At 30.8% G+C, this 48,199-nt stretch carries 47 protein-coding genes and 1 pseudogene (2 of these 48 cut by a window edge); 29 read left to right on the forward strand and 19 right to left on the reverse strand.

Annotated features, from left to right (window positions below; all coding sequences use genetic code 11):
• The 19 genes from C7H52_RS12670 to C7H52_RS12760 all read left to right on the forward strand — a co-directional run.
• Positions 1-514: the end of a glycosyltransferase family 28 protein gene (locus C7H52_RS12670; RefSeq protein WP_106464271.1), read on the forward strand. It extends 881 nt beyond the left edge of the window; the window shows 514 of its 1,395 coding nt (coding positions 882-1,395); its start codon lies off the left edge, out of view; its stop codon occupies positions 512-514.
• 2 nt (positions 515-516) lie between these two features.
• Positions 517-2,043: an HTTM domain-containing protein gene (locus C7H52_RS12675; RefSeq protein ID WP_106464272.1), complete on the forward strand. Its 1,527-nt coding sequence runs from the start codon at positions 517-519 to the stop codon at positions 2,041-2,043.
• Positions 2,036-2,890, forward strand: a complete 855-nt coding sequence (locus C7H52_RS12680; RefSeq protein ID WP_106464273.1) for an NAD-dependent epimerase/dehydratase family protein — start codon at positions 2,036-2,038, stop codon at positions 2,888-2,890. The genes C7H52_RS12675 and C7H52_RS12680 overlap by 8 nt, the downstream gene beginning before the upstream one ends.
• The gene (locus C7H52_RS12685; protein WP_106464274.1) at positions 2,869-3,849 is read left to right on the forward strand and encodes an ATP-grasp domain-containing protein; all 981 of its coding nucleotides are present in this window, start codon (positions 2,869-2,871) and stop codon (positions 3,847-3,849) included. The genes C7H52_RS12680 and C7H52_RS12685 overlap by 22 nt, the downstream gene beginning before the upstream one ends.
• Positions 3,849-4,490 carry an HAD family hydrolase gene (locus tag C7H52_RS12690; protein WP_106464275.1) on the forward strand — a complete coding sequence of 214 codons (642 nt, stop codon included), beginning with the start codon at positions 3,849-3,851 and terminating at the stop codon, positions 4,488-4,490. Before C7H52_RS12685 ends, C7H52_RS12690 begins: the two co-directional genes overlap by 1 nt.
• 9 nt (positions 4,491-4,499) lie before the next feature.
• Entirely contained in the window at positions 4,500-5,429 is a 930-nt protein-coding gene (locus C7H52_RS12695; RefSeq protein ID WP_245918625.1) for a glycosyltransferase family 2 protein, read from the forward strand.
• Position 5,430: 1 nt separating this feature from the next.
• Positions 5,431-6,057 (forward strand): acetyltransferase, encoded by a 627-nt coding sequence (locus tag C7H52_RS12700; protein ID WP_106464277.1) that lies wholly within the window; start codon positions 5,431-5,433, stop codon positions 6,055-6,057.
• The gene (rffA, locus tag C7H52_RS12705; protein ID WP_106464278.1) at positions 6,057-7,166 is read left to right on the forward strand and encodes a dTDP-4-amino-4,6-dideoxygalactose transaminase; all 1,110 of its coding nucleotides are present in this window, start codon (positions 6,057-6,059) and stop codon (positions 7,164-7,166) included. Before C7H52_RS12700 ends, rffA begins: the two co-directional genes overlap by 1 nt.
• Positions 7,167-8,441: a hypothetical protein gene (locus tag C7H52_RS12710; protein WP_106464279.1), complete on the forward strand. Its 1,275-nt coding sequence runs from the start codon at positions 7,167-7,169 to the stop codon at positions 8,439-8,441.
• Position 8,442: 1 nt separating this feature from the next.
• Positions 8,443-9,597, forward strand: coding sequence for a glycosyltransferase family 4 protein (locus C7H52_RS12715; RefSeq protein ID WP_317045580.1), 1,155 nt, complete (start codon positions 8,443-8,445; stop codon positions 9,595-9,597).
• A 58-nt stretch (positions 9,598-9,655) separates the two neighbouring features.
• Positions 9,656-10,543, forward strand: coding sequence for an O-fucosyltransferase family protein (locus C7H52_RS12720; RefSeq protein WP_221405040.1), 888 nt, complete (start codon positions 9,656-9,658; stop codon positions 10,541-10,543).
• Entirely contained in the window at positions 10,543-12,096 is a 1,554-nt protein-coding gene (locus tag C7H52_RS12725) for a glycosyltransferase family 2 protein (protein ID WP_106464281.1), read from the forward strand. The genes C7H52_RS12720 and C7H52_RS12725 overlap by 1 nt, the downstream gene beginning before the upstream one ends.
• Positions 12,089-13,108: an exostosin domain-containing protein gene (locus C7H52_RS12730; protein ID WP_106464282.1), complete on the forward strand. Its 1,020-nt coding sequence runs from the start codon at positions 12,089-12,091 to the stop codon at positions 13,106-13,108. Before C7H52_RS12725 ends, C7H52_RS12730 begins: the two co-directional genes overlap by 8 nt.
• 5 nt (positions 13,109-13,113) lie before the next feature.
• On the forward strand, positions 13,114-14,106 hold the full coding sequence (locus C7H52_RS12735; protein WP_106464331.1) for a glycosyltransferase family 2 protein: 993 nt from the start codon (positions 13,114-13,116) through the stop codon (positions 14,104-14,106).
• A complete protein-coding gene (locus C7H52_RS12740; protein ID WP_106464283.1) occupies positions 14,106-15,221 on the forward strand; it encodes a glycosyltransferase in 1,116 nt (371 codons plus the stop codon). The genes C7H52_RS12735 and C7H52_RS12740 overlap by 1 nt, the downstream gene beginning before the upstream one ends.
• Positions 15,221-16,288 (forward strand): glycosyltransferase, encoded by a 1,068-nt coding sequence (locus C7H52_RS12745; RefSeq protein WP_106464284.1) that lies wholly within the window; start codon positions 15,221-15,223, stop codon positions 16,286-16,288. The genes C7H52_RS12740 and C7H52_RS12745 overlap by 1 nt, the downstream gene beginning before the upstream one ends.
• A 1-nt stretch (position 16,289) precedes the next feature.
• Entirely contained in the window at positions 16,290-17,645 is a 1,356-nt protein-coding gene (locus C7H52_RS12750; RefSeq protein ID WP_106464285.1) for an O-antigen ligase family protein, read from the forward strand.
• Positions 17,599-18,609, forward strand: coding sequence for a glycosyltransferase family 4 protein (locus C7H52_RS12755; RefSeq protein ID WP_106464286.1), 1,011 nt, complete (start codon positions 17,599-17,601; stop codon positions 18,607-18,609). The genes C7H52_RS12750 and C7H52_RS12755 overlap by 47 nt, the downstream gene beginning before the upstream one ends.
• Positions 18,610-18,688: 79 nt before the next feature.
• On the forward strand, positions 18,689-20,086 hold the full coding sequence (locus tag C7H52_RS12760) for a sugar transferase (RefSeq protein ID WP_317045581.1): 1,398 nt from the start codon (positions 18,689-18,691) through the stop codon (positions 20,084-20,086).
• A gap of 55 nt (positions 20,087-20,141) precedes the next feature.
• Here C7H52_RS12760 and C7H52_RS12765 read toward each other — a convergent pair whose 3' ends face one another.
• On the reverse strand, positions 20,142-21,326 hold the full coding sequence (locus C7H52_RS12765) for a lipoprotein N-acyltransferase Lnb domain-containing protein (RefSeq protein WP_106464288.1): 1,185 nt from the start codon (positions 21,324-21,326) through the stop codon (positions 20,142-20,144).
• 1 nt (position 21,327) lies between these two features.
• A complete protein-coding gene (locus C7H52_RS12770; protein WP_106464289.1) occupies positions 21,328-22,398 on the reverse strand; it encodes a putative type IX sorting system protein PorV2 in 1,071 nt (356 codons plus the stop codon).
• A gap of 123 nt (positions 22,399-22,521) precedes the next feature.
• Between C7H52_RS12770 and C7H52_RS12775 the strand changes: the two genes are divergently transcribed.
• The 3 genes from C7H52_RS12775 to C7H52_RS12785 are packed head-to-tail and all read left to right on the forward strand — an operon-like array spanning position 22,522 to position 24,834.
• Complete coding sequence (locus C7H52_RS12775) at positions 22,522-23,268, forward strand: CDP-alcohol phosphatidyltransferase family protein (RefSeq protein ID WP_106464290.1); 747 nt, start codon at positions 22,522-22,524, stop codon at positions 23,266-23,268.
• Between the two features lie 7 nt (positions 23,269-23,275).
• On the forward strand, positions 23,276-24,073 hold the full coding sequence (locus C7H52_RS12780) for a TerC family protein (protein ID WP_106464291.1): 798 nt from the start codon (positions 23,276-23,278) through the stop codon (positions 24,071-24,073).
• A gap of 8 nt (positions 24,074-24,081) precedes the next feature.
• Positions 24,082-24,834, forward strand: a complete 753-nt coding sequence (locus C7H52_RS12785) for a glycoside hydrolase family 25 protein (RefSeq protein WP_106464292.1) — start codon at positions 24,082-24,084, stop codon at positions 24,832-24,834.
• 227 nt (positions 24,835-25,061) lie between these two features.
• On the opposite strand, the gene C7H52_RS12790 is transcribed toward C7H52_RS12785, so the two are convergent.
• The 7 genes from C7H52_RS12790 to C7H52_RS12820 form a co-directional block, all read right to left on the reverse strand.
• Positions 25,062-25,586 carry a hypothetical protein gene (locus C7H52_RS12790; protein WP_106464293.1) on the reverse strand — a complete coding sequence of 175 codons (525 nt, stop codon included), beginning with the start codon at positions 25,584-25,586 and terminating at the stop codon, positions 25,062-25,064.
• A 181-nt stretch (positions 25,587-25,767) separates the two neighbouring features.
• Positions 25,768-26,085: a type II toxin-antitoxin system RelE/ParE family toxin gene (locus C7H52_RS12795; protein WP_106464294.1), complete on the reverse strand. Its 318-nt coding sequence runs from the start codon at positions 26,083-26,085 to the stop codon at positions 25,768-25,770.
• The gene (locus C7H52_RS12800) at positions 26,085-26,318 is read right to left on the reverse strand and encodes a hypothetical protein (protein WP_106464295.1); all 234 of its coding nucleotides are present in this window, start codon (positions 26,316-26,318) and stop codon (positions 26,085-26,087) included. Before C7H52_RS12800 ends, C7H52_RS12795 begins: the two co-directional genes overlap by 1 nt.
• Positions 26,319-26,444: 126 nt before the next feature.
• Positions 26,445-27,185 carry an LPS export ABC transporter ATP-binding protein gene (lptB, locus tag C7H52_RS12805; protein WP_106464296.1) on the reverse strand — a complete coding sequence of 247 codons (741 nt, stop codon included), beginning with the start codon at positions 27,183-27,185 and terminating at the stop codon, positions 26,445-26,447.
• 74 nt (positions 27,186-27,259) lie between these two features.
• On the reverse strand, positions 27,260-27,616 hold the full coding sequence (locus C7H52_RS12810; RefSeq protein WP_106464297.1) for a carboxymuconolactone decarboxylase family protein: 357 nt from the start codon (positions 27,614-27,616) through the stop codon (positions 27,260-27,262).
• Positions 27,609-28,433: a twin-arginine translocase subunit TatC gene (gene tatC, locus C7H52_RS12815; RefSeq protein WP_106464298.1), complete on the reverse strand. Its 825-nt coding sequence runs from the start codon at positions 28,431-28,433 to the stop codon at positions 27,609-27,611. Before tatC ends, C7H52_RS12810 begins: the two co-directional genes overlap by 8 nt.
• The gene (locus C7H52_RS12820) at positions 28,433-29,401 is read right to left on the reverse strand and encodes a KpsF/GutQ family sugar-phosphate isomerase (RefSeq protein ID WP_106464299.1); all 969 of its coding nucleotides are present in this window, start codon (positions 29,399-29,401) and stop codon (positions 28,433-28,435) included. The genes tatC and C7H52_RS12820 overlap by 1 nt, the downstream gene beginning before the upstream one ends.
• A gap of 166 nt (positions 29,402-29,567) precedes the next feature.
• Between C7H52_RS12820 and C7H52_RS12825 the strand changes: the two genes are divergently transcribed.
• The gene (locus C7H52_RS12825) at positions 29,568-31,760 is read left to right on the forward strand and encodes an ATP-dependent DNA helicase RecQ (RefSeq protein WP_106464300.1); all 2,193 of its coding nucleotides are present in this window, start codon (positions 29,568-29,570) and stop codon (positions 31,758-31,760) included.
• Positions 31,761-31,949: 189 nt separating this feature from the next.
• Positions 31,950-32,882, forward strand: a complete 933-nt coding sequence (locus tag C7H52_RS12830) for a peptidylprolyl isomerase (protein ID WP_106464301.1) — start codon at positions 31,950-31,952, stop codon at positions 32,880-32,882.
• 50 nt (positions 32,883-32,932) lie between these two features.
• On the opposite strand, the gene C7H52_RS12835 is transcribed toward C7H52_RS12830, so the two are convergent.
• From C7H52_RS12835 to C7H52_RS12850, 4 genes are all read right to left on the reverse strand, one after another.
• The gene (locus tag C7H52_RS12835; RefSeq protein ID WP_106464302.1) at positions 32,933-34,021 is read right to left on the reverse strand and encodes a ligand-binding sensor domain-containing protein; all 1,089 of its coding nucleotides are present in this window, start codon (positions 34,019-34,021) and stop codon (positions 32,933-32,935) included.
• Positions 34,022-34,040: 19 nt separating this feature from the next.
• On the reverse strand, positions 34,041-34,493 hold the full coding sequence (gene coaD, locus C7H52_RS12840) for a pantetheine-phosphate adenylyltransferase (protein ID WP_106464303.1): 453 nt from the start codon (positions 34,491-34,493) through the stop codon (positions 34,041-34,043).
• A 148-nt stretch (positions 34,494-34,641) separates the two neighbouring features.
• Positions 34,642-35,502 carry a tetratricopeptide repeat protein gene (locus tag C7H52_RS12845; protein ID WP_106464304.1) on the reverse strand — a complete coding sequence of 287 codons (861 nt, stop codon included), beginning with the start codon at positions 35,500-35,502 and terminating at the stop codon, positions 34,642-34,644.
• Between the two features lie 7 nt (positions 35,503-35,509).
• A complete protein-coding gene (locus C7H52_RS12850) occupies positions 35,510-36,484 on the reverse strand; it encodes a D-alanine--D-alanine ligase (RefSeq protein WP_106464305.1) in 975 nt (324 codons plus the stop codon).
• 113 nt (positions 36,485-36,597) lie between these two features.
• On the opposite strand from C7H52_RS12850, the gene C7H52_RS12855 reads away from it, so the two are divergent.
• The 4 genes and pseudogenes from C7H52_RS12855 (at position 36,598) to C7H52_RS12870 (ending at position 40,113) form a co-directional block, all read left to right on the forward strand.
• Positions 36,598-37,209: a PASTA domain-containing protein gene (locus tag C7H52_RS12855; protein ID WP_106464306.1), complete on the forward strand. Its 612-nt coding sequence runs from the start codon at positions 36,598-36,600 to the stop codon at positions 37,207-37,209.
• Positions 37,209-38,249 (forward strand): RluA family pseudouridine synthase, encoded by a 1,041-nt coding sequence (locus C7H52_RS12860; RefSeq protein ID WP_106464307.1) that lies wholly within the window; start codon positions 37,209-37,211, stop codon positions 38,247-38,249. The genes C7H52_RS12855 and C7H52_RS12860 overlap by 1 nt, the downstream gene beginning before the upstream one ends.
• Positions 38,250-38,549: 300 nt before the next feature.
• On the forward strand, positions 38,550-39,308 hold the full coding sequence (yaaA, locus tag C7H52_RS12865) for a peroxide stress protein YaaA (protein ID WP_106464308.1): 759 nt from the start codon (positions 38,550-38,552) through the stop codon (positions 39,306-39,308).
• A 139-nt stretch (positions 39,309-39,447) separates the two neighbouring features.
• Positions 39,448-40,113: pseudogene (locus C7H52_RS12870) on the forward strand (uracil-DNA glycosylase family protein).
• Here C7H52_RS12870 and C7H52_RS12875 read toward each other — a convergent pair.
• The 6 genes from C7H52_RS12875 to C7H52_RS12900 all read right to left on the reverse strand — a co-directional run bounded on the left by C7H52_RS12875 (position 40,110) and on the right by C7H52_RS12900 (position 46,219).
• Positions 40,110-40,751: a hypothetical protein gene (locus C7H52_RS12875; protein ID WP_106464309.1), complete on the reverse strand. Its 642-nt coding sequence runs from the start codon at positions 40,749-40,751 to the stop codon at positions 40,110-40,112. The pseudogene C7H52_RS12870 and the gene C7H52_RS12875 sit on opposite strands and share 4 nt — an antisense overlap.
• Positions 40,752-40,781: 30 nt before the next feature.
• Positions 40,782-41,537, reverse strand: a complete 756-nt coding sequence (locus C7H52_RS12880; RefSeq protein ID WP_106464310.1) for a hypothetical protein — start codon at positions 41,535-41,537, stop codon at positions 40,782-40,784.
• Positions 41,538-41,578: 41 nt separating this feature from the next.
• Complete coding sequence (locus tag C7H52_RS12885) at positions 41,579-42,070, reverse strand: hypothetical protein (RefSeq protein WP_106464311.1); 492 nt, start codon at positions 42,068-42,070, stop codon at positions 41,579-41,581.
• Positions 42,071-42,161: 91 nt separating this feature from the next.
• A complete protein-coding gene (locus tag C7H52_RS12890; protein WP_106464312.1) occupies positions 42,162-43,211 on the reverse strand; it encodes a nucleoid-associated protein in 1,050 nt (349 codons plus the stop codon).
• Entirely contained in the window at positions 43,211-45,607 is a 2,397-nt protein-coding gene (locus C7H52_RS12895) for a ribonuclease HII (protein WP_106464313.1), read from the reverse strand. The genes C7H52_RS12890 and C7H52_RS12895 overlap by 1 nt, the downstream gene beginning before the upstream one ends.
• A gap of 12 nt (positions 45,608-45,619) precedes the next feature.
• Positions 45,620-46,219: a ribonuclease HII gene (locus tag C7H52_RS12900; RefSeq protein WP_106464314.1), complete on the reverse strand. Its 600-nt coding sequence runs from the start codon at positions 46,217-46,219 to the stop codon at positions 45,620-45,622.
• 93 nt (positions 46,220-46,312) lie between these two features.
• Here C7H52_RS12900 and C7H52_RS12905 point away from each other — a divergent pair, with 93 nt between their 5' ends.
• Positions 46,313-48,199 carry the 5' portion of a putative porin gene (locus C7H52_RS12905; protein ID WP_106464315.1) on the forward strand. 81 nt of this gene lie beyond the right edge of the window, so the window shows 1,887 of its 1,968 coding nt (coding positions 1-1,887); its start codon is at positions 46,313-46,315; its stop codon lies off the right edge, out of view.

Raw genomic sequence — 48,199 nt, forward strand, 5'->3', positions numbered from 1 at the left:
AGGTATTATTTACAGAAAGTGTCCTGTAGATTTTACAACGCGATACGATAAAGTTGTGAAAGATTATAGTGATGTTATTGTTAAAATAGATCCTATCTGGAAACAAGTAGGCAGCCAGTGGAACCAAGTTTTACCAGCTAAAGAAGATTTTGAGATGCTGGTTAACGTCTGTTATCATTCCGAAATGGTTACTAATGTGTGTTCTAGTACCGTTTTTGACTTTGTAGCGCATAACAAGCCTTGTATTTATTATAATTACGAACAACCACAGCTTAAAAAAGGGATTCGTGATATTGGGCAGAACTACAAATATGTACATTTCAGGTCTATGCCTACTAAAGAGGCGGCAGTTTTTTGTGAAACTAAATCTCAATTAGAAGCTAAAGTAAAAGCGGTTTTAGACGGTACATTAACTAACGTCCCAGTTGGAAAAGAATGGTTTAAAGTTATTGCAGGTGTAACACCAGACGCTTCTTCTAAAAAGATTTGGGAAACAATTAAATCTATAATTTAACTATGCTTAATTTTATAAATAAGCTATATCAAAAAAAAATATCTTCTAAAGGCTTAGGCATTTTTAGGATTTGCTTTTCCCTTGTCTTACTTCTCGAGGTTAATAGGATTTATAGATATAAAGAACTATACTATGATCCTATTCCATTTATAGAATCCATAAATTTTAATTACACTTTGGTTTTGATTTTATGGCAAATAAGTTTAGTTGCAATTTTTTTAGGTTTTTTTACAAGACTTTTTGCTATTATTAACTATATCATAGCTTTTATTTTAATTAATGACTTTGGTGTTTACGAATACCATATGGATTATGTGTATTTGGGTATTTCATTCCTTTTCATATTTGTGCCAACAGAAAAAAGTTATAGTATAGATGCAATTTTTAAATCACAAACATCTTCGAAAATATTAACACAAAAAACAAGTGTGTTGAGTTATTACAGTTTAGTATTTGTAGGAATTGCTTTGGTTTATTTCGGGTCTATATTTTTTAAAATACGTTCTAATGCATGGCTAAATGGTTTAGGTATCTGGCTTCCATGTTCTTTACCGCAGGTAACTATAACCAATAATCAATGGGTTTTAAATCAAGAGTACTTTATAAAATTAATAGGTTACATAGCTCTTATTTTCGAACTTTTCTTTATTTTTTTATTTTTTGTTAAAAAATTTAGATTACCACTTTTTATCATTGGTGTAATTATGCATATAGGTATTGCAGCAGTATTTCCTATTCCATATTTTGCATTTGGCTATGTAGCCTTGTATTTATTATTAATTCCAGTATCATTTTGGGAGAAATTACACTATAACTTAAAATTCTATTCAGTTAAAAATAAGATAAAAAGTAATTTATTTTTAATTATCTACTTCTATTACTTTAAGCTTTTAAGCTTCAATTTATCTTCTTTTTTAAAACTTCGATTTATTAAATTGTTTTTTATTCTCATCTGTATTTTACAATTAAATGCTGCTGTAAATATTAGTAGTGATAAAATTACAAATGTTATAAAAAAAAATATAAAAGAATCTGATTCTTATATTGTAATATTAAAAAGAACAGTAAAAACTATAAGAAATTTTTCTCAAGAGCTATTTGGGATAACAGGTCATGGAGTTTTTGTTGATGCTCATTATATTGGATTTGATAAGATTTTAACAATAAAATACAAAAATGAGTTCCTTCCGCTTTATGATGAAAACGGAATGCCTGGAAATTATTTAAAAAGTGGAATTTGGGCTAATTATAATTTTAGGGTAAATAAACCTTACGTTTTTAACAGTGAAAATAGTCAAACTAATTTAAAAAATGGATTTGTTCGTTATACTTCATATTGGACACGAAAGAATAATTTAGAATTAGATAATTTGGAATTTGATATTTTGATAAAAACTGTAAAAGCTAATTTTAATTGGGAAAAAGACCTACTCAGCAAAAACCTTGCTACGCCTTGGGAGACTGTAGGTAAAATAATTTGGAAAGATAACAAGGCCAAAGTGGTTTTAGAAGATGTTGTAAATGAATAAATCATCACACTTAGTTATTGGCTCTAATAGTTTTTTAGGAAGACAATTGTGTAAGCAATTACATCAACAATCTAAAATAGTAACTGGAGTATATCATAAAAATACTCAAAATCTTTTTAAGAAGGTAAAACATGTGGGTTTTGAAGAATTATATAGCCTGCCAAATGACTATCACTATGTTTACATAGTAAGCTCTTATATCCCTCTTAATACAGATAATAATATAACGGAACGATTAGATGCTGTTAATGTAGCGCTAGTGCAGCATATTGTAAATTATTTTACAAGAGCAAAAATTATTTTTTGTTCTAGTGTATCTGTCTATGGAGAGTTAGATGCCGTTATTACAGAGCAAAGTCCATTAGACCCAATAACAGCTTATGCTAAGTCTAAACAAAAAGGTGAAGCTATAGTAAGCAATCATTCAAAATATGCTATAGTAAGAATAAGTTCTTTATTTGGAAAACGAATGAAACCTATTACCTTTTTACCACTTATAATAAAAACTGCGTTAAAAGACCACACCATAACACTTTTTGGTTTTGGTAAACGACTCCAGAATTACATACACGTTAAGCATGTGGCACAAATTTTAATTAAAGCAGCACACTGCCATACAAACGAGGTTTTTCTGGCAGTACATGACAATTCATTTTCTAATACAGAAATGGCAGAAATGGTTTCAAGCTCATTTCAAAATCTAAACATTGTTTATAGAGGTAAAGATGATTCTAAATCTTATATTTACGATAATTCTTACACACGAAAAACACTTCAATTAAAGCAGCAAAACTCAATTAAAGCTGAAATTAAAGCATTGATACAATGGATGAGAAAAGAGTATTAGTTACAGGAATTGGCGGTAATGTTGGTCAAGGCATTATACGTAACATAAAGGCAACCTCTTATAATATAAAAGTAATTGGGACTAATATTGAAGATTTTTCTGCAGGAAACCATTTATGTGACGTATTTTACAAAGTGCCTTATGCTTACGAGAGTGATTATGTAAGTTTTATAAATTGTATAGTTAATCAAGAAAATATAGACTTAATTATTCCGTCTACAGATTATGAAGTTTATTATTTATCCCTTAATAAATCTAAAATATCTTGTAATGTGGTAGTTTCTAGTGTAGAGACAACCTCTAATTATTTGGATAAATACAATACATTTTTACACCACAAAGCCCATCAAATCCCGTTTGGAAACTCATATTTACCTAGTGCATATAAACATCAGTTTAAAGATTGTATTGTAAAACCGAGAAAGGGTAGAGGCTCTAGAGGCTTGCAAATAAACCCTAAAAGTTTAACTCATTTTTCTGATGATGAGTATATGGTCCAAGAGCTTCACAAAGGTAAAGAAATTACCACAGCATTTTACGTTACTAAAAAAAATGAGTTGCATGGCTTTATTTCTTTAGAGCGTATGTTGGAAAATGGTACAACTACAAATTGTAAAGTAGTAATGACTTATGATGATGCATTAAAAAAAATTTTACAAAAAATAATTAATGCAGGACAATTTTTTGGTTCAGCAAACTTACAATCTATAGTAAACCAAGATGGAGATATAATACCTTTTGAAATTAATTGTCGCATTTCTGGAACAAACTCGATTAGAGCAAATTTTGGATTTGAAGATGTTAAATATACGTTACAAGAATATTTGTATTTTGAAGCACCAGATACACCACAAATTAAAAAAGGAGTGGCCACTCGAATATTAATGGATGTAATTTATAAAGATCAAGAGGATTTTGCTCAAGTACAAGACGCTAACACCAAACATTTTATTTACTAATGGAACAAACTGTAAAATATATATTATTTGATGCAGCTAATACCTTAATACATAAACCAGAGCTTTGGTTAAAAATAAACACCGTTTTATTAAATTTCGGGTATAAAGTAAATACGGAAGAGCTTAAACAAAAACATAAGTTGTTAAGTGAGGTTATAAAGTTTCCAGATGTAACATCACAATCATTTTACTCTTCATTCAATTCAGAATTGTTAAATGCTTTAGGAATAATTGAAACCCCAGAGCTGTTAGATGCTATTTTTACAGCGTGTAAATATTTACCTTGGGAAGCTTTTGAAGATACTAAAGCACTAAATAGTTACATTGCTACACCAATGGGAGTAATTTCTAATTTTAATTCAGGTTTATCAGTTTTATTAAATGAAAAATTACCCTTAGTATCTTTTGAAGATATTATAATTTCGGAAGATGAAGGGATTTCAAAGCCAAGTTTAGATTTTTATAAAGTAGCAATCCATAGAACAGGTTTGGAACCCAATGAAATTTTATATATTGGAGACTCATTAAAATTAGATATTAAACCAGCTCAATCATTAGGTTTTCAGGTAAAACTGATTGACAGAGATCAAACATATCCAACATCACCTTATCGTATAAATAGTATAACAGATTTATTTTAAGTCATCATTTTGAAAAAAACCATCTCATTTATAGTTCCTGTTTATTTTGAAGAAGCTGTCATTTCTAGATTTATTTTAGAAATGCGGGAAGCGCTTGCCAAAATAGAAATTAACTATGAGTTTGTTTTTGTAGATGATGGTAGTACGGATAAAACCTGTGAGATTATTAAAGAAGAAGCTAAAAGCGATGTAAAAATAAAATTAATAGAATTATCCTATAACCACGGAAAACAAAGTGCTGTAACTGCAGGAATAAATTATGCGGTTGGAGATTACCTGTTATATATGGATCCAGATTTACAAGATCCACCAGAAGAAATTCATCGTTTCATTACAGAAATTGAGAAAGGTTTTGATTTGGTTTTTGGAGTTCGTAGAGAGAAAAAGGATAATTTTATTAACAGGCATTTTTCTAAATTATTTTGGGGAGTCTTACGAAAGTTTACAGGTTTGCAACTGCCTAAAAACTTGGCGGTCATGCGTATATTTAACCGAAAATTCGCCAATAAGTTTATAGAATATAAGGAACAAAACCGTTTTATAGAAGGCGTGTTTATGCATATTGGGATGAAGCAATCGGTACTTGAAATAAATCAACGCGAACGCTACGCAGGTCAAAGTAAGTTTAATTTTAGAAAAAAAATGGAATTGGCTTTTAATGCTATTTTCGACTTTTCAGAACTTCCTTTAAAATTGGCAGTACGCTTAGGTTTGATTTTTATATTAATAGGTATCATTACACTTTTAACTATAATTGGCTTAAAGTTATTTTTAGTAGACTTTCAATCGGGTTGGCCATCAATAATTGGCGCTTTAATTATCGCCACAGGAATACAATTGTTTTTTATTGGAATTGCAGCACTTTATATAGGAAAGGTTTATAAGGAAGCCAAAGGAAGACCATTATTTTCTGTTAAAGAAACCACAAACATCCAGTAAAATGAAACGATTAGCCATTATTGCTTCTGGAGATTTAGGACAACAAATAGCCTATCATGCCACTCAAGATAAACAGTTTGATGTTGTAGGCTTTTTTGATGATTATGCAAATCCAGAAACTTCTAAAAACACCATTTTGGGAACTGTGGAAGATATTGAGCGTGTGTATAAAGCAAATAGGTTCGATGAACTTATTATTGCTATTGGTTATAAGCACTTTGAAATAAGAGCCCAGCTTTTTACTAGATTTAGAAATAAAATACCATTTGCAACATTTATACATTCATCATGTTATGTAGATGAATCTTGTAAAATAGGTAGTGGGGTGTGTTTATTTCCAGGGTCTGTTTTAGATGCTAATGTAGAAATACAAAATAATGTACTTGTAAATGTTGCTTGTACAATAGCTCACGATTCTATAATTGGTTCACACACGTTTCTGTCACCAAGAGTTGCAATTGCTGGTTTTGTAACAATAGGAGAAAATTGTAATATAGGTATTAACAGTACTATAATAGATTGTATTAAAATAATTAATGGAACCCAAATAGGAGGCGGAACTGTTGTGATTTCTAATATAGAAAAGAAAGGACTTTATGTAGGGAACCCATCTAGATTTATAAGATAATGATACCATTTAATAAACCTTTTTTAACAGGGAAAGAAACTCAGTATATTGAAGATGCCGTAAAACGTTTAAAAATTTCTGGTAATGGAGATTATACTAAAGAATGTCATAATTTTTTTGAACAACAGTATGGCTTTAAAAAGTGTCTTTTAACCACGTCTTGCACAGATGCTCTTGAAATGTGTGCAATTTTAGCAGATATAAAGCCAGGCGATGAGGTAATTATACCAAGTTATACTTTTGTATCTACTGCAATCGCTTTTATACGTCAAGGAGCAAAAGTAGTTTTTGCTGATTCTTATAGCGATAATCCTAATATAGATGCTAGCCAAATAGAAGCATTAATTAATTCAAAAACCAAAGCAATTGTGCCAGTGCATTATGCTGGAGTTGCTTGCGATATGGATGCTATTATGGACATTGCAAACCGATATGATTTGCTTGTTATTGAAGACGCCGCACAAGCGATAACATCTAGGTACAAAGGGAAATATTTGGGGTCTATAGGACATATGGCTGCTTTTTCCTTCCATGAAACTAAAAATGTAATTGCTGGAGAAGGTGGATTACTCGCTATAAATGATGATAGGTTTGTAAACAGAGCAGAGATTATTTGGGAAAAGGGAACCAATCGTGCGGAGTTTTTTAGGGGTGAAGTTAATAAATATGGTTGGGTTGATATTGGCTCATCATTTTTACCTTCGGAAATTATATCGGCATTCTTGTGGGCACAATTAGAGAACATTGAAACTATACAATCAAAAAGATTACAACATTGGCATTATTATAATAACCAATTGAAAGAGTGGGCTGAAACTAAAGGAATAAAGTTAATGCCTACACCACTTGAAGAAACAAATAATGCCCATATGTATTATATTGTTTGCAATTCTATAGAACAGCGAACCAGCTTAATAGCGCATTTAAAAGCTAACAGCATCTATGCTGTATTTCATTATTTAAGCTTGCATGCAAGTGACTATTATAAAGATAAACATGATGGACGAGAATTAGAAAATAGTGACTATTTTACAAACCACTTATTACGCCTACCAATGTTTTATGAATTGCCTGTTGAGGAAGTTGTAAAATGTTTAAAATCTTTTTAAATGCAAATCTTAAAAAAAAAATATTTATTAATTCTTTTTAGCATTTCATGGTTAATAAAAATTATTCATAGTAATAAAAACTTCTCACCTTTAAATGTTACAGACCCAGATAATTACTTTATTTCGTTCAATTTTTTTTTAAAAAACAGCTATTACGAAATAATGGCTAATGGGTCAAGTTATTTGTTTAACCTTGTAAATTATTTGTTCTATACGTTAACAAAAAACATTAGTGTTTCTTTTTTTTTAACAAATTTAATTTCAGAGATTTTATTGATATTTTTTGGATTAAAAATTTTACAACTTGTTAACCAAAAGCATCATTCAAAATATGCAGCTACTATTGGTTTAATTTACCTCTTTAATACTTTAGATTTAAATGATTATCAGCATTCTAATAACGATGTATTCCAAGCTGTATTTATTGCCTTAGCAGTATTGTTTTTACTTAAACAGTGTTATTATAAAGGTTTTAAAAAAGCATATTATATATATTCAGCTATATTAATTTCATTATGTACTTTAATTAGACCAACATCTTTAGTTGTTATAGTAATGGCTATTTCAGCTGTTTTTTTTATTGAATATTTTAAGAAGTCAAATGTAATCCAAGGAAGTAAGCATTTTATGTTTTTTTTAATTCCATTAATTTTATTGGTTAGTTTGTTTCACTTTCCATCGATAAAAGAGCATAATAGGTTGGGGTTTTATAATAAAAGTAATTCTTCTAATAATTGGGTTCAAAGAAATTATTTAGGAACAAAACGTATGCAGAATGGGGAACTTCCAATTCATAAAAATTCCATTTTTAGAGATACAAAATTCAGTGACGTTAATGTTTATTTAGCAGAACATGGATCTGAAAGCTTACCTAAAACTCAAGGTGAATTTCTTAAAAGAGATCCTGTTTTATCAGGTCTGATATTTGGTTATAATTTACTTTTCACCTTTACTAAAAGTTTTAGATATTATGGATTATTAATTTTATTACCGTTACTTTATTTATTACTAAAGCCATATTTAAATCCACAAAAATGGTTAGTCTATTTGTGGATTATTATTATAGGTACAATATGTTTTATACCATTTACTTTAATGGAATATAGATGGTACACAGGATATGATATTATATTTGCATTAGCTATATTTACATCAGTTATATATTTTGAAAAAACCAAATATTCTAATTTCTTACGGTACACAGTAAACACCTCTTTAATTTTAGTAACCATCTTTAACTTACTACTTGCTTTCGTAATTAGTTCAAATTATTAAAATGTTGCACATCGCTTACCTTACATCAGAATATCCAAGTTCTCGCGTTAAACACGCAGCAGGAATTGCGACCAGCATTAAAAATCTTGCTGTAACTTTAGTTAAGAAAGGAGTGAGAGTGAGTATTTTTGTGTATCACCAAAATGAAGACGCGGTTTATATGGAAGAAGGTGTTCACATTCATCTTATAAAAACCCGAGTCTATACATTTGCAACCTTTTATAAGTACCGAAAATTCCTTCAGAAGTATTTAAACAATGCAATTTTAGAGCAAAATATTGATCTTGTAGAAGCTCCAGATTGGACAGGAATTACTGCTTTTATGAAATTAAAAGCGCCGCTTATTATTCGATTTCATGGAAGTGATGCCTATTTCTGTAAATTAGATGGTCGAAAACAGAAATTTAAAAATTTCATGTTTGAAAAGTTAGCACTAAATAGAGCAAAAGCCTATATAGCACCAACCAGCTATGCAGGTGAGGAAACAGCTAAGATATTTGGATTAGACCGAAGAAAAATAAAAACAATTCATTACGGTTTACAACTAGAACAGTTTAATAATGAAAAGCCTTTAGACTATATAAACCAAAGTTTGCTTTATATTGGAACAATCATTCGAAAAAAAGGTGTTTTTGAGCTGGCTGAAATTTTTAATACAATTATTGAAACAACTCCGAATGCAAGCTTAACTCTAATTGGAGGCGATTCTAAAGATATTAAAACTGGCGAAGCTTCAACTTATAAATTGATAGAACAAATCTTCTCTAAAGCAGCCTTAAAACAGGTTAATTATTTAGGGAAAATACCTTATGCAGAGGTACAAAACCACATTAAAAAGGCACATGTTTGTGTATTTCCTAGTTTTGCCGAAACCTTAGGCATGGTCACTATAGAAAGTATGGCTTTACAAAAACCAGTGGTAAATACCAATATAGGCTGGGCGCAAGAACTTATAGTCCATGAGAAGAATGGTTTTTTGGTGCATCCAACAGATATTAATACCTATGCCAAACACATTTTAAATCTTTTTACTGCTAAAGAACTAGGTCACACAATTGGTGCTGAAGCAAGGAAACACGTAGAAGGTAAGTTTGATATAACAAAGCTAGCATCCATAAATATAGACTACTATAAGTCGATTATTGCAAATGCTTAAACGTTTAAAAACATATTTAGGGCAGCAACGAAGAAATTTCAAATTAATGAAATTTCACATGAAGCAATCTAAATCTAAACATCCAGATGCAAACAAACGAATTATTGTTTGTTTTAACGGACAGGTACCTCATGGTGGCTTGGTAGATAGACTTAAGGGGATAATCTCTTTCTATGATGTAGCACGACAATTAAATTACGATTTTTTTATACAGTTTAGTCATCCGTTTAATTTAGACTTATTTCTAGAACCCAATGCTTTTGAATGGCGCATCGATGAAACTGAAACTGGATTGTCTAAGACTACTCAGTTGATTAATGTTATCAATCAATTTGATTTAGATCCACTAGAACTTATAAAATCTTCGTCAAAACAAACATTTTTGGTTTATGCAAACATCGATTATCTGTCTAAAACCAACCCAACTAAAAGTGGTAAAGCGTTAGAGCATCTATGGCGTACTCATTTTAACCATTTATTTAAACAATCATCACAACTTAAGAAAGCATTGTTAGATTTAGAACCAGAACCCTATATTAGTATCCATACCCGATTTACTAGCATTATGGGCGACTTTCAGGACTCAACCTCTCTCATTATTTCAGAAGAAGAACGTACAGTGTTATTAGAGCAATTAAAGGTTAAAATAGATTACATTCAATCTACTCATGTCGAGAAAGTATACGTATTCTCGGACAGTAGTTTGTTTTTATCTTATGCATTGCAAAATACAACTACTCAAACAGTAAAAGGAACACCTTTCCATATGGATAGTTATACATCTCAGGCTGAAATTGAAGCACATTTAAAAACATTAGTAGATTTCTTTATGATTGCTGAAAGTCAAAACGTTTATTTTTTAAAAATTAACCCGATGTATTCCAGTGCTTTTTCCAAATATGCAGCTATTATAGGAAACAAACCATTTATAAAAATTGAGGCTTAATGATTATTGTAACTCATAATTATAAAGAGGTTAAACAGGTTTTAAACGCAAATTTAAAACCTGTAGCTATCAATTTTAAATCTCAAAATAATATTACCGCTTGTGTTATTGCTTTAGCTGAGAAATTTAAAAATGAGTTAATTGTCTGGTGCCATGAAGATTTAATAAATAGTCTACAGGTTGAAAAATTATCGGATATATTTCATCACCAATATGTTTTAGCTACTTTTAATACAGATGATAGCTATTATTCATCTGATAAGATTGAATATTTAGAACGTTCTATTTGTTTAAAATTTGGCAAAGCAAATACTTACGGGACTTATCTCATGTCTAGTCAAGTAGGAGCAATGCATGCTCAAACCATTCTAAAACTACAACAAGCGTTAAATAAAAATAAGTCTTTTACTTATAATTTAAATAGTATAGCTAAAAACTATCAAATTGAAGGACTTTATTGTTATTCGGAACCTAAATTATTGCATCCAAATTATAAATTAGTAGAAGAAGTTAAGATATCCAACTCAGAACTTTTTTGTTTTGTACGAGAACATTATAAATGGGTTTGGTCTTGGATATTACTACTAAATCTTATAGTTTTTGAAAGAAAAATACCCTTAATAGCTTTTCTGCGCAGTTGTTTTATAAAACAAAAAGAAATTTTAAAGTCATTTAACACAACTAAAATAAACTCTCAGAAAGCAGATCAATTACATAAACACATTGATGTTGTTATTCCGACTATAGGGAGAAAATCATACCTTTTAAATGTTTTAGAAGATTTAAAACAACAGACTATACTACCAAAACAGGTTATTATTGTAGAGCAAAATGGTGATAGGAATCAATCTTCAGAATTAGATTATTTAAGTAATCAAGAATGGCCATTTAAAATAACACATAAGTTTACACACACTTTAGGGGTTTGTAATGCCAGAAATAGTGCACTGCAACATTTAGAACATGAATGGGTTTTTTTTGCGGATGATGATATTAGATTTTCTGCGTCTTTATTTGAAGATACTTTTGAAAAAATTACTGATACAGGCTCTCAAGCCATAAATTATTCATGTTTACAGCCAAATCAAAAACAGAACTATAACAAAACAGGACAAACATTTATTTTTGGTTCTGGTTCAAGCTTCGTTAAAGCAAGTATAGCCAAACAAATAAATTTTGATACAGCATTTGAATTTGGTTTTGGAGAAGATACAGATTATGGTGCTAAAATAAGACAACTTGGTTACGATATTACCTTTGCTCCAGAACTGCATTTAACCCATTTAAAAGCGCCAATAGGTGGTTTTAGACAGCCAATACCAAAATTATGGAATAACAGTACCATACAGCCTAAACCATCGCCTACCATGCTAGTGTTGTTTTATAAACATTTTACAACAAAGCAAATTAAAGGTTACAAACTCTTTTTGTTTATTAAAATGTACGGAAAAAATAACCCTTTACTTATCTTTCGAAATTTGAAAAAATTCAGAAAATCTTGGGATAAAAGTGTATTTTATGCCAAACAATTAAGTCAGACCATTAATGCTTAAACTTTATACAGATCAAAACTTTATTAATGAAACTTACAGGAAGCAGTTGTTTCCTCTATTGTTTGATATCTGTATATTAAAAAACGACGCTTTAAAGGATTATTATGCTTTAGAAACTGATATTGCTAAAGCAGATGTTGTTGTGTTTCCCATTCATTTTAATGCTTTTGTAAAACATAAAGTTGCCTATACAAGGTTAAAAGCGTGTGCAGAGCAACATAACAAACCGGTTTGGATTTACACCTCAGGAGATTTTGGTTATACTTTAAAACCGGATTATATCACTTTTAGGTTAAGTGGTTATGCGTCTCGATTAAGTAGCAACACAGTAATTATTCCATCCTTTATAAATGATCCTTATTTAAAACTAAATAAAAGCTTTTTTACTGTCCATAAAACAGAACAGCCTACTATTGGTTTTGTTGGTCATGCTCAAAGTGGATTAAAAAAATGGGCTAAAGAATGGTTTGTTTATCTTAAAACTCAAGCAAGAATTATATTAACTCATGAAAAAAGTGATTTGAATCCTTTTTATCCTTCTGGTTATAATCGCGCTAAGTATTTAAAACACTTAGAACATTGCCCAACATTATCCACTAATTTTATATATAGGACTCATTATAGAGCAGGTGTAAATTCCACTATAGCTAAAGAACAAACGAGTTTAGAGTTTTACAAAAATATGAGTGAAAACGGATATACCTTCTGTATACGAGGTGCAGGAAATTTTTCGGTACGTTTTTATGAAACTTTAGCGATGGGAAGAATACCAGTGCTTATTAATACAGATTGTAAATTACCTTTAGAAGATCTTATAGATTGGCATAAACATGCTGTAATACTAGAAGAGAAGGATATTTTTAATATTGAAGATAAGTTACAAGCTTTTCACCAGTCTTTAACCCATGAAGAATTTATAAGTTTACAGCAACGAAATCGTAATTTATGGTTAAACCGGTTGGAACGGGTTTCATTTTTTAAAACGATACAGCAACATTATAACACAGTATGAATTCAATGCACTTTACATTAATAATTTGTACTTATATGCGTGCTAAGCCGCTTTGCACGTTATTAGACTCTGTAGAGCAACAAAGTTGTTACCCTAACGATATTATTATTGTTGATGGTTCTAAAAATGAAGATACGCGCCAACTTTTAAAAACAAAAAACTATAAAAATTTACGTTATTTTTTGGTAGATGATGTTAATCGTGGTTTAACAAAACAGCGAAATTTTGGTATATCTAAGCTTTCGACGACTACGGAAATTGTTTGTTTTTTAGATGATGATACGATTTTAGATAAAGATTATTTTAAACAGCTTCTAAATACCTATACGCTATATCCTGAAGCTTTAGGCGTTGGTGGATATATTACCAATGAAGTCAAGTGGGAAAAAAGTGACGCTAAAAACAATCCAAACAAATTTTATTATGATGGCTTTATGCGTAACGAGCCAAGCCGATTTAAACTAAGACGAAAATTTGGCTTAGCGCCAGACACCAGACCTGGAAATTTGCCTAGCTTTTCGCACGGAAGATCTATTAGTTTTTTACCACCAAGCGGTAAAATATATGAAGTAGAACAGCTTATGGGTGGCGTATCGTCTTTTAGAACAGAGGTCTTTAATATCCAAAAATTTTCTACTTATTTTGAAGGTTATGGTTTGTATGAAGATGCCGATTTTACATTACGTTTGTCTAAAAAAGGACCACTTTACGTCAATACAAACGCTAACTTAGAGCATTATCATGAGGCTTCAGGACGACCAAATCAGTACCATTACGGTAAAATGGTTATTCGGAACGGTTGGTATGTGTGGCGTGTTAAACATGCAAAACCAACTATTAAAGCAGTCTTTAAATGGCATTTTACTGCATTTCTGTTAACATTGTTACGTGCCTCTAATATCGTCACTTCAAATAAAAAGAAAGAAGCCTTTACTGAAACTTTAGGAAGACTGGCGGGTTGGTTATCTTTGTGGTTTAATTCTCCAAAAACACACTAATGCGCTTTTTAATTATTTCTCACGCAACCCATAAAAAGGAATCGGGACAATTATATGCTTATGCACCGTATGTAAGGGAGATGAATTTATGGCTTAAGTATGTAGATTCTGTTGAGGTTGTTGCGCCATTAGTTAATTCTGAGATAGGTAAAATAGATTTGGCATATCGTCATACTACACTAAAATTTACAAAAATCCCTGAAATTTCGTTAACCTCTGTTGTTAACATGATACGTTCGCTTTTAGTATTACCATTTATTTTATATCGCCTATTTGGTGCATGTCGTAGAGCAGATCATATTCATTTACGATGCCCAGGGAATATTGGCCTATTGGGGTGTTTTGTTCAGATTTTTTTTCCGAATAAAGCAAAAACGGCTAAATATGCAGGGAATTGGGACCCGAAAGCCCGACAACCCAGAAGCTACAGATTGCAAAAGTATATTTTGAGTCATACTGCTTTAACAAAAAACATGACCGTTTTGGTTTACGGGCAATGGAAGAATCAGACCAGAAATATTCGTTCTTTTTTTACGGCAACTTTTAAAAATGATGAAAAAATTGCATTTAGTACTAAAGATTATACTAAGAAACTTCGTTTTTTAAGTATAGGAAGTTTGGTAGAGGGCAAGCGTCCGCTACTTAGCATTCAAATAATAGAAGCTCTTCAAAAAAAAGGTATAGATTGTTCCTTAGATCTGTTTGGCGATGGAGTTTTAAGACCAAAATTAGAAACCTATATTTCAGAACATGATTTAGAGGATATTCATATTCATGGAAATGAGACGAAAGAGACCATTAAAAGCTATTTAGAAACGAGTCATTTTTTAATATTAGCCTCAAAGTCTGAAGGTTGGCCTAAAGTTCTGGCAGAAGCTATGTTTTATGGTGTAATCCCTATATCTACAAGAATCTCCTGTGTCCCATTTATGTTAGGAGAAGGAGGTAGAGGTATACTAATAGAACCCAACTTAGGAGAAGCTACACAAGAAATTTTGAACTATTTAAAACAAAAGAATACCTTTGAGCAGATGTCTAAAAATGGTTTAGAGTGGTCTCAACACTATACTTTAGATTATTTTGAAAGCGAAATAAAAAAACTATTACAGAACTAATGCGGGTATTACAACTTATAGATTCTTTAGATGCTGGTGGTGCAGAACGTGTGGCGGTTAATTTTGCCAATGGGTTGCAGGACCACATAGATGGCTCTTATTTGTGTGTTACCAGAAAAGAAGGACTGCTAAAGACTAGCATTAAAACTGTTGAACATTATTTGTTTTTAAATAAGAAGAAAACCATAGATTTAAAGGCCTTAATTGTTTTAAAACGGTTTATTAAAAAACATCGTATAGCTATTATTCATGCGCACAGCACTTCTATTTTTACTGCGGTAATGGTAAAACTTTTGGGAGCACGAGTTAAAATTATATGGCACGATCATTATGGAAAAAGTGACTATTTAAATGAACGACCAAAATGGGCTTTAAAATTTTGTACATTTTTTATCAATTATATCTTTTCGGTAAATGATAAGTTAGTGGAGTGGTCTAAAAATGAATTAGGCTTTAAAAAGACCTCTTATTTAGAAAATTTTGTTTCCTTTTCAAATCAGCCTGTGGAAACAGTTTTAACTGGGGAAGACGGTTACAGAATTGTTTGTTTGGCAAATTTGCGTCCACAAAAGGACCATATGAATCTTATAAATGCATTTCATCTTTTTTACACGGCACATCCGAAATATAGTTTACATTTAATAGGTAAGGATTTTAATGATGACTATTCTGCTGAAATTAAACAACTTATTATAGACTTAAGACTAGAGAACGCTGTAAGTATTTACGGAAGTAGGAATGATACGTTTCAAATACTAAAACAAGCAAAAATAGCAGTATTGGCTTCAAAATCTGAAGGTCTACCTCTAGCATTATTAGAATATGGCTATATGAGTCTTCCTGTGGTATGTACCAATGTTGGTGATTGTAGTAAAGTTATTACAACTCATGAAAATGGTATACTTGTAAGTGCTCAAAATCCTCAAGAATTTGCAGAAAGCTTAGAGAATTTAGCAAGAAATCCCATTTTAGGATCTTCTTTCGGCAATTCACTACAGAAAAAGGTAAGAAATAATTTTTTATTGGAACAAATAATTACGAAAGTAATAAACGTATACAAAAAATAATATGAATTTTTCATTCTTAAGAACTATTGGATTACATGCTTTATTGGGCGTTTTTATGTATTATTTTAGGTCTTTTGGAGATATTTATTTAGTTTTAATTTTAGTTTATTTTTTTAGAAAGGCAGCTAACACGTCTGCTAACCATAAGCCTTTAATTTTTCTCTATGGCTGTGCTTATGTTGTAAGTGTAGAAGTTTTATTTAGGATGTCTGGTGGAACTATTTTTTATGAAGCTAGTAAATATGTAATAATCTTATTTTCTCTTTGTGGTATTTATGAAAGAGGAATTAATGTTAAAAGTTTTGCTTATATTTTTTATCTTTTTCTTTTAATACCTGGAGTTTATATCACTCTTTATGAAGTGGATTATGGATTAAATGTTAGGAAGGCAATCGCATTTAATTTGAGTGGACCTTATTGTTTAGGTATAGCAGCAATTTTTACATTTGGTCTGAGAATTTCTAAAAAAGAAATGTTAAATCTTTTAAGACACTTTCTATATCCATTAATAAGCATTTTAACGTATTTATTTGTATTCAATCCGAATGTTTCAGAAGTAGTAGGTGGTACAGGTTCTAATTTTTCAACATCTGGTGGTTTTGGGCCTAATCAGGTAGCTACAGTATTAGGAATAGCAATGTTTATCATGACAATAAAGTTCTTTTATTATAGTAAAAATAATTTTGATAAAATATTGGACTTAATATTATTTGTTTTATTTTCTTTCAGGGCTATAGTGACCTTTAGTCGAGGAGGAGTTATTACAGCTATTTTGATGATTTTGTCATTTTTGTTTTTTTTATTTTTAACTACAAATGGTAAACAAAAAAGAAGTATTGCAATTTCTGGACTAGTTTTCGTTATTGTTGGCTATATAATCTGGAGTATATCTACAATACAAACTAATGGTTATATTGAAAATAGATATGCTAATGAAAATGCTAGAGGAATAAAAAAAGAAGATATATCTACAGGTAGGAGTGATTTATTTGCATTTGAGTTAAAAGAATTTGTAGAAAACCCTTTTTTTGGAATTGGTGTTGGAAGAGTTAAGCAAGTACGTTTTGAACGTTCAGGTTTACACGTGGCATCACATAATGAAATGAGTAGAATAATCGCAGAACATGGTTTACTTGGTTTAATCGCCTTTAGTATCATTTTGATTGTTCCATTATTTTTTCATTTAAAGCATAGAAGAAACATATTTTTCTTTCCATTTTATATCTTTTGGTTTTTAACCATAAATCATTCCTCTATGCGTATTGCAGCACCAGCATTTATCTATGCGCTAACTTTACTAAACTATACAAATGAAAACCCTACTTTACATAGGCAACAAGCTATCGCAGAAGAATAAGACGCTTACCACTATTGAAACTTTGGGTAGAGGCTTAGAGGAGTTGGGGTATAGGCTTATTTACGCGTCATCTAAACAAAATAAGGTTTTGAGATTGTGGGATATGATTTGTGTATTAATAACACAGTTCCGAAAGGTTGATTATGTTTTAATAGACACTTATAGTACCTCTAATTTTTATTATGCTTTAATAATAAGCCAGTTATGCAGGGTTTTTAAGCTTAACTATATTCCAATACTTCATGGAGGTAATTTACCAGAGCGCTTAAACTCCAACCCTAAATTAAGTGAGCTTATTTTTAATAACGCTTATAAAAATGTAGCGCCATCAAATTATACTAAAGATGCTTTTAAGTTGAAGGGGTTTTATAATATAGAGGTTATTCCTAACAGTATTGATATAGATAATTATCCGGTAGTTTCTAAAAATTATGAAGACATTCAGCTGTTATGGGTACGTTCGTTTTCTAAATTATACCATCCAGAACTGGCGGTACATGTTTTAAATGAATTGAAAGGTTTAGGTTATAATGCTTCGCTTTGTATGGTTGGCCCGGATAATGACGGCTCTCTAGAGCGCACAAAATTTCTAGCACAAACCCTGAATTTAGATATAAAATTTACAGGAAAATTAGAAAAATCTGAATGGATAAACTTGTCTAAAGATTATAATTATTTTATAAATACCACGAATTTTGATAATCTCCCGGTAAGCATTATAGAAGCTATGGCTTTAGGTTTTCCTGTAATAAGTACTAATGTTGGTGGATTACCTTATTTGGTAACTTCAGAAAAAAATGGTTTGTTAGTTTCACCTAATGATGTCAAAGCCTTTACTCAAGCTATTTTAAGATTGCATCATAATACTGACTTAAGACATAAAATTATTTTAGAAGCGATTAAGACATCTAAGGAATACGATTGGAAAATTGTAAACTATAAATGGAAGGCATTATTGACTTAATATTTGCCTTTTATATACCTAAATTTAAGTATTGCCCTTTAAAATCTAATAGTGTACATTTATAGGCTTTAAATTTTAAGTGTTGACTGATAAAAAAAACATACATTTTGAGGTTTCAGAACGTAAAATTCTTTTAAGAATATTCGATGTAATCTTAATATGCTTTTCTTTTTTTATAATTAATCAGTTATTTGGTTTTTCATATTTTGAATTAGATTCTAATCACATTATAGAAAACCTAGTTTTGTTTTTCTATATCACTCTTTTCGGGACTATTTTTGAGATGTACGATTTGCAAAAATCAAGTCGTCTGGAAACCATACTCACTAGTATTATGGTCACCACATCAACCACAGTTTTGTTTTATGTGCTTACACCTTATTACACGCCATCCTTACCCGATAACCGTATACAAATCTTATATTTTTTCTTGACTATTTTTGGCACTTTGCTCATCTGGCGCTATGCGTATATCAAGCTCATTTCATCACCAAGATTTTATAAGCGAGTACTTTTAGTTGGAGAGATGTCTAATATTAGTAGTATATATAAAACATTGCAATCTGCAGATCCAAATTATGTAATTGTAGGTTATATAAATTGTGAAAATTCTGCAAATGAGGTTGACTCTGTAAATGATATCTTAGAGTTTAAACCTAATCAATTAATTGAAGTTATTAAAAAAGAAGCTATCTCAGAGGTCGTTATAGCCACCTATAATTCGGAAGCTATTACATCAAAATTGTACGAGGATTTGTTACTACTTCTTGAGAGCGGATTTCCTATTAAAGAATATACTCAGGCTTATGAGGATATGATGTTTCGTGTTCCGGTTCAATTTGTAGGTAAAGATTTTTATAAATATTTCCCTTTTAGTAGAAATAATCAAAACCGACTTTATTTAGCGAGCAGGAGATTTTTAGATGTATTGATTGCAATTGTGGGGCTATGTTTTTCAGTCATTTTTCTACCTATAGTTTTAATAGGAAACCTATTAGCTAACAGAGGTCCAATGCTTTACACGCAATTACGAGTTGGTAAAAATGCTAAGCCATTTAAAATTTATAAGCTAAGATCTATGATTGTTAATGCAGAAGAGCATGGTGCAGTCTGGGCTACAAAAAATGATAAACGTGTCACTAAATTTGGTCGTTTTTTAAGAAAATCGAGGTTAGACGAATTACCTCAATTTTATAATATACTAAAAGGAGATATGAGTGTTATTGGACCAAGACCAGAACGTCCTAAGTTTGTGAAAGAATTGTCTCATAATATTCCATTTTACCAGACCCGACATATTGTGAAACCAGGTTTAACAGGTTGGGCACAAGTAAAATCCCGCTATGGTTCTAGTTTGGATGATAGTCTGGTAAAGCTTCAGTATGATTTGTATTATATTAAACACCGAAGTTTTTTACTAGATTTAAATATTATTTTTAAAACGCTAAGTACCGTTGTGTTTTATAGAGGACAGTAATTAGTCTTCAGTCTTCAGTTATCAATTATCACTAATTAAATATTGATTCGGAAATTTAAGATTTAAGCTGTCTTTTTTTAGAATAGTAGAAAAGGTAAGTGAATCTTGCAAACAAAGCTATAATTAAAGGGAAAAGAGAAGGAGCGAAGCGTTGTACACCAACCATCCAATGAAATATCATTAAAACCAGCATAAGTATTAAAAACATCACATATTTTTGAAACTTTAGAGACAAACGGTTTCGGCTTATGCTTATTAAGGCTACTAAATTTAAAGGCATTGCCCATAATAAATTATAGTTATAAGCCGTCATGTCGTGATCTGTCCAAAACCATAGCAAGAGTAAAATAACACCTATTAATCCTGTTAAACCAAAGATGATAATATCTAAACTCTTTGTAAGCTTTAATTGTTTATAGTCATTATAAGTTATAAATAAAATAATTAAACTTAAAATACCTAAAACGGCAAATGGTCCGGTGACGTAAGTTAATAATTGAGTTTCACTATTATTTTTAGCTTCGTACAGCACACGAGTATTTGCAACTAAAGGTATGTTATTCGTTTTAGTAGCTTCAGAAAAAAACACTGAAATATACTCTGGTAAAAACATATAGTCATAGGGTTTTGCCTTTTGGTCTATAATAGATCCCAAAGCTAAATCTATCCCAAAACTTCCCCAAGAATTATAATCTAAATTATCCTGTATAAGCGTTCTAAATGTTTTTTCTTGTAATGACTTAGGTGTGTTGTAGGTTATCTGCTTATTTAAAGCAGTGTTTGTAACATCCCTAATTTTTGTAGCACAATTGTCAAAAAAGAAATCATACAGGTAAGCTCTGTTTTCGGGATTGTAATTGTTAATAAGGTAGTTGTAAAAAGCCTGTTTTTCTTCAAAGGTTAAGTTTAAAACTTGCTCTTTAACAGTTCTGTTATAGTAAGTGTAGGTGTATAAAAACGAGTCGAAATTTGTTTTACCCATAAGGTAGTTTAATTTGCCCTGCGCAAATTTTAAGTAAAAATTTGGTGTATCGAAATCATATCTACCGTAATCAAAAACAATATCTTCCAATCCGTTTTTAATTCGAAAAGCACTGTGGCCAAAACTATCATTTAAATTTTCTCCGGGTCCAATAGTAAGGACACTAATTTGTGCATCGGAACTTAAAGGGGGAAACTGGGCTAAACTTTTTTGTAGAGTAAAAAGAAAAAGACCAATAATTAAATAGTAAATTCTCATCTTATCTAAATAAACTAAAATCTACTTTTAAAGAAAATACGTTAGAATATAAAGCAATACTCTGGTCTCCAATATCTGTAAAGGCATAATCTACTTCAATACCTTTATATTTAAACCCAACACCTAAACTAGGCTGGAAAGTAGTGGTTTCAGAGTTGTCTAGTTGTCTTTCGGTTTGAAAATTCCCAACACCAGTTCTTAAGAAAATCATATCTATATAACCAAACTCAAATCCTAAAGCCGGATTTATACTGGCAAAAGAGGTCGAAATAATATCATTATTCTGTTCAAAACGAACGTTTAAGTCAAACTCTGCCTCAAGACTGTAATCGTATCTAAACACATATTTTTTACTAACTCCTAACTGTAATTTTGGAATGGTAATTTCTGAAGTTTCTGGAAGTTCTTGGTTTTGTCCTTCAATAGCATCTTGTATTCTGGCAATTGCTTCATCATTAAAAGACCACGAATTAAAAGTTGTTGTAATGTCTCGTGCCATAACGCCAAACTTCCAATTATTGTCATTTTCAAACTGAATAGCCGCATCTAATCCAAATCCCCAAGACGAAGCGAAGTCTCCAATAATACGTCTAATCACTTTAGCATTTACACCATAACGTAAACCTTCAATAGGTAAATTACGGGCATAAGAAAAGGTTAAGCCATAATCGGCTGTAGAAAATAAATTAATACGGTCGTAATTTACATTTCCCTGGTCGTCAATAAGCTCTGTAGTATCTAGAATGTCATCCACCGCAAAACGAATTAAACTAATACCAAAAGCACTGTCGTTATCTAATGGCATTGCAAACGCAGCATAATCGTAGTTTGCAATATTTGCAAAGTAACTACTGTGCATTAATGCAAGCTGCTTATCTTCCAGTTTGGTAAGCCCAGCAGGATTCCAATATCCAGAATTAACGTCGTTGGTTTTGGCCACAACAGCGTTACTCATGCCTAAAGCGGCTGCATCTACACCAATATTCATAAATTCATTAGAATATTTACGTGTGGCTTGCGCATTAGCTGTAAAACAGAAAAGTAAACTTAAAATGCAATAAAAAAATTTCAATAGCTTATTTTTTACAAAGATGATATATTTTTTCAATATAATAAACTTAAAAAGTGAATGTATATTGTACTAGTATGGTATTGGTCGTAATTAGTTTGTTATTTTTACAAAAAAATCAATTCTATGTCTGTTAAAGCTCATATTCCAAATATCATTACGCTGCTTAATTTATTTTGTGGCAGTATTGCCGTTATTTTTGCTGTGCAAAGTAATTTTGTATTCGCAGCTATTTTTGTTTTTTTAGGTATATTCTTCGATTTTTTCGATGGATTTTTTGCCAGAAAACTTAATGTATCTTCTGAAATTGGATTACAGTTAGATTCTCTTGCCGATATGGTGACTAGCGGATTAGTGCCTGGAATTGTCATGTTTAAGTTAATAAGTTTAGCTATAGATGCTCCTGCTTTTGCCGAAACTACTACCGACTGGAACTCTATGTTTCATTTTAACGGTTTCAAAGTGTCTTTTTTACCTTTATTAGGTTTACTAATTACTTTGGGGTCTTGCTATCGCTTAGCAAAATTTAATTTAGATATAGAGCAACAATCTTATTTTAAAGGTTTACCAACACCAGCAAATGCGTTGCTTATATTATCGCTTCCGCTTATTATAGAGTTTCAAAACTCCAACACTATAACTACGATTATTTTAAACCCTTGGTTTTTAATAGGTTTAACTTTTTTTAGTTGCTATATTTTAAACTCTAAGGTAAAATTGTTTGCTCTTAAATTTAAAGACTATAGTTTTACAAATAATAAAGTGCGCTATATCTTTTTAATGTTATGTGTGCTTTGTCTAATTTTGTTGCATTTTGCAGCAATACCTGTAATTATTATATTTTATATTTTATTATCATTAATTTCAAAATAATTAGTACATGTTAGAATACGTTTTTACTCTATTAATGTTGGTTCTACTCCAAGCGGTATTAGGTTTCGATAATTTGCTTTATATTTCATTAGAATCTAAAAAAGCACCTTTAGAAGACCAAAAACGGGTTAGGAAAAACGGTATTTTAATAGCCATAGTACTTCGTGTAGTATTGCTTTTTGTGCTAGTATCTGTTATTGGGTATTTCCAAGAGCCATTTAGTTTTTTAACCGCAAAGTTTGGAGAAAAATTAGAATTTGCTTTTAACGGACATAGTTTAATTGTCTTATTTGGAGGTGGATTTATACTTTATACCGCTTTAAAAGAAATCTGGCATATGATTTCGATTCAGGATTTTACAAAAAATAATGAAGATCCAAAACGTATGAAAACTGCAGGAGCTGTTATTACAAGTATTGTTATTATGAATTTGGTGTTTTCATTTGATTCTATTTTAGCAGCAATAGGCTTAACCAGTGAAATTGAAAACTCTATCATAGCTTTTATTATTATGGCTATTGCTATAGTATGTAGTGGTTTATTAATGCTCTTTTTAGCCGATAGAATCTCTGTGTTTTTAGCTAAAAACCGTATGTACGAAGTATTAGGACTTTTTATTCTTTTTATTGTAGGGATTATGCTTATTACTGAAGGCGGACATTTGGCGCATATTAAAATTTTTAAAAATGAAATTGTGCCAATGAGTAAAACTACATTCTATTTTGTTATTGCTATTCTAGTGATTGTGGATGTGGTTCAAAGTCGTTACCAGAAAAAATTATTAAAAGAGAATAATAAATTATAAGGTTTTAATTGAAAAGAAAAACGTCATCATCTAACAATTTCAATCGGTATTTAATAGCCGTTATTGTGTTTTTAATTGGCTATATCGTGATAGATATTAGTAACAGGTATTATATAACACATTACAAAAATGCAAATCAGGAAAATTTACATTTGTCAAAATCCGATTATGCATTTGGTATAGACCTATCTCATTATAATGGCATTTTAGATTGGGACGACATTAACAACTCCAAACATCCCATAAAATATATCATATTTAGAGCTAGTATGGGTAAAGATGGTACCGATAAGCATTTTAAGAGAAACTGGGAAAATGCCAAGAAGCATCATTTTATTCGTGGTGCTTACCATTATTACCGTCCAAGTGAAAGCTCTTCGCTTCAATTTGAAAATTTTGCAAGAAACGTTGAATTAAGTCACGGAGATGTATTTCCTGTTTTAGATATTGAAGAACAAAGCCCTTACGGAGCTGCCAATTTAAGAGTAGGACTTTTAAACTGGCTTAATTTAGCCGAAGAAAAATATGGTGTAAAACCCATAATTTATACAGGTTTGTCTTATTATAATGATTTTTTAAAAGGCTATGTAGACGATTATCCACTTTGGATAGCCTCTTATTCTAACAATAGAAAATTAAAAGATATCGACTGGAAATTTCATCAGTTTACAGAAAAAATGGTGATTAATGGAATTGAAACCAATGTAGATGGTAATTATTTTAACGGTAGTTTGGAAGATTTGTTGAAGGTTTGTAAGTAAGTTTAAATATTTTTTAGAGTTTCTTTTAACGGTCTTGGCTAAGTGTAGTGCGGTAGTAAGGAAACTTTTCGTTTCCGTCTGCGCCCGAAGCTAAAACTATTGATTTAGCTTTTTCTTTTTTAGTCTAAAGCATAACCCAAAAGATTTAGCTACATTATACATATACGCAGACCTTCGGATTTTGCCCTAAAGTCCTCATTACGTTTAGGCTTTGTTAGTAATTGTATTTATTCTTTAGGTGTGTATTTCATTAGCCACTCCTTGTCGTACCAAAACTTATGATCAGTTGGCACAATTTCATTTATCATTTCTATAATTGGGCTTAACTCCTTCTGGTAATAGTTCCGAAGCTGAATTTTTCGCGTGTTTTCTTGTTTTGTAAAATTAAGTCTTATCTGAACTCCGTCCCGAATTCCAGGACTGGTATAGTCCGTTTTAAGCTCATAGATATTTATTTTTTCTATTTTCTTAATTGAATCAGCAGGTAGTTTGTCTGTTTTGAATACTGGCTCGGAACTTTTTTTAGGGTTATAGACAAAAAGACTGTCATTTGTAAGTCTGAAAATCCGCTCTTCTCCAGTACTATTATACCAATCGAATTCAATAATAAATGGCTTAAATTCAGGCATTCTAAAAGCATGACTTTCTGATTGAGTTTTTTTAGTTTTTTGTTCCGTCCTTTTGGAGTTTGTTTCTTTACAGGATACAATAAGTACTGTGCAAAATAAGATTTGAAATATTGCTTTATTCATATGTTTGCCTAATACTTGATATAAAACCGTTTTAATGCTTTATATCGTATTTGTATATGGTTTGTTGCGTTGGCAAGAACTAAGTTAATAAAAAGAAACGAACCAATAGGAAAATCCGATCGGGTTTTCCGAGTATTCACAGAACGAACAATTAATTATACACGTTGTAGGCAACTGGCTTTTATTTTGTCCGTTTTATTTTTGGTGGATTTTGTCGTGTATCTAAAACGTCAGCAATTTTTATAAATCCGTTTTTCGTATCCACAGAATAAATCAGCTTATAGTTTTTGAATATTAAATATCGATAATGAATTTCTCTTTGTTTTAGTAATTCTTCTTCTTGTCCAATTAATGGTGTTTTTATCAACTTTTTTGGTTCGTTGATAATTCCTTTCAGAAGTTTTTTGGCAATTCTTGTACTGGCTTCTTTTTTGTAATATTCGTAGATTTCGTCAAGTTGAGTTTCAGCAAATTCAGACCAAATAATTTCAAATATCATTATTCGTATTTTGCTAAAAGTTCAGAATTGTTTTTAAATCGATTGTTTCGGAAATCAGATTCCGATTTGTCAATTCTTTTATTCAGTTCCTCTTGAGTCATGGGTTCAAATATTCGCTCGTCTGAAGCATTTTTTTCTTTTATTAATATTTTTTCGAGACGTGATACTGCTTCTTCACTTTGAAGTTTTAAAAATTCTTGTACAAATTCTATTTTTCGAGCTTCTAAATTCATTTTATTCAGCTTTTTATTAAAGATACAAAATTATCAATTTAATCATCTATTTTTCTTTATTTGACGAATTTCACAGCTTGTTGCCAACTGATTATAAAAGTAGCTAGATAAATTAGTTTTAAAAAACTACTCTCTAATCTTCTTTTTACGAAGCTCAAAATTCTGTCCTAGATAGACTTTACGTACCATTTCATCATTAGCTAATTCTTCTGGTACTCCAGCTTTAAGAATGCTACCTTCAAACATTAAATAGGTACGGTCGGTAATGGCTAAAGTTTCTTGTACGTTATGGTCGGTAATTAGGATACCAATATTCTTTTTAGTTAATTGGGCTACAATACGCTGTATATCTTCCACCGCAACAGGATCTACACCTGCAAAAGGTTCGTCTAATAAAATAAAGTTGGGATCTGTTGCTAAAGCTCGTGCAATTTCTGTTCGGCGTCTTTCTCCACCAGAAAGTAAGTCGCCACGATTGGTTCTAATATGACCTAAACTAAATTCGTCTATAAGCGCTTCCATTTTCATTTCCTGCTCTTTTTTAGACAGTTTGGTAAGTTGAAGTACACTTAAAATATTATCCTCAATACTCAATTTTCTAAACACCGAAGCTTCTTGTGCTAAATAGCCAATACCATTTTGAGCACGTTTGTACATAGGATAATTGGTAATCTCGGTACCATCTAAAAATATTTTACCCGAGTTTGGTTTTACCAACCCCACTGTCATATAAAACGATGTGGTTTTTCCTGCACCATTTGGACCTAATAAACCAACAATTTCTCCCTGATTAACTTCCAAAGATACTTCCTTAACGACTTTTCTTCCGTTATAGGATTTCATTAATTTTTCGGCTCTTAACTTCATGTAAATGGTATTTTAATGGTAAAATAGTAAAAAAGCACCGCTTTCAAATAAAAAATGGTGCTTTTAAGGTTAAATTAACCTTGAGTTTCGTTTTCTAAAGCTTCCCAGAACTCGTAAGCACGTCTTAAATGTGGAATAACAATTGTTCCTCCAATTAACGTGGAAATTCCTAAGGTGTCCATAACCTGGTCTTTTGTTACACCAGCTTTATAAGAAGACTCTAAGTGGTAACGAATACAATCGTCACAACGTAGCACCGCAGATGCAGCTAATCCAATTAGCTCTTTAGTTTTTTTATCTAAAGAACCACCATCGGCATAAGCATTGGTATCTAAATTAAAAATACGCTTTGTAATTTTATTATTTTGAGCAAGAATTTTTTCGTTCATTTTAGAACGGTACTCATTATATTCTTTAACGATATTAGACATGTTTTAAATCTTTTTTAGTTTCTTTTTTCACCACAAATTTAGAGATATAAATACTTACTTCGTATAAGATCACCACAGGAATTGCAACAATAATTTGACTGGCCACATCTGGTGGTGTAATTATAGCCGATAATATTAAGATAAGCACTAATGCGACTTTTCGATTTTTTCTTAAAAACTGAGGTGTTACCAACCCTACACGTGTTAGAAAATATATTATTATGGGTAATTCAAATATTATTCCACATGCTAAGACAGATGCTCTAACCAATCCAATGTAAGAGTCTAAATCAAACTCGTTGCTTACTTCTGCGCTTACCGAATAAGTTCCTAAAAAATTAATAGATAATGGTGTGATGATATAGTAACCAAAAACAACTCCTAAAAAGAACAGAATTGAAGACACAATAATAAAACCTCTAGAATTTTTTCGTTCATTAGGGTTTAAGCCTGGACTAATAAAGCGCCAAAGCTGATAAATAACATAGGGGAAAGCCACTACAAAACCTGCTAAAATGGAGGTCCAAATGTGTGCCGAAAACTGTGTGGCTACTTTTCTGGCTTGAATTTTAAATGGTAACTCTGCAGCACACATGGTAGTATCCATATTAAAATAAGTGGCAATGTCACACAACATTTTATAGGTGGGAAAGGTCATTTTTTTAGGACCAAAAATGATAGTTTCAAAAATAAATCCTTTAAAAAAAAACGCGACAGCTCCACAAATAACAACTGCAGCACAAATGCGTATTAAATGCCATCTTAAATCTTCCAAATGATCTAAAAAAGACATTTCGTTTACTTGTTTTCTAGCCATTACAGTATGCCTTCTTTAATTAAATCATGTACATGCACAATTCCGGCATATCCATTTTGATTAACCACCACGAGTTGTGAGATTTCATGAGTTTCAAAAACCTCTTTGGCATCTACAGCCATAGCTTTTTCACTTATGGTTTTAGGATTGGAACTCATAATGTCTTTAGCGGTAAGGTGTTTAAAATCGTCTGTTTTAGACAACATACGTCTTAAATCACCATCGGTAATAATACCAATAACTTTATTGTCCTCTAATACCGCTGTAACCCCTAAACGTTTTTCAGAAATTTCAATAATTACATCTTTAAGAGAAGTATTTGCTGTAACCTGAGGTTTTTCATTAACCTGAGATAAATCACTTATACGTAAATATAACTTTTTACCTAAGGCACCACCTGGATGGTATTTTGCAAAATCGTTACTTGTAAAGTTTTGTAATTTTAATAAGCAAACCGCTAAGGCGTCGCCCATAACCAACTGTGCTGTGGTACTTGTTGTAGGCGCTAAATTATTTGGACAAGCTTCTTTCTCTACATAGGTATTTAAAACAAAATTAGCTTCCTGTCCCAAAAACGAATTTTTATTACCCGTAATTGCAATCATTTTATTACCAGCTTTTTTAATAAAAGGTACTAATACTTTAATTTCTGGAGTGTTACCACTTTTAGAAATACAAATAACCACATCATCTTCTAAAATTAAACCTAAATCTCCATGAATAGCGTCTGCAGCATGCATAAAAACAGCAGGAGTACCCGTACTATTCATAGTAGCTACAATTTTAGTTGCAATAATGGCACTTTTTCCAATCCCTGTAATAATTACACGTCCTTTAGAGTTGTGGATTAAATCTACTGCATTATAAAAATCGGTATCTAATAATGTCGTTAAATTTGCAATAGACTCGCTTTCAAGTAGTATGGTCTCTTTGGCTAATTGTGTTATAAATTCTGGATTATTAGACATTAAATATTCTTTTTGTTTTATAAAGATTTCACTATCTTTAATTATTGTAGAAATACTTCTACGTAATTCATGACAAATTTAATTAAAAAATAAAAGCTATTTTTATATTTTAAATGTTAATAGTAGCGTTAAGCTATAAAATATTACAAAATATCAATTTTACATTTTGAAAGACGCGATTTATTCAGATTTAAAAAAATTTTTCGGATTTACCGAATTTAAAGGATTACAGGAAAAAGTCATTGAAAGTATTTTATCTAAACAAAATACCTTTGTGATTATGCCAACTGGAGGCGGAAAATCTTTGTGTTATCAACTTCCGGCTTTAATGCAAGAGGGCACAGCTATAGTAGTGTCTCCATTAATTGCTTTAATGAAAAATCAGGTAGATGCTATTAGAGGTATTTCTAATGAAAATGGTATAGCTCATGTTTTAAATTCTTCATTAAATAAAACTGAAGTAAAGCAGGTTAAAGAAGATATTACTAATGGTATCACAAAATTACTTTATGTGGCACCAGAATCTTTAACCAAAGACGATTATATTAATTTTTTAAATACAGTTAAAGTTTCTTTTGTTGCCATAGATGAAGCACATTGTATAAGTGAATGGGGACACGATTTTAGACCAGAATACCGTAATTTAAAAAATATAATTGCTAGACTTGGAGATAATATTCCTGTTATTGGTTTAACGGCAACAGCAACCCCAAAAGTACAAGAAGATATTTTGAAAAATTTAGGGATGACGGATGCTAATACTTTTAAAGCTTCCTTTAATCGCCCAAATTTATATTACGAAGTAAGACCTAAAACCAGTAATATTGAAGGTGATATTATACGATTTATTAAGCAAAACCAAGGAAAGTCTGGTATTATTTATTGCTTAAGTCGTAAAAAAGTTGAAGAATTATCTCAGGTTTTACAAGTTAACGGTATTAATGCTATTCCTTACCATGCAGGTTTAGAACCTAAAAAGCGCGCCCACCATCAGGATATGTTTTTAATGGAAGAAGTAGATGTGGTAGTTGCTACCATTGCTTTTGGTATGGGTATAGATAAACCCGATGTGCGCTTTGTCATTCATCACGATATTCCTAAAAGTTTAGAAAGTTATTACCAAGAAACCGGTCGTGCAGGTAGAGATGGAGGAGAAGGACATTGTTTGGCGTTTTATTCTTATAAAGATGTCGAAAAGTTAGAGAAATTTATGTCTGGTAAGCCTGTGGCAGAGCAGGAAATTGGTCATGCCTTATTGCAAGAAGTGGTTTCTTATGCAGAAACTTCAATGTCGAGACGCCAGTTTATTCTTCATTATTTTGGGGAAGAATTTGATACAGAAACAGGTGAAGGTGCTGATATGGACGACAATATGCGTTTTCCAAAGAAAAAGAAAGAAGCCCAAGACGAAGTTTTAATTTTATTAAATACAGTTAAAAACACCAATGCTAAATACAAATCTAAGGATTTGGTTAATGTGTTGCTAGGTAAGGAAAATGCGCTTATAAATTCTCATAAAACCAATGAGCAGCCATTTTTTGGCTCAGGAAAGGCAGAAGATAAAAACTTCTGGATGGCGTTAACACGTCAGTCATTAGTAGCAGGATTGCTTAAAAAAGATATTGAAACCTATGGGGTTATTAAATTAACACCAAAAGGAGAAGCTTTTATTAAACAACCAGAGTCTTTTATGATGACAGAAGATCATATTTTTGATGATTCTACAGACGATAGCATTATAAGTAGTAATAAAGCAAATGCAGCGGTAGCAGATGAAGCTTTAATGACTATTCTTAAAAGTTTAAGAAAGAAAAACGCGAAGAAACTTGGTGTCCCACCATTTGTTATTTTTCAGGATCCTTCTTTACAAGACATGGCATTAAAATATCCTATTACTCTTGAAGAGTTGGCTAATGTTCATGGTGTTGGAGAAGGTAAAGCTAAAAAATACGGTAAAGATTTTGTAGCTGAAATTGCTAGTTATGTTGAAGAAAATAACATTATGCGTCCGGAAGATTTAATTGTAAAATCTACGGGAAGTAATTCTGCTCTAAAACTGTATATTATTCAAAACATAGACCGTAAGTTACCTTTAACCGATATTGCTTCTGCTAAAGGCATGGACATGGAAGATTTTATAAAAGAAATGGAAGCCATAGTCTATTCGGGAACTAAATTAAATATCAATTATTGGATTGAAGATATTTTAGACGAAGACCAGCAGGAAGAAATCCACGAGTATTTCATGGAAGCTGAAACTGATAAAATAGACGATGCTATAGAAGAGTTTGATGGCGATTATGATGATGAAGAATTACGCTTATACCGCATTAAATTTATTAGTGAGGTAGCTAATTAGTGATTAGTATATAGTGGTTATCTTTTAAAGTGTTTTTATAATTAGTTAAAGTGTTTTCAGTTTTACACAATCAATGCGATATTACATTAAAACTCATTACAAACTATTCAGCAATCCAAAATTCCAAACTCAAAATTCGTAAATCTTAAATCAAATTGTATCTTTGCAGCTCATTAAAAAAAAGAAGTCATGCAAGACGGTTTATACGCAAAATTCAATACCAATAAAGGCGAAATACTAGTGAACTTAGAGTTTAATAAAGCTCCGGGAACTGTAGGTAATTTCGTGGCTTTAGCAGAAGGACAAATGGAAAATAAGGTTAAACCACAAGGAACACCTTATTATGATGGATTAACATTCCATAGAGTTATTTCAGATTTTATGATTCAAGGTGGATGTCCACTAGGAACAGGAACTGGAGATCCAGGATATAAGTTTGCAGATGAGTTTCACCCAGATTTAAAACATGATGGACCAGGCGTTTTAAGTATGGCAAATTCTGGACCTGGAACAAACGGTTCTCAGTTTTTTATTACGCATGTTGCAACAGATTGGTTAGATGGTAATCATACCGTTTTTGGAAAAGTGGTTGAAGGTCAAGATGTTGTAGATGCTATTAAACAAGGTGATAAAATTGAAACTTTAGAAATTGTAAGAGTAGGATCAGATGCTGAAGCTTATAATGCAATTGAAGCTTTTAGAACTTTTGATGGTGAAAGAGCACGCAAATTAGAAGAAGCTAAACAAAAAGCAGAAGCAGAGTTAGATAAAATTGCTGCAGGATTTGATAAAACTGAAAGTGGATTACGTTACAAAGTCATTCAAAAAGGAAACGGGAAAAAAGCCAATAAAGCCGATCAAGTTTCTGTACATTATAAAGGACAATTAGCAGACGGAACTGTATTCGATTCATCTTACAAAAGAAACCAGCCTTTAGACTTCCAAGTAGGTGTAGGTCAGGTTATTTCAGGATGGGATGAAGGAATCCAATTATTAAACGTTGGAGATAAAGCACGTTTTGTTATACCAAGCCATTTAGGATATGGATCTCGCGGTGCTGGTGGCGTTATTCCACCAAACGCGACTTTAATATTTGATGTAGAATTAATGGACGTAAAATAAATACGTCTCTTCGTATAAAAGTAAAGCCAACCTTTGGGTTGGCTTTTTTATTACTTCCAAGGTCCGTCTTTCGCAATGCTATAAAATCGTGTTCCGTTATAAGAAAACAAGCCTAAATGGCCACCAAACCAGAATTTACCCTTACGATCTTGAAAAATATCTTGGATAGCGTTACTGGTAAGACCTTTATTTTTATGATAATTTATAAAGCGTTCCCCATTAAACTTGTAAACACCATAACCTTCAACTGGAAACCAAATTGCACCAATTTTATCTTTAAATAAGCTCCAAACTTCGCTGCCTTTTACTGTGTTGGTATCTATTTTATTAAAGGATTCACCATTATATACACTAATACCTTTGTGATGGGTTGCAAACCAGATATTACCGGAATTATCCTCTAAGATATCGTTAACTGCATTATTGGACAGTCCATCTTTTTCTGAAATATTTTTTAAGGTTTTCCCATTGTAAATATACGCTCCGTTATTGGTTGCAAACCACATTTGGTTCTTACTGTCCTGCATAATAGCATGAACAATTTTAGAACTGGTTACCCCACGATTATAGTCTGGAGTCGTCTCAGGTAAATTGAAACTTTTAAAGTGATTATTTTTAAATGTACTTACGCCGTTAATAGTTCCTAACCAAAGTAGGTTATTATGGTCTAAATATATAGACCAGATGTCATTACCGTCTAAGCCGTCTGTTTCCGTAAACTGTTTAAATTGTTTGCCATTATACACAATTAAGCCATTATTGGTCGCAAAGTAAATATGGTGATGTTTGTCTTCAACTATACCTCTAACCGCTTGAGCATTAAACCCGTTTGTGCTATTAAAATACTCCAGTTCTTCGCCATTAAATCGGGCAACACCATCTCCATTTGTGCCAAACCACAAGTGGCCATTAGAATCTTCAAAAATGCGACGTACAAATAAACTTACTAAATGGTCTGTATTGTCATTTATGTTATCAGTTTGTGGAAACCTGAAGACTTGTGCATCAGTATTTGTTTGCGATTTAGTAGATGTATTGAAGTTTTTTTCTTTACTTATTTCTGTACTTGGTTTTGCGTCTTTAGTTTGACAACTATTGAAAATTATAGCAATGAATAGTATGTAAATAGTATTTTTCATAAGTCAAACCATTTAGAATTTAAACGCGGACGCTATTTGGAACCAGTTTGGTATAATCTCCATGATTTCTAATGACATCTCTTACTATAGAAGACGAAATATAAGACGTGTTTGCAGCAGTAAGTAAAAACACAGTTTCTATAGGCGCTAAATCTCTATTGGTATGTGCAATAGCCTTTTCAAATTCAAAATCGGCAGGATTTCTTAAACCACGTAGAATAAACTGCACATTGTTTTTTAGACAAAAATCTACAGTTAAACCTTTATAGGTTATTACTTTTACTTTAGGCTCGTTTTTAAAAGCATCTTTAATAAAAGCCTGACGTTGCTCTAATGTAAACATGTATTTTTTATCGGCATTTACTCCTATAGCTACAATAACTTCCTCAAATAAAGTAACACCTCGTTCAATAATATCAAAATGACCTTTGGTAATAGGATCAAAAGATCCTGGAAAGACTGCACGTTTCATTAGTTTATTTTTTGTGTTTTAGTAGTTGTTTGTTTGCTATCTGTATTTACACTTTCTTGACGACTCATATAAAAATAAGCAATAATTAATATAATGACAATTATAAGTGCCGCGATATAATTTTTAGAACCTCTGCTTTTAAGTATCATTATTTATTTAATTCTTTTTCAAAATAGTCTATATATCTAATGAAATTTGGAGATTTAGATCCGTTTTCTCTTGCTATTTTAGCCCATTTATTAAATTTGGGTTTATTTTTTGTTTGAAAATAGCCTTGTGCCATATTTACAGCCATTTCACATTTAATAGCTTCATCTTTAGAGACTTTTAATCCTTTTAAATAGGTGATTTCAGCATTATCTAAATCTCCTTTGCCTAGATATGCATAGCCTAGTTCTTTATATAAATAATGATTTTCAGGATTTTGTTGTAAACCAACTTGTATTACAGGAATTGCTTTTTCAAATTGATGTGTGGCGTTGTAAGCAAAACCAAGCTCAAAACATACATTTTTATGTGTTTTGTCTAATTTATAAGCTTTTAAAAGATAAGGAATGGCATTGTGACTTGCTCCAACATGGTTGTAATGGTAACCAATTTTAGTTAAATAACTTACGTCTTCATCATTACTTTTGTAAATTTTTAACCATGAGGGATTTTTTTCTAGTTCTAAATTTTTAATCTCTTTTTCTGTTAAAACATAAACATCTTTTGTATTTGTATTTAAACGTGTTTTTATATTGGTCAATTCATTTAAACTATCTTTATACTTAATGTTTTCATTATTGTAGATAACGTCATTGATATATTGAAAGGTAAAACCAGCCATTTCATCTATATAAATTAATCCTAAAACATGGGTTTCATCATTTTGTGTTTTTGGAAACAATACATATTGGTCGACCGCATCAAAATATTTCGTATTAAATTTTTTCAGTTTAATAGTGTCGTTTTGACTAAATCCTATACAAGAACAAGTTATTAAAAGTAGTATAATATAATTTTTCATAATTTTTTTATTTTAAAGCTTCTACAATAGCGCTATCAAACAACTCTTCCATAGAAATCCCTGCTGCTTTGGCTTGTTGCGGTAAAATACTTTCGTTAGTTAAACCAGGCACCGTATTAATTTCTAGTAAATGTGGTTTGTTATTTTTAAATATAAATTCACTTCGGCTAAACCCTTTCATTTTAAGAATAGCATAGATCTTTTCTGCATTTTCTATAACCATAGCTTCCTGCTCTTTTGTAATACGTGCAGGAGTGATTTCTTGTGATTTTCCTTGATATTTGGCTTCATAATCAAAAAAATCATTTTCACTTACAATTTCGGTAATAGGTAATACTTTTATTTTTCCTTGATAGGTAATCACACCGACAGAAACTTCAGTGCCATCTAAAAACGATTCAATAATAATTTCATCATCCTCCTTGAAAGCTACGCTAATGGCATGATTTAAGTCTTCAGTTTTGTAAACCTTTGTTATTCCAAAACTACTTCCTGCTTTATTAGCTTTAACAAAACATGGTAAGCCTACTTTAGCTACAATTTCTTCAGGTTTAATCTCATCGCCAAAATTAAGATAATAACTTTCAGCAGTTAAAATACCATATGGTTTTAAAACACTTAGACAATCTCTTTTGTTAAACGTTAAGGCAGCTTGGTACATGCTGCAGCTGGTTTGTGGTAAGCCAATTAAATTAAAATAAGCTTGTAAATAACCGTTTTCACCAGGATCACCATGAATGGCATTAAACACACAATCAAAACTTATTTTTTGTTGGTTAACCACTACCGAAAAGTCATTTTTATCTATAGGATATTCTTCATTAGTTTCATCGACATAAACCCATTTGTCTTTAAAAATATGTACGCGATAGGCGTTGTAAGTGTCTTTATTTAAAGTATTGTAAACAACGTTTCCGCTTTTTAGAGAAATTTCAAATTCGCTTGAAAATCCACCCATTATAATGGCAATGTTTTTTTTCATAAGTGTGCTAAAGTCTACGTTTAAAATTTAATCATATAAAACTACAGCTATTTTGCCATATTTACACCAATAACAGGTTTTGTTTTTTATATTTGTGTAACAAATTTAACCCTATGAGTTTTTTTAAATTTATTACCAGTAAAACCTTTTTTATACAATTGGCATTAGCTGTCGTAGCTATTGTTATTTTAGTATTTCTAGTTTTAATGTGGTTGGATACTTCCACAAATAAAGGCGAGTTTGTAATGGTGCCCGATTTAAAAGGAAAATCTATTAATACTTCAAAAATTGAATTAGAGAATAAAGATTTAGTTATGGTTATTCAAGATTCAGCTAATTTTAATCCAGATTATCCACGTTTTTCTGTTATAGAACAAGATCCTGTTGCAAACGCAAAAGTAAAGGAAAACCGTAAGATATATATTACTTTAAATCCATCAGGATATCGTAAGATTGAAGTGCCAGATTTAATACAAAGAACTTACAGACAGGCGAAGCCAAGTATTGAAGCTATAGGTTTTAAGGCTGGTAAAAAACGCTATATAGATAATATTGGAAAAGATGTGGTTTTAGGTTTAGAGTATAAGGGTAAACCATTGGAAGCTGGTACAAAATTACCAAAAACAGCGGTGATAGATTTTGTTTTAGGGAATGGAAATCGTCCAGGAAGTGCACCAAATAATGAGAGCACAAATGATGTAGAAGAGCAAAGCAGCGAAGAATAATGAATGATACTACACCAGAATTACCAGAGGATTTAGATAACGAACTTTACGAGCATTACAGTTTTACTGCCGAAAAAGGACAAAAACCATTACGTATTGATAAGTACTTAATGAATTTTGTTGAAAATGCCACACGTACAAAAATACAGGCTGCTGCAAAAAGTGGTAATATTTATGTAAATGGTGAAACAGTAAAATCAAATTATAAGGTTAAAGGTAACGATGTGATAAAAGTACTTTTTGAGCATCCACCTTATGAAAACTTGTTGGTAGGTGAAGATTTGCCAATAGACATTGTTTATGAGGACGACGATTTACTTGTTGTAAATAAACCAGCAGGAATGGTCGTGCATCCTGGTCATGGAAATTACTCTGGCACTTTAATAAATGCCTTGATTTATCATTTTGATAATTTACCAAACAACTCTAGTGACAGACCAGGTTTGGTACACAGAATTGACAAAGATACGAGCGGATTATTAGTCATTGCTAAAACCGAATTGGCAATGACGCATTTATCGGCACAATTTAAAGCAAAAACCAGTGAGCGTGAATATGTGGCTTTGGTTTGGGGAAATATTGAAGAAGATGAAGGTACTATTGAAGGAAATATAGGACGCCATCCTAAAAACAGATTGCAAAACACCGTCTTTTTTGATGAGGATGAAGATAAAGGAAAACCTGCAGTTACTCATTTTAAAGTTTTAGAACGTTTAGGCTACGTGACTTTAGTCTCTTGTAAATTAGAAACAGGACGTACACATCAAATTAGAGTTCATATGAAACACATTGGACACACGTTGTTTAATGATGAGCGTTATGGTGGTGAGCGCATATTAAAAGGTACAACGTTTACCAAATACAAACAATTTGTAGACAATTGTTTTAAAATTTTGCCAAGACAAGCGCTACACGCAAAAACACTTGGTTTTATGCATCCAACCAAAAATGAATTTATGAGTTTTGACACCGAAATTCCAGATGATATGATGGCTTGTATAGAAAAATGGCGTGGTTACTCTAAACATATAGATGAGTAGCTAGTATTAAAGATATTTAATTAGACGTTTATTTGATTTTCTGGTTATTATGTTTGTCTGGTCGAGCGCAGTCGAGACCTATTTTAAATTTTTAAAATAAATTATTACTCTTGTTGTATTCCAGCTTTTTAAAAGCAAAAAACAACACTTAAAACCACCTTCTGGAAATCAACAATTTACAATCGCCTAGAATCGCGTATTTGAATTTATTTTGCACATTATCTCATAAACAAAAATTATAAGAACCTTAACGCCTAGGTTTTTTGGGTTTTGTAAATTTGAATATCAATAAAATAACCTATGAAACTAGTTTTATCTCCAGCAAAGTCTTTAGATTACGAATCTGATTTACCAACTCAAACATATACAGAACCTCAGTTTTTAAAACAGTCTGATAAATTGAATAAGCTATTAAGTAAAAAATCGGCTAAATCAATTTCAAAATTAATGAAGGTAAGCGACAATATTGGTCAATTAAACTATGAGCGTTTCCAAAACTGGGAATTACCTTTTACACAAGATAATGCGAGACCAGCTATATATGCATTTAGTGGTGATGTATACAGAGGTTTTGATGCGTATACCTTAGATACTAATAAATTAGAAACTTTAGAAAATACTGTTAGAATATTATCTGGTTTATATGGGGTTTTAAAACCTTTAGATTTAATACAGCCTTATCGTTTGGAAATGGGAACCAAGCTACCCGTTGGAAAAAACAAAAATCTTTATGAATTTTGGCAAAAAGACATTACTGCCAAATTAAATGAAGAGTTAAAAGAAGACGAAGTTTTTGTAAACTTAGCGAGTAACGAATACTTTAAAGCGATAGATACAAAAGCTTTAAAAGTGCCTGTTATAAATATAGATTTTAAGGAGTATAAAGACGATAAGTACAAAATTGTCGCTATTTATGCTAAACTTGCCAGAGGATTAATGGCACGTTATATTGTAGAAAACGACTGTGAAACTGTTGAAGACTTAAAAGGATTTAATGTTGAAAACTATAGGTTTCACGAAAAATTATCTACAGAAACTAATTTGGTGTTTACACGATAGTATCAAATGGTCTAGCCTTAATCCTTCAATTTGAAATGTTTTTAAACTGAATTGATTTTAAACCTTATATGGTGAAAAATGATATGTGAAGATGATTTTTTTTCTTTTAAATTTTATTCTAATATAATCATGGCTCATCATGTTTAAACATCAACATCCTTATAAACCCTTTATACCAGAAGGAACCACAAAGTTGATAGTTGGAACATTACCACCACCACGTTTTTCTTTTGGAGAACTTAAAAAAGACGATGTAAATTTCTGCTATGGCAGTAGTAATGGTTTATTATGGCCTGTTTTAAACGAAATCTTTAATCTTAATCTGGTATTTGAAACTACAGATTTTGCAATAGAGCAACGAAAAGATTTTTTAAAATCTATACAGCTAGGTATTTGCGATATAGTTGAATATGGGTATAGATCTAAAATTGATGCATCAGATTTAGGTTTATAAAATGTACAGTTAAGGCCATTAATTGAAATTTTAGAAGAGTATCCTAAAATTGACTCCTTAATTTTTACTGGTGGGAATTCTAAAAATGGACCTGAATACTTTTTTAGGCAATTATTAAAAGGAAATGGTTTAGAATTAAAAATAGTTAGGAGCGAAGTTCCAAGAATTCACGAGGTAATATTACCAGTTTCTAATCGTAAAATTAAAACATATTCTTTAACGGCTCCTTCAGGTTCTGCAAACCGAGCTATAGGAAGTATGCTTCTTTATAAGCAACTCAAACAAAATAATCCTAACTTTAATACCTTCGATTTTAGAGTGATGCAATACCGAGAGGTTTTTGGTGATTAGTTTTCAAGTGGAATAGTTATACCATTAAAGTCAGAGCAATTGTCTAAAACTGAAAAGCATTTTTTTGTTGTGTAAAAATAATCATCTTCAAAAGTGTTTAAATTATAGGTGCTTAAAACAACATTGTTCTTACTGATGATATAATAGGAGCATGGACTCGTCCAAGTAATCGCTTTAATTTCATTTTTAAAAGACTGTAAATCATTAGAACCTTTTTTAAACCGTATTAAAGTGTCGTTATCCATTAGAAAAGAACCATATCTATATTTGATACAGTTTAAAGTGTCAAGTGATTTTTTAGGTTCTACTTTAATAATTACCGATTTCTGAAGTTTAGATTTTCTATTTGAAATAGTTTGATAGATTTCTGAAGCTTTAATGTAAATTCCAGCTGTAACGATACAAATTCCAAATACAGTTCCAACAATAGTTAACCTTAACCAATCCTTTTTAAGTAAGTAATAAATTACAGCGTAAAGTGTGAAAGTACCAAAGCCTAATGCGTAATAGGTATAACCTTCTTTTCCTGAAAAATAAGTTGCATTTATGGCAAAAAAGTAGAACGCATAAGCCAATATACCTACTAAAACTGATCCATTGTAGGCTTTTATTAATTTGTATACCTGTAGAAATGTCATGTGTTAATATGCTGTACTCTTTAGTTCCTACTATATTCTATTATTTAAATCTTTTTCAATGATACTACTCAATTTTTGGGAGAATACTGTGGGATTAAAATGGCTACTTTGATTATCATTAAAAAACGCTTGTTTAATTTTATATTGATTTTCTATAATATCATTTAAAATAGCATCACTAATATTTAGATTATACTTTTTATAGATGCCAAAAAGCGCTTCACTTTCTATTAAATTAACAGTTTTGTTTTCGTGACTTAGTTTTTTAAGATTCAGTTTCCAGAATGTTTTTGCTGGATATTTTACACTATAATTATTTAAGTACTTACTAAAAAAGGTGTTTATAAATTTATTTAGATTATTATCTTGTTGGTATCTTTTTTTGCAATAGTTTAAAGTCTCATTAATGTTATTCTCAAATGTATTATTTGAAGAAGTCAATTTTATAGGTTTTAAATAATAGTTTTCAATGGTTCTTTTAAAAAGTCCTAACAAAAAATATTCTTTATCATTGTACTTGTAGAGTTCAATTTCGCCTTTTAAAAGTTTTCCAGCAATAATTAAAAACAGACTGGTTTGTACTAGTTGTAACCATTTTATATTATCGGAATAATTATGATTTCCAAACTCTAGTTCTGGATGAATGGCTAATATGTATAATCCTAAATTAGATGTATTTATGTCTTCACGTATAGGATAGATTATTTTTTTATCTGAAAGTCTAACCCTTTGATAGAAAATGTTTAAACAGAAATCAAGAACAGGTGTATGCGTTGTGTTTTCCATTTAGTTAGGTGTCTTAAAGCCTGTTTTTAGTTAGGTTTAGTTTAACTTGGACTATACACATTAAGCTCCATTTGTAATTGGTGCGCAATATCTTGAGCAAAAACGGTAGCTTTATCTTTGTCTTTATAGCGTTTTAATATAATGCGTTCTCTGTGGTTCTCGGTTAGCATATAAATTTCAAACACCTTATTGGTAAATGTGGTCGATCTTTGCCCTTTGCTATATGCCTTTAACCCTATATTTTTAGTTAAAATAGAAATTTTTCTGAACCGATTTAAGGGTTTCCAATATCCAATCTCAAAACCTATAAAAAAAATACATATTTTAAACTTATTATTTACTTTGTCTATAATAATACCAGTTTTTGCTGTTGATAAAAACATACCTATAATTATACATATAAGTGATATAGGTAGATAATAGATCTCAATAAATAATTTTTTTAAATTATAAAATCCAATAAAAATAAGTATATAACCTAGAATGTTTACGTGTATAGGTACTAATTTTTCAAGTTTAAGTTTGATCATCATAAAATTTTAATGAATTTGATGAGTTTCAGTTTTTAAAAGTTGCCAAAGATTTTTTAAAAGCAATTTGTAACATAAACATTAATTATTACTACTATCCTTCCGTATTAAAATACACTTTGTAATAATTCATTTTCTTTTCTTCATCGTAACCGCGCTCTAAATATTCGGTAGATGCATCTGGTGCGTCAATATCTAACTTAATCTGAATATTAGTATCCAACTTAATTTCGGTTTTAATTTTCTTTTTTTCCTTATTTAATACAGCTTCAGAAACATCAAACTGATTACGAATTAGTACATCACGTTCGCCTTCAAATTCTTTTTTATAATCGTCAAAAAGGGTTTTATGTTTATCTTCTTCAAAGACTTCTTCTTTAAAACGTTCTACATTTATAATTTCATTTTCTTTAAAAAAATCTACCGTTTTAGATAAAAACGTACTACGCTCTTGTTCGCCATAGGTGCTTTTTATAATTTCTGTAGAAAACTCCTTACATAACTCAATATAATTTTGAGTGTGCGAATTTAAATCGTCCGCATATTTTATGTTTAAGAACTTATTTATCCAGTATTGTGTATCGTAATTATTGTTATCTACACTTAAAATAATGTTTCCTTCGCGGTCGCTGGTATTTAATATAAGACAACCTTTATCTAATTTCTTAGAATTTATTCCGGTTTGAACTAAAACATCATAACTGTTATTTTCTAAATAGGTCTGGAAAAAGTTGGTTTTGTTTTCAATTTTAAAGATACCTACCGCATCTACAGTCATTTCCTGGTATTGTATACCATTAAAATACACCACTAAAACATCTCCAGTTTTTATTTGTGCGGAATTAGATTGCTCAAAAAGATGTGTTACGATATGTTTTGAGGTGTCAATAAACTGATCATCATCTGCAAAAATGAGATTTGCATAAGTGTTTATTTCATTTAAATCGATATTGGAGTGGTGATTAAAGCGATAACTCTGCACCACATTTCCAAAAGGCCTTAACAAAAACGGAAGCATTAACTCGTAGCTGGCTTCATCAAAAACCACTTCTTTTTCTGAAAATGCATTTTTTGTACTGTTAAATTTGTTTCCAACTTTATGGATAATACATTTAAATATAGCTGCGTTTGTTCGTTTTATCATTAGTTTGTGGTGTAAAATAAAATACTGTTAGTGTCTCCTTTGGTAACAATTTCTATTTGATGCGTGTTTTTTAGGTCTATAGAAGCAGTTGCAAAAACAGGAAAGTTATATATAAGTTTTGCATTACTGTCAAACACATATAATTTTTGTGTTTGTAAGTCGGTTACGGAAACAAATATTTTATCGTTGGAGTAGAAGAGTTGTGGTTTAGTATAATTACCAAAATCTAATTCTATAGTTTTTCCATTAATTGTTAATTTATTCTCAGTTAAATAAGTAGATGAAACACTTGAAGCATCAAAACCATGATTTTTTGTTAAACCCAGAGCTTGTTTAGCTATTGCACCGCTTGCTGTAAGTGTAACCAATTCGCCATCTTCTGTAGTAAATGTAAATTTATTCTGATTTAAGAACAGCTCATTGTCTGAAAATTTGAAGTTTTCTTTCACAGGAATTCTTATGCTTCCTACGCGATCTAAAATAATAAGCTCGTCTTTAGCTTTAAACGCAATATAATCTTTAGTTCCAATTCTGAAATGTTTTGGTTGCGAGGTAATGGTGTTGTCTTTTTTATATTTAAAACCAGATACATTTTTTCCTTTAGCATCTAACATAAGTAACTCTTTGCCTTGAGTAATTAGGAATCTATAGTTTTTTCGACCTTCATACTCAAAAACAGATAGCGGTTGTGTAACCTTATCCTTTAAAGTTACTGGAAAAGGTTTGGTGTCATTACCTTCTCTATCTAATACGTACATAGCTTTTTTAGTCGTAAAAGCATATTGTAATTTTCCATTTTTTAGTAAATCTACTTGCTCAATTTTTCCTAGAATTTCTTCTTTAAGGGTTTTTTTCCACAAAATTTTTCCGGTATTAGAAATAAGGTATAAGGTGTTTTTTACATCTTGAACTAAAATTTCGTTTTTACCTGTTACATGATTTTTCACAAATTGCGGGTCGTTTAAAATGTCTTCATCTAACTTAATATTAAACTTTTCAGTAACTGTATTTAGCTCTTTTACAACCTTACTCTTATTAAATACGGCATTAAAATGAGCAAAATCATCATCATAAGTAAACTGCACAGCACTTGTTCGATAAGGTTCTAAATCTAGGGAAGCACTCATTTTTAAAGAAGTTTTTAAAATAGCTTCTAAAGATTTACCATTAACCACCTGTAAAAGTGACGAATGACTACTTAATTGTTTACTAACCGCTTTGTAGTAAGCTTTAAAAAATAAGGTGGTTTTATTTTGATAGTTAGCAATTATATCTAATAACACTTCTTTAGTATTTGAGAATATAAAGAACTGATCTAGCTGGCAGTAATATTGAACTCTTGTGTTAAAGAATGGAGCCAATTCATTTTTAAAAAAATCGGGTTTATTAAAACTATAAATAGGAATACTTCTATAAGTCTCTATTTCTATTTGCTGATCGCTAAGCTGATTTTTTGTATACTCTGCATCAATAGTATTTAATACCAACGCATTACTGTCATTATATATAATACCAATTTCGCTAATGTTGTTTAAAAGTGTAGTGTAATCCTCTGAGCTTTTTTTATTGTTGAATGCATCCAGATTACTTTTAAATATTTGGTAGTCATTATAAGTAATACTTAAAAAGCCATCGCTATTGTTTGGTGTAATTAACGCTAATTCATTTTCCTGAGCAATAGTGTTTTTAAAAATATTGATTAGACTTTTGGTAGAATCTGTCGCTTTAGAAATTCCATTAAGCAAAATGTTTTCTTGAGAAAGGTCTACATCAAATGCTAAATAATTGGTAAGTTGCTTAGTGTTTAATAAACTGTCTATAAATAGGGGAGTTTTTAAAGTCTGTTTTTCATTTTTAATAATAGACAATTCTGTAGTTTCATTAGTGGTTTTAAGAAGTTTTAATAATTGGTCTGATGCTAATGTTTGAAGGGTTTCTTTTAATCTTTCTTTAGTATTTGCACCAACGATAACATTACCTTGTTTGCTTAAAAAAAGGTTTTTGTTGTTGAAGGTCATTTTTTCTACCGATAATTCATCAATAGTTATTGAATCTCTAACCAATTCTTTATCATCCTTTAATTTTAAAAATACATCTGAATACGTTGTGGAAAACGAAAACTCTTCCGAAGAAAAAAGATTTAAATATATAGGATACTCAGAATTTATTTTTGAAAAAATTTCAAAAGTAGATTTTAGATTTATGTAGTTTTTGGTAGAAGATAATTGCGATAATAAATCGTTATTATTAAGGTTTGAAGATAAATTTTCAACATTAGATATTCGTATTACAGTTGATGCATTGTCATTAATAAAATCTTCTGCTTTATAATGTTTTGTGTCTGTTTTACAAGAAAAACAGATAAGTATAATAAGTGATAGCCAAAGAGCTTTCATAACATAAGTGGTTTAAAGTGCTAATTTAAGTTGTTCTGGTAAGAGTTTAAACGATTTCCTGTGGTATTTTGTTATACCGTAAGTCTTTATAGCCTCACGATGTTCTTTTGTAGGGTAGCCTTTATTTTTTTTCCAGTTGTACATAGGGAATTCTTCATGAATTTTATTCATATAATCATCCCGGTAGGTTTTTGCTAAAATAGAGGCTGCAGCTATACTTAAGTATTTACTATCACCTTTTATAATTGTTTCAAAAGGGATTTTATTAAAACTTTTAAAACGATTACCGTCAACAATAATAAAATCTGGTGTTGTAATTAGCTTTTTAATAGACTCTTGCATAGCAAGAATTGAGGCATTTAGAATATTAATATCATCAATTTTATCTTCATATATATGAGTAAACGCAAAACATAAGGCTTCTTCTTGAATTATTGGGCGCAATAAATCTCTCTTTTTTTCGCTTACTTGTTTAGAATCGTTTAGAATTAAATTTTTGAAATTCGGCTTTAAGATTACCGCAGCAGCCGTTACAGGACCAGCTAAACAGCCACGTCCAGCTTCATCGGTACCGCATTCTAATTCAAATCCGGAATGGTTTATTTTAAGCATAAGTTGTATTAAATAATTTTAGGGCAAAACTTATAAGATATTTCCTATTTTTGACACTAAATTATAAAATTACAAGGTCTAAAATTTCGTTTGATGAAAAAAATAATTGTATGTCTTCTTTTAATGAGTACTCAGCTTATGCTTTCTCAAACAAAGCCTAGCTTAATTCAAGAATCTGATAATCTAGATAATACTACAAATAATTCAGAAAATATTAGAAATTTTGGCTCTAATAAGTCTAAAAATATCAAAACAGATGTTAAAGCTAAAATTACAGATTACTTAATTATAACTAAAGAGAACGATACGACGTATCTAGATACAACACTTTCTATTAAAAAAGAATACAAGTTTAATTATCTTAGAAAGGATAATTTTGAGTTGTTACCTTTCTCTAATTTAGGTCAAACTTATAATAGTTTGGGTTATAACTTTAAGTCAACGCGATTAATGCCGGAGTTTGGAGTTAGAGCTAAGCATTTTAACTATCTGGAAACTGAAGATATTAACTATTATCATGTTCCAACACCATTAACCGAGCTGTTCTTTAAGACTGCTTTTAAGCAAGGTCAATTATTAGATGCCTTTTTTACATCTAATACCTCAAAGCAATTTAATTTTTCAATAGGTTACAAAGGACTAAGATCTTTAGGGACTTACCAAAATATACTAAGCAGTACTGGAAACCTAAGAATGACGGCAAGTTATAAAACGAAAAACAATCGTTATATAGCAAATGCTCATTTTACTTCTCAAGACATCTTAAATCAAGAAAATGGAGGATTAACCGAGGAGAGCGTTCGTTTTTTTAGGGCAGGAGATGAAGATCTTTTAGATAGGGCTAGAGTAGATGTTAATTTTCAAGATGCAGAAGGTTTTTTTATTGGAAAACGTACCTATATAAATCATCATTATAAAATATTAAACAATAGAGACAGTTTAAGTTTTAATGAAATTAAAATAGGACATGTTTTTCAATTAGAAGATAAGACTTACGATTTCAAGCAATCTTTACAATCTGATGTTTTTGGAGAAGCTAAAAGAGAAAACTTTTTGTTTGATAGAGTTAAACTTGAGGAGTTATATAATGAATTGAATTTATCTTATACTAACAATGTCATCGGTAAAGTCTTTTTTAATGCTTCCCATACCAATTACAATTATGGATATGATAAGATACTAATTTCACCAACAGAAACCATTCCTAATAGACTAAAAGGAGATGTATTTGCGGTTGGAGCTAAATATTTTAAAACTATAAACCAGTTAAATCTTAAAGCAGAAATTGGCGCTAATGTATCTGGTGATTTTTCAGGTAATTTTATTTTAGCTGAAGCACATTTTAGTCTAAATGAAGATATTACCCTAAAAGCGTCTTTAAACAATAATACAGTAGCTCCTAATTATAATATGCAATTTTATCAGAGTGATTATAATGAGTATAATTGGAAAAATAACTTAAATACAATAAAAACTCAACAATTAGAATTTGGTGTTTTATCCAATAAGTGGGTTAATGTAAACCTGCAGGTTACCAATATTAATGATTATGTTTATTTTTCTAAAGCTACAGATTCAAGCCAGATAGAAGTGTTTCAAAACCCAGAAGCTATTAGATATTTAAAACTTCAGGTTCAAAAAGAATTTAAATACAGAAATTTTGCTTTAGACAATACGATAGAATTTCAAACGGTTGACGATCCAAACAATTCTATTAATGTTCCAGAGATTATTACTCGTAATACATTATACTATTCCAATCATGTGTTTAAAAAAGCTATGTTCCTTCAAACAGGAATAACCTTTAAATACTTTACTAAGTATAATATGGATGCTTATAGTCCTTTGTTATCCGAATTCTATGTACAAAACAATGAAGAGTTTGGTGCATTTCCGTTAATTGACTTTTTTGTAAATGCAAAAATTCGTCAAACACGTATCTATTTAAAGGCAGAGCATTTAAATTCGAGTTTTACGGGG

The organism is Aurantibacter aestuarii (genome assembly GCF_003008425.1).
In the GTDB taxonomy this organism is placed as follows: domain Bacteria; phylum Bacteroidota; class Bacteroidia; order Flavobacteriales; family Flavobacteriaceae; genus Aurantibacter; species Aurantibacter aestuarii.

Excerpts from the sequence above, each read along its gene's own strand:
- C7H52_RS12675 (WP_106464272.1), top strand. The coding sequence starts at position 517 with ATGCTTAATTTTATAAATAAGCTATATCAAAAAAAAATATCTTCTAAA.
- C7H52_RS12680 (WP_106464273.1), top strand. The coding sequence starts at position 2,036 with ATGAATAAATCATCACACTTAGTTATTGGCTCTAATAGTTTTTTAGGA.
- C7H52_RS12685 (WP_106464274.1), top strand. The coding sequence starts at position 2,869 with ATGGATGAGAAAAGAGTATTAGTTACAGGAATTGGCGGTAATGTTGGT.
- C7H52_RS12690 (WP_106464275.1), top strand. The coding sequence starts at position 3,849 with ATGGAACAAACTGTAAAATATATATTATTTGATGCAGCTAATACCTTA.
- C7H52_RS12700 (WP_106464277.1), top strand. The coding sequence starts at position 5,431 with ATGAAACGATTAGCCATTATTGCTTCTGGAGATTTAGGACAACAAATA.
- rffA (WP_106464278.1), top strand. The coding sequence starts at position 6,057 with ATGATACCATTTAATAAACCTTTTTTAACAGGGAAAGAAACTCAGTAT.
- C7H52_RS12710 (WP_106464279.1), top strand. The coding sequence starts at position 7,167 with ATGCAAATCTTAAAAAAAAAATATTTATTAATTCTTTTTAGCATTTCA.
- C7H52_RS12715 (WP_317045580.1), top strand. The coding sequence starts at position 8,443 with ATGTTGCACATCGCTTACCTTACATCAGAATATCCAAGTTCTCGCGTT.
- C7H52_RS12720 (WP_221405040.1), top strand. The coding sequence starts at position 9,656 with ATGAAGCAATCTAAATCTAAACATCCAGATGCAAACAAACGAATTATT.
- C7H52_RS12725 (WP_106464281.1), top strand. The coding sequence starts at position 10,543 with ATGATTATTGTAACTCATAATTATAAAGAGGTTAAACAGGTTTTAAAC.
- C7H52_RS12730 (WP_106464282.1), top strand. The coding sequence starts at position 12,089 with ATGCTTAAACTTTATACAGATCAAAACTTTATTAATGAAACTTACAGG.
- C7H52_RS12735 (WP_106464331.1), top strand. The coding sequence starts at position 13,114 with ATGCACTTTACATTAATAATTTGTACTTATATGCGTGCTAAGCCGCTT.
- C7H52_RS12740 (WP_106464283.1), top strand. The coding sequence starts at position 14,106 with ATGCGCTTTTTAATTATTTCTCACGCAACCCATAAAAAGGAATCGGGA.
- C7H52_RS12745 (WP_106464284.1), top strand. The coding sequence starts at position 15,221 with ATGCGGGTATTACAACTTATAGATTCTTTAGATGCTGGTGGTGCAGAA.
- C7H52_RS12750 (WP_106464285.1), top strand. The coding sequence starts at position 16,290 with ATGAATTTTTCATTCTTAAGAACTATTGGATTACATGCTTTATTGGGC.
- C7H52_RS12755 (WP_106464286.1), top strand. The coding sequence starts at position 17,599 with ATGAAAACCCTACTTTACATAGGCAACAAGCTATCGCAGAAGAATAAG.
- C7H52_RS12765 (WP_106464288.1), bottom strand. The coding sequence starts at position 21,326 with ATGAGAATTTACTATTTAATTATTGGTCTTTTTCTTTTTACTCTACAA.
- C7H52_RS12775 (WP_106464290.1), top strand. The coding sequence starts at position 22,522 with ATGTCTGTTAAAGCTCATATTCCAAATATCATTACGCTGCTTAATTTA.
- C7H52_RS12780 (WP_106464291.1), top strand. The coding sequence starts at position 23,276 with ATGTTAGAATACGTTTTTACTCTATTAATGTTGGTTCTACTCCAAGCG.
- C7H52_RS12790 (WP_106464293.1), bottom strand. The coding sequence starts at position 25,586 with ATGAATAAAGCAATATTTCAAATCTTATTTTGCACAGTACTTATTGTA.
- C7H52_RS12795 (WP_106464294.1), bottom strand. The coding sequence starts at position 26,085 with ATGATATTTGAAATTATTTGGTCTGAATTTGCTGAAACTCAACTTGAC.
- C7H52_RS12800 (WP_106464295.1), bottom strand. The coding sequence starts at position 26,318 with ATGAATTTAGAAGCTCGAAAAATAGAATTTGTACAAGAATTTTTAAAA.
- lptB (WP_106464296.1), bottom strand. The coding sequence starts at position 27,185 with ATGAAGTTAAGAGCCGAAAAATTAATGAAATCCTATAACGGAAGAAAA.
- C7H52_RS12810 (WP_106464297.1), bottom strand. The coding sequence starts at position 27,616 with ATGTCTAATATCGTTAAAGAATATAATGAGTACCGTTCTAAAATGAAC.
- tatC (WP_106464298.1), bottom strand. The coding sequence starts at position 28,433 with ATGGCTAGAAAACAAGTAAACGAAATGTCTTTTTTAGATCATTTGGAA.
- C7H52_RS12820 (WP_106464299.1), bottom strand. The coding sequence starts at position 29,401 with ATGTCTAATAATCCAGAATTTATAACACAATTAGCCAAAGAGACCATA.
- C7H52_RS12830 (WP_106464301.1), top strand. The coding sequence starts at position 31,950 with ATGCAAGACGGTTTATACGCAAAATTCAATACCAATAAAGGCGAAATA.
- C7H52_RS12835 (WP_106464302.1), bottom strand. The coding sequence starts at position 34,021 with ATGAAAAATACTATTTACATACTATTCATTGCTATAATTTTCAATAGT.
- coaD (WP_106464303.1), bottom strand. The coding sequence starts at position 34,493 with ATGAAACGTGCAGTCTTTCCAGGATCTTTTGATCCTATTACCAAAGGT.
- C7H52_RS12845 (WP_106464304.1), bottom strand. The coding sequence starts at position 35,502 with ATGAAAAATTATATTATACTACTTTTAATAACTTGTTCTTGTATAGGA.
- C7H52_RS12850 (WP_106464305.1), bottom strand. The coding sequence starts at position 36,484 with ATGAAAAAAAACATTGCCATTATAATGGGTGGATTTTCAAGCGAATTT.
- C7H52_RS12855 (WP_106464306.1), top strand. The coding sequence starts at position 36,598 with ATGAGTTTTTTTAAATTTATTACCAGTAAAACCTTTTTTATACAATTG.
- C7H52_RS12860 (WP_106464307.1), top strand. The coding sequence starts at position 37,209 with ATGAATGATACTACACCAGAATTACCAGAGGATTTAGATAACGAACTT.
- yaaA (WP_106464308.1), top strand. The coding sequence starts at position 38,550 with ATGAAACTAGTTTTATCTCCAGCAAAGTCTTTAGATTACGAATCTGAT.
- C7H52_RS12875 (WP_106464309.1), bottom strand. The coding sequence starts at position 40,751 with ATGACATTTCTACAGGTATACAAATTAATAAAAGCCTACAATGGATCA.
- C7H52_RS12880 (WP_106464310.1), bottom strand. The coding sequence starts at position 41,537 with ATGGAAAACACAACGCATACACCTGTTCTTGATTTCTGTTTAAACATT.
- C7H52_RS12885 (WP_106464311.1), bottom strand. The coding sequence starts at position 42,070 with ATGATGATCAAACTTAAACTTGAAAAATTAGTACCTATACACGTAAAC.
- C7H52_RS12890 (WP_106464312.1), bottom strand. The coding sequence starts at position 43,211 with ATGATAAAACGAACAAACGCAGCTATATTTAAATGTATTATCCATAAA.
- C7H52_RS12895 (WP_106464313.1), bottom strand. The coding sequence starts at position 45,607 with ATGAAAGCTCTTTGGCTATCACTTATTATACTTATCTGTTTTTCTTGT.
- C7H52_RS12900 (WP_106464314.1), bottom strand. The coding sequence starts at position 46,219 with ATGCTTAAAATAAACCATTCCGGATTTGAATTAGAATGCGGTACCGAT.